The 57,671-nt window shown below is 65.5% G+C and carries 43 protein-coding genes and 1 pseudogene (1 of these 44 running past the window's edge); 22 read left to right on the forward strand and 22 right to left on the reverse strand.

All coding sequences use genetic code 11. From position 1 onward, the window contains the following. A protein-coding gene (locus KUW62_RS08685) for a hypothetical protein (RefSeq protein WP_224815090.1) crosses the window boundary here: on the reverse strand, positions 1-351 show its 5' portion. The gene continues 207 nt to the left of window position 1, outside the view; 351 of the gene's 558 nt are visible here — the first part of the coding sequence; it begins with the start codon at positions 349-351; its stop codon lies beyond the left edge, outside the window. Between the two features lie 128 nt (positions 352-479). Then, positions 480-1,610, reverse strand: a complete 1,131-nt coding sequence (gene tgt / locus KUW62_RS08690; RefSeq protein ID WP_224815091.1) for a tRNA guanosine(34) transglycosylase Tgt — start codon at positions 1,608-1,610, stop codon at positions 480-482. Between the two features lie 252 nt (positions 1,611-1,862). Here tgt and KUW62_RS08695 point away from each other — a divergent pair, with 252 nt between their 5' ends. Next, positions 1,863-2,390, forward strand: a complete 528-nt coding sequence (locus KUW62_RS08695) for a hypothetical protein (protein WP_224815092.1) — start codon at positions 1,863-1,865, stop codon at positions 2,388-2,390. Here KUW62_RS08695 and KUW62_RS08700 read toward each other — a convergent pair. Next, positions 2,371-2,565, reverse strand: coding sequence for a hypothetical protein (locus KUW62_RS08700; RefSeq protein ID WP_224815093.1), 195 nt, complete (start codon positions 2,563-2,565; stop codon positions 2,371-2,373). The genes KUW62_RS08695 and KUW62_RS08700 overlap by 20 nt on opposite strands. A 106-nt stretch (positions 2,566-2,671) precedes the next feature. On the opposite strand from KUW62_RS08700, the gene KUW62_RS08705 reads away from it, so the two are divergent. Next, the gene (locus KUW62_RS08705) at positions 2,672-3,499 is read left to right on the forward strand and encodes a LysR family transcriptional regulator (protein WP_224815094.1); all 828 of its coding nucleotides are present in this window, start codon (positions 2,672-2,674) and stop codon (positions 3,497-3,499) included. On the opposite strand, the gene KUW62_RS08710 is transcribed toward KUW62_RS08705, so the two are convergent. Then, complete coding sequence (locus KUW62_RS08710; RefSeq protein ID WP_224815095.1) at positions 3,496-4,311, reverse strand: class I SAM-dependent methyltransferase; 816 nt, start codon at positions 4,309-4,311, stop codon at positions 3,496-3,498. The genes KUW62_RS08705 and KUW62_RS08710 overlap by 4 nt on opposite strands. Positions 4,312-4,451: 140 nt before the next feature. Between KUW62_RS08710 and KUW62_RS08715 the strand changes: the two genes are divergently transcribed. The 5 genes from KUW62_RS08715 to KUW62_RS08735 all read left to right on the forward strand — a co-directional run bounded on the left by KUW62_RS08715 (position 4,452) and on the right by KUW62_RS08735 (position 8,207). Then, a complete protein-coding gene (locus KUW62_RS08715) occupies positions 4,452-4,814 on the forward strand; it encodes an SUF system Fe-S cluster assembly protein (RefSeq protein ID WP_224815096.1) in 363 nt (120 codons plus the stop codon). A 198-nt stretch (positions 4,815-5,012) separates the two neighbouring features. Continuing rightward, complete coding sequence (locus KUW62_RS08720) at positions 5,013-5,690, forward strand: DUF3307 domain-containing protein (protein ID WP_224815097.1); 678 nt, start codon at positions 5,013-5,015, stop codon at positions 5,688-5,690. 79 nt (positions 5,691-5,769) lie between these two features. Further along, positions 5,770-6,141, forward strand: a complete 372-nt coding sequence (locus KUW62_RS08725) for an iron-sulfur cluster assembly accessory protein (protein ID WP_224815098.1) — start codon at positions 5,770-5,772, stop codon at positions 6,139-6,141. Beyond that, positions 6,138-6,464 (forward strand): TfoX/Sxy family protein, encoded by a 327-nt coding sequence (locus tag KUW62_RS08730; protein WP_224815099.1) that lies wholly within the window; start codon positions 6,138-6,140, stop codon positions 6,462-6,464. Before KUW62_RS08725 ends, KUW62_RS08730 begins: the two co-directional genes overlap by 4 nt. A 36-nt stretch (positions 6,465-6,500) precedes the next feature. Then, entirely contained in the window at positions 6,501-8,207 is a 1,707-nt protein-coding gene (locus tag KUW62_RS08735) for a mechanosensitive ion channel family protein (RefSeq protein ID WP_224815100.1), read from the forward strand. A gap of 2 nt (positions 8,208-8,209) precedes the next feature. Here the strand turns inward: KUW62_RS08735 and KUW62_RS08740 are convergent, their stop codons facing one another. Next, entirely contained in the window at positions 8,210-9,121 is a 912-nt protein-coding gene (locus KUW62_RS08740) for an isopenicillin N synthase family oxygenase (protein WP_224815101.1), read from the reverse strand. A 75-nt stretch (positions 9,122-9,196) separates the two neighbouring features. Between KUW62_RS08740 and tpiA the strand changes: the two genes are divergently transcribed. After that, positions 9,197-9,943: a triose-phosphate isomerase gene (gene tpiA, locus KUW62_RS08745; RefSeq protein WP_224815102.1), complete on the forward strand. Its 747-nt coding sequence runs from the start codon at positions 9,197-9,199 to the stop codon at positions 9,941-9,943. 60 nt (positions 9,944-10,003) lie between these two features. Here the strand turns inward: tpiA and KUW62_RS08750 are convergent, their stop codons facing one another. Then, positions 10,004-11,260 (reverse strand): pre-peptidase C-terminal domain-containing protein, encoded by a 1,257-nt coding sequence (locus KUW62_RS08750; RefSeq protein ID WP_224815103.1) that lies wholly within the window; start codon positions 11,258-11,260, stop codon positions 10,004-10,006. A 181-nt stretch (positions 11,261-11,441) separates the two neighbouring features. Between KUW62_RS08750 and KUW62_RS08755 the strand changes: the two genes are divergently transcribed. The 7 genes from KUW62_RS08755 (at position 11,442) to KUW62_RS08785 (ending at position 21,177) form a co-directional block, all read left to right on the forward strand. Further along, complete coding sequence (locus KUW62_RS08755) at positions 11,442-13,283, forward strand: ATP-binding protein (protein WP_224815104.1); 1,842 nt, start codon at positions 11,442-11,444, stop codon at positions 13,281-13,283. Further along, entirely contained in the window at positions 13,280-14,632 is a 1,353-nt protein-coding gene (locus KUW62_RS08760) for a sigma-54 dependent transcriptional regulator (protein ID WP_224815105.1), read from the forward strand. The genes KUW62_RS08755 and KUW62_RS08760 overlap by 4 nt, the downstream gene beginning before the upstream one ends. A 196-nt stretch (positions 14,633-14,828) precedes the next feature. Beyond that, positions 14,829-15,824, forward strand: a complete 996-nt coding sequence (locus tag KUW62_RS08765; RefSeq protein ID WP_224815106.1) for a TAXI family TRAP transporter solute-binding subunit — start codon at positions 14,829-14,831, stop codon at positions 15,822-15,824. A gap of 53 nt (positions 15,825-15,877) precedes the next feature. Beyond that, positions 15,878-16,570, forward strand: coding sequence for a nitroreductase family protein (locus KUW62_RS08770; protein ID WP_224815107.1), 693 nt, complete (start codon positions 15,878-15,880; stop codon positions 16,568-16,570). A 38-nt stretch (positions 16,571-16,608) separates the two neighbouring features. After that, positions 16,609-19,170, forward strand: a complete 2,562-nt coding sequence (locus tag KUW62_RS08775) for a TRAP transporter fused permease subunit (protein WP_224815108.1) — start codon at positions 16,609-16,611, stop codon at positions 19,168-19,170. Between the two features lie 124 nt (positions 19,171-19,294). Beyond that, positions 19,295-20,470, forward strand: a complete 1,176-nt coding sequence (locus tag KUW62_RS08780) for a cytochrome P450 (RefSeq protein ID WP_224817076.1) — start codon at positions 19,295-19,297, stop codon at positions 20,468-20,470. Further along, positions 20,470-21,177, forward strand: a complete 708-nt coding sequence (locus KUW62_RS08785; protein ID WP_224815109.1) for a M50 family metallopeptidase — start codon at positions 20,470-20,472, stop codon at positions 21,175-21,177. The genes KUW62_RS08780 and KUW62_RS08785 overlap by 1 nt, the downstream gene beginning before the upstream one ends. A 203-nt stretch (positions 21,178-21,380) precedes the next feature. Here KUW62_RS08785 and uvrA read toward each other — a convergent pair whose 3' ends face one another. Continuing rightward, positions 21,381-24,254 carry an excinuclease ABC subunit UvrA gene (gene uvrA, locus KUW62_RS08790; protein ID WP_224815110.1) on the reverse strand — a complete coding sequence of 958 codons (2,874 nt, stop codon included), beginning with the start codon at positions 24,252-24,254 and terminating at the stop codon, positions 21,381-21,383. 73 nt (positions 24,255-24,327) lie between these two features. Next, on the reverse strand, positions 24,328-25,434 hold the full coding sequence (locus KUW62_RS08795; protein ID WP_224815111.1) for an MFS transporter: 1,107 nt from the start codon (positions 25,432-25,434) through the stop codon (positions 24,328-24,330). 168 nt (positions 25,435-25,602) lie between these two features. On the opposite strand from KUW62_RS08795, the gene KUW62_RS08800 reads away from it, so the two are divergent. Next, positions 25,603-29,994 carry a VWA domain-containing protein gene (locus KUW62_RS08800; RefSeq protein WP_224815112.1) on the forward strand — a complete coding sequence of 1,464 codons (4,392 nt, stop codon included), beginning with the start codon at positions 25,603-25,605 and terminating at the stop codon, positions 29,992-29,994. A gap of 134 nt (positions 29,995-30,128) precedes the next feature. On the opposite strand, the gene lpdA is transcribed toward KUW62_RS08800, so the two are convergent. The 5 genes from lpdA to KUW62_RS08825 all read right to left on the reverse strand — a co-directional run bounded on the left by lpdA (position 30,129) and on the right by KUW62_RS08825 (position 37,945). Beyond that, positions 30,129-31,526: a dihydrolipoyl dehydrogenase gene (gene lpdA, locus KUW62_RS08805; protein ID WP_224815113.1), complete on the reverse strand. Its 1,398-nt coding sequence runs from the start codon at positions 31,524-31,526 to the stop codon at positions 30,129-30,131. 125 nt (positions 31,527-31,651) lie between these two features. After that, a complete protein-coding gene (locus KUW62_RS08810) occupies positions 31,652-32,221 on the reverse strand; it encodes a DUF924 family protein (protein ID WP_224815114.1) in 570 nt (189 codons plus the stop codon). After that, a complete protein-coding gene (locus tag KUW62_RS08815; RefSeq protein WP_224815115.1) occupies positions 32,218-33,513 on the reverse strand; it encodes an MFS transporter in 1,296 nt (431 codons plus the stop codon). The genes KUW62_RS08810 and KUW62_RS08815 overlap by 4 nt, the downstream gene beginning before the upstream one ends. Before the next feature lie 80 nt (positions 33,514-33,593). Continuing rightward, positions 33,594-34,649 carry a tRNA preQ1(34) S-adenosylmethionine ribosyltransferase-isomerase QueA gene (gene queA / locus KUW62_RS08820; protein ID WP_224815116.1) on the reverse strand — a complete coding sequence of 352 codons (1,056 nt, stop codon included), beginning with the start codon at positions 34,647-34,649 and terminating at the stop codon, positions 33,594-33,596. Further along, positions 34,649-37,945 (reverse strand): hypothetical protein, encoded by a 3,297-nt coding sequence (locus KUW62_RS08825; RefSeq protein WP_224815117.1) that lies wholly within the window; start codon positions 37,943-37,945, stop codon positions 34,649-34,651. Before KUW62_RS08825 ends, queA begins: the two co-directional genes overlap by 1 nt. A gap of 111 nt (positions 37,946-38,056) precedes the next feature. Between KUW62_RS08825 and bcp the strand changes: the two genes are divergently transcribed. From bcp to KUW62_RS08850, 5 genes are all read left to right on the forward strand, one after another. Continuing rightward, the gene (gene bcp, locus KUW62_RS08830; RefSeq protein ID WP_224815118.1) at positions 38,057-38,518 is read left to right on the forward strand and encodes a thioredoxin-dependent thiol peroxidase; all 462 of its coding nucleotides are present in this window, start codon (positions 38,057-38,059) and stop codon (positions 38,516-38,518) included. Positions 38,519-38,556: 38 nt separating this feature from the next. Beyond that, entirely contained in the window at positions 38,557-39,372 is an 816-nt protein-coding gene (locus KUW62_RS08835; RefSeq protein ID WP_224815119.1) for a ferritin-like domain-containing protein, read from the forward strand. A gap of 202 nt (positions 39,373-39,574) precedes the next feature. Further along, positions 39,575-40,912: a DUF5930 domain-containing protein gene (locus KUW62_RS08840; protein ID WP_224815120.1), complete on the forward strand. Its 1,338-nt coding sequence runs from the start codon at positions 39,575-39,577 to the stop codon at positions 40,910-40,912. Then, positions 40,902-41,534 carry a polymer-forming cytoskeletal protein gene (locus tag KUW62_RS08845; RefSeq protein WP_224815121.1) on the forward strand — a complete coding sequence of 211 codons (633 nt, stop codon included), beginning with the start codon at positions 40,902-40,904 and terminating at the stop codon, positions 41,532-41,534. Before KUW62_RS08840 ends, KUW62_RS08845 begins: the two co-directional genes overlap by 11 nt. A 98-nt stretch (positions 41,535-41,632) precedes the next feature. Further along, a complete protein-coding gene (locus KUW62_RS08850; RefSeq protein WP_224815122.1) occupies positions 41,633-43,036 on the forward strand; it encodes an MFS transporter in 1,404 nt (467 codons plus the stop codon). Here KUW62_RS08850 and KUW62_RS08855 read toward each other — a convergent pair. From KUW62_RS08855 to KUW62_RS08880, 6 genes are all read right to left on the reverse strand, one after another. Beyond that, a complete protein-coding gene (locus tag KUW62_RS08855; RefSeq protein WP_224815123.1) occupies positions 42,991-43,797 on the reverse strand; it encodes a DUF2189 domain-containing protein in 807 nt (268 codons plus the stop codon). The genes KUW62_RS08850 and KUW62_RS08855 overlap by 46 nt on opposite strands. A gap of 61 nt (positions 43,798-43,858) precedes the next feature. Beyond that, positions 43,859-45,229 (reverse strand): amidase, encoded by a 1,371-nt coding sequence (locus tag KUW62_RS08860; RefSeq protein ID WP_224815124.1) that lies wholly within the window; start codon positions 45,227-45,229, stop codon positions 43,859-43,861. A gap of 71 nt (positions 45,230-45,300) precedes the next feature. Next, positions 45,301-46,428 (reverse strand): peptide chain release factor 2, encoded by a 1,128-nt coding sequence (prfB, locus tag KUW62_RS08865; RefSeq protein ID WP_224815125.1) that lies wholly within the window; start codon positions 46,426-46,428, stop codon positions 45,301-45,303. A 242-nt stretch (positions 46,429-46,670) separates the two neighbouring features. Beyond that, positions 46,671-49,238, reverse strand: a complete 2,568-nt coding sequence (locus tag KUW62_RS08870; RefSeq protein ID WP_224817077.1) for a penicillin-binding protein 1A — start codon at positions 49,236-49,238, stop codon at positions 46,671-46,673. A 139-nt stretch (positions 49,239-49,377) separates the two neighbouring features. After that, on the reverse strand, positions 49,378-50,589 hold the full coding sequence (locus KUW62_RS08875; RefSeq protein WP_224815126.1) for an N-acetylmuramoyl-L-alanine amidase: 1,212 nt from the start codon (positions 50,587-50,589) through the stop codon (positions 49,378-49,380). A gap of 52 nt (positions 50,590-50,641) precedes the next feature. Continuing rightward, positions 50,642-51,793 (reverse strand): pyridoxal phosphate-dependent aminotransferase, encoded by a 1,152-nt coding sequence (locus KUW62_RS08880; protein ID WP_224815127.1) that lies wholly within the window; start codon positions 51,791-51,793, stop codon positions 50,642-50,644. 124 nt (positions 51,794-51,917) lie between these two features. On the opposite strand from KUW62_RS08880, the gene KUW62_RS08885 reads away from it, so the two are divergent. Further along, entirely contained in the window at positions 51,918-52,670 is a 753-nt protein-coding gene (locus tag KUW62_RS08885) for a DsbA family protein (protein ID WP_224815128.1), read from the forward strand. A 95-nt stretch (positions 52,671-52,765) separates the two neighbouring features. Here the strand turns inward: KUW62_RS08885 and KUW62_RS08890 are convergent. The 3 genes and pseudogenes from KUW62_RS08890 to KUW62_RS08900 form a co-directional block, all read right to left on the reverse strand. Continuing rightward, positions 52,766-55,407: pseudogene (locus tag KUW62_RS08890) on the reverse strand (ribonuclease E/G). 459 nt (positions 55,408-55,866) lie between these two features. Continuing rightward, positions 55,867-56,727 (reverse strand): hypothetical protein, encoded by an 861-nt coding sequence (locus tag KUW62_RS08895; protein ID WP_224815129.1) that lies wholly within the window; start codon positions 56,725-56,727, stop codon positions 55,867-55,869. A gap of 4 nt (positions 56,728-56,731) precedes the next feature. Further along, complete coding sequence (locus KUW62_RS08900; protein ID WP_224815130.1) at positions 56,732-57,631, reverse strand: hypothetical protein; 900 nt, start codon at positions 57,629-57,631, stop codon at positions 56,732-56,734. Between the last annotated feature and the right edge of the window lie 40 nt (positions 57,632-57,671).

Consider the following 57,671-nt stretch of genomic DNA (forward strand, 5'->3'; position numbering starts at 1 on the left):
GCGGGTTTGCAGGTTCGGGTCGTCCGCCAGCGTGATACCAAAGTCCCCTGCCATGGCCTCATTGACGACGCGCGTTTCGATGGCCTGCCAATCGCCACCGGCCGCGAAGATCGTGCCGTCGTCGTTGTAGGTGATGGTCACGGCCTCAGCCCCGGACGGCGGTAGGGGCATGTTCATCTGCGGCCCGGAAATGTAGCCCGCACCGTTCGTGCCGGTCCAGTCGCCATCAAGAAGCGGGGCCACAATCGTCTCATATTCATCGGGCGTGACGCTGCAACCGTCGAGCTGTTGCGCGGCGACGGGCGCGCTCAGGATGAGGGTTGCAGCGAAGGCAAAGACGGCGCGTGTCATGGGATAAAACCTTTCGATAAAGCGACAAATCCAACTGCATCACAAATTAGTGAAGACACGACGTGCAGCCCATGGCGGATTTCCCGTCCTTCTCGGGGAAGGGCGCGCCCGCCTTCCCCGTGCGTGCGTCAGAGCGGCTCGATATCACCGCCTGCCCGCAGCGCGTGAAACGCAGCCTCGAACCCAGCAAACCGATCCTCCGCAATCGCCACCCGCATCCCGGCCATCAGCTCCTGATAATAGTGCAAGTTGTGCCAGGTCAGCAGCATGCCGGAGATCATCTCTTGCGCGCGGAAGACGTGGTGCAGGTAGGCGCGGGAGTATTTGGTGCAGGCCGGGCAATTACAATCCTCGTCCAGCGGGCGCGGATCGTCGGCATGGCGCGCGTTCTTGATGTTGACCTGCCCCCGCCGCGTCCACGCCTGCCCCGTCCGCCCCGACCGGGACGGCAGGACGCAATCCATCATGTCGATGCCCCGCTTCACCGCACCCACTATGTCATCGGGCTTGCCCACACCCATCAGGTAACGCGGCTTGTCCGCGGGCAGTTGATCCGGCGCGAAGTCGAGGCAGGCGAACATCGCCTCCTGCCCCTCGCCCACGGCAAGGCCACCGACGGCGTAGCCATCGAACCCGATCTCGCGTAGCGCATCCGCCGATTCCGCGCGCAGATCCTCCTCCAGCCCGCCTTGCTGGATGCCGAACAGCGCGTGGCCCGGGCGGTCCCCGAACGCTTCCTTCGAACGCGCGGCCCACCGCATCGACAGGCGCATGGACTCCTCCAAGGCGCGGCGATCGGCAGGCAGCGCGGGACATTCATCGAAACACATCACGATGTCCGAGCCGAGTAGCTTCTGGATTTCCATCGACCGCTCGGGCGACAGCAGGTGTCTGGACCCGTCGATATGGCTGCGAAACGTGACGCCATCCTCCGTCAACTTGCGCAGATCGGCGAGGCTCATCACCTGAAACCCGCCGCTGTCGGTCAGGATCGGCCCCGCCCAGTTCATGAAGCGGTGCAACCCACCGAGCTTGGCAATCCGCTCTGCCGTCGGGCGCAGCATCAGGTGGTAGGTGTTGCCCAGAAGAATATCCGCCCCCGTCGCGGCCACGCTTTCGGGCATCATCGCCTTGACGGTCGCGGCCGTGCCCACGGGCATGAAGGCGGGTGTTCGTATCTCGCCGCGCGGGGTGTGGATCACGCCTGTGCGGGCCTTGCCGGATGTCGCGTGGCGCGTGAAGGAGAAGCGTTCGGTCATGGCGCCTGAATGAACCGCAAGGGCCGATTTGCCAAGGGCCTGCGCGGGGGAAACGCCGCTTGCATTCCCGCCAGCCTCGCCTCCACACTCCGCCTCACCATCCCCGCGCTCCGGAGCCGCCCAATGCTTGCCATCCGCCTGTTGCTGTTTGCCCTGCTCTCCATCGGCGGCCCCGTCCATGCCCTGACCGTGGCGGAGGTGACGGCAATCCATGACGCCCTGAACGAACCCTAACGCCTGCGCAGTTTTCCCGTGGATGACGCGTTTCGGGGCAATGTCGCGGGTGATCTGGCCCACCGGGACGCCGAATTGCGCAACAGCATTCTTGCTGGTCTGTCCGGCCCCTTCGACGGCGCAATCGTGCATGTCTACACCCAGACCGATACCAGCCTGATTTCCTACATCACGGCAGTGGAGCGAGAGGGAGAGGTCGTTTTGCTGGCGATGCATTCCATCGCCTATTTCGAGCGCCCCGAAATCGTGGAAAGGCGGTTTGCCCTGTTCAACGCGCTGGTGAACGCATGGGACCCGCGCCGGTTCGGGTCGCAATGGACGGAAGAGACATTCGGAACCGCGGCGGAGGCCGTGCGCGCTTACGCCGACGGGGCGCGCAGCGGCCGGTATCCGGGATGGGCCTACGAGAACCGACGCGGCCTGATCTCCGTGGGGCAGACCGTGATCCCCGACTGGTTCGCCGTCACCGTGACATCGATCCAGAATTGCCCGCCGCGTTATCCGCGCGATGGATGGGCGATCCTGTTCATCTGTCCCGACGGGTAGGTGCAGTCCGCGTCGGCGCCCGCCGCCACCCCAGCCATTCCAACCGTCTAGCGCGGCGCGCGCGCTTCAAGGCGGCACGCTCCTCCGCTTTCATCTGCGCAAACAGTTCCCGCTCCTTCATGACGCCCGTTTGCGGTTGCGCCGCGATGTCGATCTTGCGAATGATCTCGTGCATGGCCATATTCCTTTCGTGAAGATGGACTGACCTAGCCGCGTTTCGGCCAAGGTCGCGACCGCCAGGGGTGAAGCCTCGTTTGCAATAATGAAAAGGATGCGCGCCGATGTGGGATGATTTCGCCCTGTTCTCCATCGTTGCCCGCCAAGGCAGTCTCACCGCCGCCGCCGCTGAGGCGGGCGTCAGTGTCGCCACGCTCAGCCGGCGCATGACGGGGCTTGAGGCGGCGCTTGGCCGCCCGCTCTTCCAGCACGGACGCCTCGGCTACGCACTGACCTCGGAAGGTAGGGAGCTTCTGCGCCGCACCGAACGGATGGAGGCCGCCGCCGCCGACATCACGGCATGGCGCGACCGCCCCCGGGGCAAACGCCGCGTCCGCATCTCCGCCGGAACCTGGACCTCCCTGATGCTGGCGCGGCACCTGGAGGAGTTCTGGCGACCCGAATACGATTGGGTGCCCGAATTCCTGCAAAGCGAGCGGGACATGGACATCGCGCGGCGAGAGATCGACATCGGCGTGCGAAACCGGCGACCAAACCAACCCTGGCTGGCGGGACGGCGGACGGGCAGCGTCGAATTTGCGGTCTACGGCCGCGATGCGGACGTCATGGGCTGGATCGGGGCCGCCGGTGACAGGGCCGTCACCCCGTCGGCGCAGTGGACCGATGCGCATCATGGCGACGCCGTTGTGACCCGCGCGAACGAGGCGCCCCTTGGCCTTGCCATGGCGCAAGCCGGGATCGGGCGCATGGTCTTGCCGACCTTCGTGGGCGACCTGACAGATGGCCTGATCCGCCTGGACGCGCCGATCGATGCGCTGGGCTCAGAGCGTTGGCTCGTCTGTCACCACGAAGGCCGCCACGATCCACCGATCCGCCACGCAATCACCGCGTTGGCGGGCTTTCTCGCCCCGACCGGACAAACACGGCCCTAGGCCACGGCGCGCACGAAGTGGAAATTCCCGGGCACGCGGACGGCACCATCCTCAACCATCTCCGCAAACCCCTCTACCATCCCGGCTTTCACGGCGTCGCGTTGGCTGTCGGTCAGGGTCCCCGCGTCCTTCGCCTGACCGATCCGCATGGACGCCGCACCGATCGTCATCTGGATCGACGCAACATGTTCCGGCGATCCCGGCGGCGCAAGAACCATATCCAGGGTCTCAATCTCTGCCGACCATCCCGCATCGGACAAAATGGCGTGCAACTTTTCGACATCGCCGAACCGCATCGGACCGGGCCCCGTCGGATCGAATGCCGCGCCCGGCCCGAATACGCCTGCCGCAACACGTCCGGGCATGGTGAAATACGGGTTTCTCTCAGGCGGTCCCCAGCAGGCGAAATGCAAGGGTGCACCGGGCTTCATCGCGCGGCGGATATTGGCGAAGGCCGCAACGCTGTCGCGGAAGAACATCACGCCGAACAAAGATATCGCCGCGTCAAAGGTTGCAGGCTCGAATGCGTGGTCCTGCGCATCGGCGACAATCACGTCCACGTTTCTAGGCGTGCGCTCGCGCGCCCTGTCCGCGAAGGGTGGCGCGACTTCGATCCCCGTCACCTGACCGTCAGGCCCCACCGCCCGTGCCGCATCCAGAAGCGTGATACCGGCGCCCGGTCCGATATCGAGAACCCGCTGCCCCTTTTTCAAATTCGCGCGCGCCATCAATTCATGGCGCACCGGGGCGTGGGCCGCATCCGTATCCGCCTCGATCCGCAGCCACGGCGCGGCCATTGCAGTCCAATCCATCGACATCCCTCCGCGGTGCACCACGCCACCCTTGCCTGCATGGCGCCCCACAGAAAAGGGAATACGCCGCATCGCCTATGCCTTTACGCCCAATGCCCCAATCCTTATATCTTCGCTCAGGTACACAAGCGGATGGCCACATGACCGAGCAGACACCCAAGATGGAAGGCGCGCCGCTGATCCGGCCCTCCACCACCGACCACGCGCTCTACGATTCTGTCGTGGAGGCGTGCCGCTCCGTCTACGATCCTGAAATCCCGGTGAATATCTATGACCTCGGCCTGATCTACACGATCGAGATCGGCCCGGAGAGTGATGTCGAGATCATCATGACCCTGACCGCACCCGGTTGCCCCGTTGCGGGCGAGATGCCGGGATGGGTCGCCGACGCGGTGGAGCCACTCGACGGCGTGAAGACGGTGAACGTGGAAATTACTTGGGAGCCGCCCTGGGGCATGGACATGATGTCCGACGAGGCGCGCCTGGAGCTTGGCTTCATGTAAAGCCGCGTCCGCGCCCAAACGCGACCCGGTTTTTCCCTCCTGTAAAGACAGGCATTCCTTAACCTTCGGGGCGCTTGTTCCCGGCCCCCGCCCCTGCCATGATCCGCCTGGGGTAAAGACGCAGGGGCCAGCATTCTCGCCGGCTGCCGGTGCCGCGCAACGGGCGCGCGCACCCGATCACGAGGATTGATCACCCGGATGGCAGCCTACACGTTTTCGGCCCTGTTCCTGGCCCATGTGATCGCCGATTACGTGCTCCAGACCACGTGGATGGTCGTGAACAAGAAACGTGCCATCGCGATGGCAGCCCATATCGGGTTGGTCCTTGGCACCATGTGCCTGACGACGCTGTCCTTCCATCCCGGTTTCATCGCGCTCGCCCTGGCCCATCTGTGGATCGACATCGTCAAGACCTACGCGATGCCCGAAGGTTTGGGGGCCTATGTCGCGGACCAGCTTCTGCACATCGCCTCCATCGCCGGGGTGGCCCTGTTCTTCCCGATGATCTGGGCGATGAGCCCGCTGGCGGACGTCGAGAACCTGCCGCTTTACTACATGATCGCTGCGGGCGTGCTTTTCGCCGCGCGCGGCGGGCAATATGCGGTCGCCACCATCGTCGCGCGCCAGGGGCTTGGCAAAAGCGACGGCGTGGTCGTCGGATGGGCCGAACGCGCGGCTTTGTGCGTAGTGCTGATCGGCGGCTTTCCGATCCTCTCCGCGGCGGTTGTGGCCGCCAAGGGCCTCTACCTTGCCGTTCGTGCGCCGGGTCGCGAGGATCTGGGCCGCAAACGTCTGATCCTTGGAACGATTGTCAGCCTTCTATGGGGCTTCGGCGTGGCCATCCCCCTCGCCCTTGTGATGCCGATGATGCAGTGACACCGGCCTTGCGGGGCTTGAGCCGAAGTACACAGGCGCTTACATATCCCCCATACGCGTCATCCAAAGGACCGCCCCGATGTTCGGTATCCCCGGAAAACAAGCCGTCACCATGACCGACAAGGCCGCGCGGCAGATCGCCAAGCTCATGGAGCAGGGCGGCACGCAAGGTCTGCGGATCGGGGTGAAGAAGGGCGGCTGCGCGGGCATGGAATACACCATGGATTACGTGTCCGAGATCGACCCCAACGATGAGGTGGTGGAACAGGATGGCGCGCGGGTGATGATCGCCCCCATGGCGCAGATGTTCCTGTTCGGGACCGAGATCGACTACGAGGTGTCGCTGCTGGAGGCGTCCTTCCAGTTCCGCAACCCCAACGTGGCCGATGCCTGTGGCTGCGGTGAGTCGATCAAGTTCAAGGATATCGACGAGTTGAGCGCCGAGACGTGAGCGTTTCGGCGGAGGAGATTGCCCACGCGGTGGAGCTGTTCTCGGGTCTTGGCGACATCACCACACGCAAGATGATGGGCGGGTTGTGCCTCTATCACGAGGGCACGATTTTCGCGCTTCTGATGTCCGACGGGCAGCTTTACCTCAAAGGCGCCGGGGACTTTCAGCAGGTTCTCGAAGACGAGGGCTGCACCCGCTGGCAGTATCAACGCGAAGGGCGCGACAAGCCGACATTCATGCCCTACTGGACCATGCCCGATGCGGCGCTCGACGATCCCGATGTCGCCGTCGCTTGGGCCCGGCGGGCGCTTGCCCATCTCTGATATGGAACCTTGCGGGCCCTTGTTCGTTTGGCTCTCATGGCCATACCCAAACCTGTCTTCCCGCTGCATCGCCTCATCGGGGCACTCTTCCTGTGCATCGCGTGCCTCGCTACGCCATTCGCCACACCGCTGAATGCGCAATCACCCGAGGCGCATTTCTTCGACAGCCCACCCGTCAACACCGGCCTTGGCCCCAGGCCCGAGGTGATTGATCTGCGCACGCCGCGCAGTGCCATGGCGAGCTTTATCGCCGCCACGCAATCCGGCGATTACGAAAGTGCGGCCCACGTGCTCGATCTAGGCGACCTCCCGCCGGAGGTGCAGCGACGCGAAGGGGCCGACCTGGCGCGGCGCCTTTCCGTTGTGATCGACCGACAAGCGATCCTCGATTGGTCATTGTTGCGCAACCGCGCCGATGGGCTCAACGCTATCGGGCCGGATCAGGACCCCATGGTGGGGGAGCCGCGCCGGTCTCTTTTGCTGCGAGAGTTGGACCTGACCCCTGCGCCGGCCGCCTTGCGCCTGAACCGCATCCGCTCCGGCGGCGAAGGTGGCGATCTGGTCTGGGTCTTCTCCCGTGAAACGGTGGCCGACATCGACGCCCTCTACGACCGCTACGGCCCCTCGGAATGGGAGGCCCTGTTGCCGCCCGCCCTCACCCAAGACGCATTCGGTGGCCTGATGTGGTGGGAGCTGATCGGTCTACCGCTGCTATTGCTCACGGCGGCGGCGACCGGGTTTTTGACCGCACGGATTTTCCGGCCCATCCGCAAACGCGCTGGCCGATTGGGGGAGCGTATCGTTGCCGCGGCGCAGACGCCCGCGATCATCGCGGCGGTCACGACAATCCTGTCCTGGGGCACGACGCAGGTGCTTGTCTTCTCCTCCGTCCTGTCGACCTTCATCTCGCCCCTCGTGGCCATCGGGTACACCACCGCGGCGCTGATGCTGGTGATGAATGTTCTGGGCGCGATACTAGAGCGGCTGATGGGCCCCGACGCCGCCGACCTGACCCATCGCGAGGTGGCCGAGCAGCGCCGGGCCGCGACCCGGGTGGCGGCGTTGCGGCATATGCTCACCGTTGTGGTCTTCCTCGTGGGCGCAGGCATCGTCATGTCCCAGGCCGAGATTTTCCGGGGCCTCGGCTTGTCGCTTCTCGCCTCCGCCGGGGCGGTCACGCTCGTCATCGGCTTCGCCGCGCGGCAGGTCTTGGGCAATATTCTCGCCAGCCTGCAAATCGCGCTCAACCAATCCGCGCGGGTCGGCGACCGGATCATGTGGCACGACAAGCTGTGTTACGTGGAACAGATTAACTTCACCTACGTCTTGCTGCGCAATTGGGACGATACGCGTGTCGTCGTCCCGGTGTCGGAGTTCGTTTCCGAAACCTTCACGAACTGGACGCTGGAAGATCCGGCGATCTTACGCATCCTCAAATTCAAACTCTCGCCCGACGCCGATCTGGATGCCCTGCGAAAGGCGTTCCACGAGATCCTGGAGGATATGAAAGCCGGCGACCACGGGTCGGAGATGGGCGACATCGACGAGGCCGAGATGGTCGTCGCCGGGCAGGATGCCCTGGGGATCGACGTGTGGTTCGGGGTGCCGTGCCTTGATCCGTCCACCCAATGGGGCGTGTCGTGCACGGCGCGCGAGCGGATCGTTCAGGCCGCGCGCGACATTGCCGAGCGCTCCGAACGCCCGGTCTTCCCCGACGGCGCGGTGATGGAGGCCGCGGCCTAGACTCAGGCCGTTTCAGCGCCCTGCAGGTGCGTGTAGGTTTCCGTGTACCGCTTCGACAGATGCGCGCCCGCCGTGATGGGCGCCTGCCCCGGGGCGGAGACATCGGTGTCGTAGACCGGGTTGAAGAAAAGCGGGATTGAAATCCGCTCCAGCGGACCGCCGATCACGCGATGCGGCGTGGCACGCACCTGTCCCGCGGTCCACATCTCCAGCATCTCGCCGAAATTGATGATGAAGGCGCCGGGCTGCGCCTCCACCGGAACCCATGTGCCATCACGCAACTGCACCTCCAGCCCCGGCTGGCCGTCCGTCGCCAGCAATGTCAGGCATCCGTAATCGGTATGGGCGGCGATCCCGAAATCCTTCTCTCCTGCCCAGTCGGGTCGCTCGGGGTAGTAATTGCCGCGCAGAAGGGCCATCGGACGCGCGAACTTGTCGGCGAAGAAATCCTGATCCCGGCCGATCGCCGCCGAAATTCCGCGCAGAAGGTCCAGCGCCACGGCGCGGGCTTGGCTGAAATAGCCCTCCACCATCCGCTGAAACCCCTCCGGCGCGTCGGGCCATTGGTTGGGCGCATAGACCGGAAGGCGCGCGAACGGATCGCCGGGCGGCAATTCCACGCCGCAATCGAACACTTCCTTGTAGTCGGGATTGGCGTCGGGATCGACCTGCTCTGACCCCGCGCCGCCCCAGCCACGGTTCGATCCGGTGACGTTCATGTTCACCGCCTCCTTCACCGCGCGCGGCCCCTTGAAGAACGCGCGATAGGCGGCGATCACCTGTGCGACGCCTTCGGCGCTCAACGCGGTGTTGTGGAGCGTCAGGAACCCGATCTCCTCCGCCCCGCGTCGTGCGGCGTCCAGGGCCTCCGGATCGCGGGCCGCAAGGGCGTCGGCGTCAATGTGCGGGATCATTGGTGAAACACCTCTCGGGTTGACCATGGGCTATGCGCCTGCCATCGCAGGGGCACACATCGGATGGAGGCGGCCATGGCACGCAAATTGGCGGCAGGCAATTGGAAGATGAACGGAAGCCTCGCGGCTCTGGCGGAGGTCGACGCCCTGATCGGCGATCTGGACGGCGGGTGCGAGGTGCTGCTGTGCCCGCCCGCCACGCTGATCGCGCCGATGGCGGCGCGTGCTACGGGCTCCGCCCTGATGGTCGGGGCGCAAACCTGCCACCCGGCTACATCGGGCGCCCATACCGGAGACCTGTCTGCGGCGATGCTGGCGGAGGCCGGTGCCACCCACATCATCACCGGCCATTCGGAACGGCGCACCGATCACGGGGAAACCGATGGCGACGTCGCGGCACAGACCCAAGCGGTCCTGGATGCGGGCCTGATCGCCATCGTCTGCGTCGGAGAGACGGAGGCGGAGCGCGATGCAGCGGTAACGCTCAACGTGATCTCCACGCAGCTTGCCGGTTCCATCCCCGAAGGTGCCGCACCCGCCCAGATCGTGGTGGCCTATGAGCCGGTCTGGGCCATCGGCACAGGCCGCACCCCGACGCTGGACCAGATCGCCGATGTGCACGCCCATATCCGAGAGGAACTGTCCGAGAGACTGGGGGCGGCACAGGCCGATCACATTCCGCTCCTCTACGGCGGGTCGGTCAAGCCGGGCAACGCGGCAGAGATTTTCGGTGTGCAGCATGTGGATGGTGCCCTGGTCGGCGGCGCATCCCTGAAGGCCGCCGATTTCGGCCCGATCGCCGCGGCCCTTGCCGCAAGCTGACCGCCCACAAAAAAGGGCCGCCCACGCCCAACGGCAGGCGGCCCGCATCTCAACCGCGCATCAAGGGGCCGGAACGTACCGTTCCGTCGCGATGCGGATGATCCCCTGGTAGCTGTCGGAATACTGCCGCACCGCCAGCAGGTAGCGCCCGGGATTGACCCGTGCCACGATTTGGCTGTTCAGGGTTCCGCCGCTGTCGTCATTGAACGCGATCTCCTGACCGATATCGTTGTAGAGGATGATCAGCGGATCACTGTCCGTCACCTCAACGGCGTCGATCACGATGGCCCCGCCCTCGGGCACGGTGAAGGAGAACCACGTCGCGTTCCGTCCGGAGATCTGCTGATCGCGGACCGATCGGCTGGGCAGCTCACCCATATCGACAATCGGGTAGGACCCGTCGAGCGGCGGGGCCGCGTCACCGATATCATAGAGCTGGTGCAACGCGGCCTCGGCGTCGTATTCCACGACCGACAGGGTCACGGGCTGGTTCGGATCGGACAGCGCGCGCATGCCGATGCAATAGGTGCCCGGCTGGAGCGGCGACGTGAAGTCGATCCTGCTGTTGAGCGATTGGTAATCGTCGTTTTCCGCAAGCAGCGTTCCGTTGCCGTCGAACACGTAGATATATGGATCGGCGGACGGGTTTTCTGCGGTGATCGACACCGGCTGCGCACTGTCGAGGACAAAGCGATAATAGGGCGCGCCGTTGGTCGAATTCGTCGCGGAAACGCCGTCGCCCAACTGGCCGTCAATGGGACCGGTGCCAAGTGGGATTGCGGGGGTTTCGGATGTGCAGGGGTCGATCCCCACGAAGAGGGAGCCGCCACCGCCGAAGAACCCGCCGCTCAGGCCCTGGGTGATCGCCTCGTGTTCCAGACGTCCGACCTGTACATCGGCGTTGAGGCTGCCGCCCGCCCATCCGCGGGTGGCCAGGCAATACTCTCCGGCCTGCAATTGCGTCTCCGCGCGCGAGGCGAGGCCGCCACCGCTGTCGTCATCGGTCACAACCAGCGTGCCATTGGCGTCATAGACCTCGATCACGCTGTCGCCGGTCGGGTTGGGCTGCGCCTCAAGGCGGAATTCGCCGGGCGTGCTGACGCTGAAATAAACGACATTGTTGCCCTGGGCCGGGATCGGAAGTCCGGCGATGAACAACGGACCCTCAGAGGTGGAGATATCCGACGCCTCCGGGCTTCCGCCGATCCATTGGCCGGTCGCGCCGACGCCACCGCAAGACACCGCCTGGGCCGAGGCCGCGGCGGCACTCAGCGCCAGCGCCGCCGTCGTGGCAAGCGCGGTAAAGGTATAATTCATTAGCATTCCTCCAAATCGTGCCGAAGGCGTCCTGTCGCGCGTCGGCTCCGATGGTCATTTATGCATGACGCCCCCGCGTGATCCAGCAAAAGACGCGCCCCGGGTGGCGGGGAAATTTGGGCATTGGGCGACGCCGACGCGGTGCTGGCCAGTGGAATAAGGCCCTGCCATAGTCGGGCCTATGGTCGAGTCAGCCCCGCTTTCCCCCGCGCGCCCGCGCGCCAGCCGCCCCCGGCGTGCGATCTGGGCCGTTGCGCTTACCGTGGTCCTGGGCCTTGGCATCTTGCTGGCGCTTTCGCCGCGCATCGAACGGATCTACCTGCGCCAGGCCGGGACGGAGGACACCGCCACCCTGCAACTGGCAACCGAGGTTTTGCGCGGGGCGTTGGAGCGGACGGAAGCGCTGCCGGCCCTGATCGCGGAACGCCCCATTTTGCGACAATTGCTGGCCGAGCCGGGGAATGAGGGGCTCGCCCCCTTCACGAACGAGATGCTGCGCAATATGGCCCTGTCGCTGGACGTGTCCGATATCTACGTCATGGATGTCGAGGGCCACACGATCGCCGCGTCCAATTACCGGGCTGACCGCTCCTTCATCGGACAGAATTTCGCCTATCGCCCCTATTTCACCGATGCGATGAATGCCGGCCTGGGCCGGTTCCATGCCCTTGGCACCACGTCGGGGCAGCGTGGCTATTTCTTCGCGGCGCCCATCCTCGACAACACGCTGATCGTCGGGGTCGTGGCTGTGAAACTGAGCCTCGATGAATTCGAGGATGCGTGGCAGGAAAGCGATGCGTCGATCATCGTGACCGACACCAACAACGTGATCTTCCTGTCCGACCGACCAGATTGGCATTTCGCCACGCTCGGCCCATTGCCCCCCGCCGCGCTCGACCGGATCGAGGCGACACGCCAATACCCCGCGGCCCGCCTGACCCCGTTGACCGTCGCCTCCGAGCGATTGAGCGATGGCCTCGACCTGACCACCGTCGGGGAGGAGGCGTTCGTGCAACAAACCGCTCTGATCGCCGCGCCGGGGTGGCGCGTTTCGATCCTGACGCCGACCGGTCCCGCAATCCAGCAGGCGTGGAGCACGATGTTTCTCATGGCGCTTGTCGTGGTGATGCTGGGGCTTGTGATCGCCACCATCCTTGGCCGCCGCGCGCGCCTGATCGAACGGCTGGCCGCCGAGCAATCCCTTGCGGCCCTGTTGGAGGCTCGCGTGGCGGAACGCACGGCAGAGCTCAAAGACGAGGTGGAGGAGCGGCGCGCGACCGAGGATCGTCTGCGCCGTACCCAGGCGGAGCTTGTGCAGGCGGGCAAGCTGGCAGCACTTGGGTCGATGTCCGCCGCGCTCAGCCACGAATTCAACCAGCCCCTCGCCGCCGTGAAATCCTACGCGGAAAATGCGGGCACCTTCCTCGATCGCGCGCGGGTCGCGGATGCGCGCGACAACATCTCGCGCATCTCCGCGCTGGCCGACCGGATGGCCACGATCTCCAAGCATCTGCGCAATTTCGCCCGCCGCCCGCAGGACAAAACCGGTCCGGTCTCCCTCGGGCCGATTGTCCGTGACGCGTTGGAACTGATGGATGCGCGCCTGCGTGCGGAGGGGGCGGATGTGGTCTTCACGCCGCCCGAGGTCGATATCTGGGCGCGCGGCGGGCCGGTGCGGTTGCAACAGGTCGTCGTGAACCTGCTGGGCAATGCACTCGACGCGATGGCGGATCAGGACATGCGTCCGATCCACCTTACCGTGACCGGGGGGGACGCACCGGAAATCCGCGTGCGCGATTTCGGCCCCGGCCTGTCCGACGACGCGCTGGCCCAGGCGTTCGATCCGTTCTTCACCACCAAGGATCCCGGTCACGGACTGGGCCTGGGTCTGTCGATTTCCTACAATATCATCCGCGATTTCGGCGGGCGGCTGCTGGCGGAGAATGCACCGGATGGCGGCGCGATCTTCCGCGTGACGCTGGAGGCGGCCGCCCCCGACGCGCCCGAGATGGCCGCCGAATGAGCCCTGCCCCGCCTCCCGACACCGCGCCCGTGATCTTCGTCGATGATGAAGAGGATCTGCGCCGCGCGGCGGAACAGACGTTTTCCCTGGCTGAGCTTCCCCTGCTGCCCTGCGCCACGGCGCAGGAGGCCCTGGCCCATGTCACCCCCGCCTTCCCCGGCGTGATTGTGACCGACATCCGGATGCCCGGCATGGACGGCACGGAGTTGATGGAGGCGGTCCTGTCGCGCGACCCCGACATGCCGGTGATCCTCGTGACGGGACACGGCGACGTGGATCTCGCCGTCAGCTCCATGCAGCGCGGCGCCTATGATTTTGTCGAAAAACCCTACAATCCCGCGCGATTGGTCGAAACCGTGCGGCGCGCACTGGAAAAGCGCCACCTGACGATGGAATTGCGCGCCCTGACCGCCGGGGCCTCGGAAGGGGGGGATGATCCCATCGCCAACCGCCTGATCGGGCGCAGTGCGGTCATGGCGCGTCTGCGCGCCGATCTGCGCGCCGTGGCCGCCACGCACGCCGATGTCCTGATCGAAGGGGCCACCGGCACCGGCAAGGAGGTCGCGGCCCGCGCGCTCCACGCCGCCTCCGCGCGGGCGGCGCGGCCCTTCGTGGCGATCAATTGCGCCGCATTGCCCGACGCGATGATCGAGTCGGAGCTTTTCGGCCACGCGCCGGGCGCATTCCCCGGCGCCACGCGGGAGCGGTACGGCAAATTCGAACACGCCCGCGGCGGCACGCTCTTTCTCGACCAGATCGACAGTCTGCCGCTGCCGGTGCAGGGCAAATTGCTGACCGCGCTCCAGGACCGCGCCATCACGCCCCTTGGCTCCAATGAGCCGGTGGCTCTGGACCTGAGGGTCGTCGCGGCGTCCAAGCGCGCCCTGGCCGAGGCGGTCGCCGAAGGGTCCTTTCGCGACGATCTGCTCTATCGTCTGAACGTCTTCACCCTGCGCTTGCCCCCGCTTTCGGCCCGGCGGGAGGATATTCCCGGCCTCTACCAGATCCTCCTGGCCAAGGCGTCGGCACAGCATGGCCGGCCCGTACCGCGCGTGACGACCGATGATCTTGCCCGCCTCGCCGCCCGTGACTGGCCCGGCAATGTGCGCGAGCTGCGGAATGAGGCGGAGCGGGCGATCCTGGGCCTCGACCGATCCGACCTGCCCCAGCCCACCGGCCGATTGTCCGATAGAATGGCCGAGCACGAGCGGGGCCTGATCGCCGCCGCCCTCGCCGCCAATTCCGGTGTCATCAAGGCCACGTATGAGGCCTTGGGGATCAGCCGCAAAGCCCTTTACGAGAAGATGCAGAAGCACGGATTGGACCGGCAGGCTTTCCGCAGCGACTGACGAAATCGCCCGATGGGTAAAAATCGACACATCGGACTCCCGGTGATGGGTCGAAACCCACCCACTTTCCCGATTCAATACGCGTGTTAGCGCAAACAACCGGGATGTTTCATTGCCGTCCCCTAAGTCAGGCGTCACCAACCAAGCCAAGCGCGCGGGATGGGAGCCCGGGCGCGGAAATCCTAGGGAGAATTCCATGACTTTCACGAAATTGGGCGCGCTGACGCTCACCACTGCCATTGTGGCCACGTCCGCGTTCGCCGACGGCCACCAGGACCGCACCGGCTGGCCCGAAAGCTTCACGCTCGGCACCGCAAGCCAGGGCGGCACCTACTTCGCCTATGGCTCCGGCTGGGCCAACCTGGTGGCGGAAGAGCTGGGCATCTCCGGCGGCGCCGAAGTGACTGGCGGCCCGATGCAGAACATGGCGCTGGTCCATACGGGCGAGGCACAGTTCGGCATGACCACGATGGGCCCGGCGGCGGATTCGCTTGCGGGCAACAACCCGATCGCACCCGGTCTGCAAATGACCAATGCCTGCGCGATGTTCCCGATGTACGAGACGCCGTTCTACATCGCGGCGCTTGCCTCTTCGGGCATCAACTCCGTGTCCGAAATCCCGGCCGGCGCGCTGATGGGCTTCGGCCCTGCAGGCTCCACCGCCGACACCTACTTCCCGCGCATGATGGAAGCCCTCGGCGCAGAGGTGGAGCGTCGCAACGGCAGCTTCAACGACATGGGCAGCCAGCTGCAGGACGGTCTTCTGGATGTATGGGGCGTTGCAGGTGGCGTTCCGACGCCCGCGATCAGCCAGCTTGAGGCGCAGACCGAGATCTCCATCATCGAGATGAGCGAGGACGAGCTTGCCACGATCCTCGAAAGCTTCCCGGTATCGCCGTTCGAGATCACGGCGGAGACGTACCAGGCCCTCGATGCCGCCTCACCCGCCGTGTCGATGTGGAACTTCGCCATCGCCAATTGCGAGTTGCCCGACAGCTTCGTCTACGCGGTCGTGGACACGATCATGGCCGACAACGAGCGGATGGTGAACATCCACCGCGCGGCCACCGCAACGCTGCCCGAGAACTGGGATGCGAATAACGGTGTGATGATGTGGCACCCCGGTGCGGCCCAGTGGTTCACCGAAAATGCCGGGGCGGAAATCGCTGCCGACATGATCCACGGTAACTGATAGACCTTAGGGGCGGGCCTGTCCTTGGCCCGCCCCAACCCTTGAGTACGCCGATGTTCGCGCGATCCCACCTGACATACGAGGCGCTGCCCCTGCCCGACCGGATCGCGGTGGATGACACCGCCATGCGCGCCGCCGCACAGGCCGCCTACGACGATATCCGCACCCGCCACACGGTCCGCGATTACGCGGAGACGCCCGTCCCCCGCGACGTGATCGAAAGCTGCGTCATGGCCGCCGGAACGGCCCCTTCGGGCGCAAACCACCAGCCATGGCATTTCGTAGCCATCGCCGATCCGGCGCTCAAGGCCCGCATCCGCGAGGAAGCGGAACTGGAGGAGCAGCGCTTTTATGACGGCGGCGCGGGCGATGAATGGCTCAAGGCGTTGGAGCCCATCGGGACCGACGCCTCCAAACCGCACCTGACCACCGCGCCATGGCTGATCGTGATCTTCGCGCAGCGTTGGGGCGCCTTCGACGACGGCACGCGGTTCAAGAATTACCACGTGCCCGAAAGCGTCGGCATCGCGACGGGCTTCCTGATCTGGGCGCTGCACCGCGCCGGGCTGTCGGTTCTTACCCACACGCCGAACCCGATGAAATTCCTCAACGGCGCCCTCGATCGCCCGGCCTCCGAGAAACCGACGATGATCCTCGCCGTGGGGCACGCCGCGCCCGATGCGACCGTGCCCGCCGTCGCCAAAATCAAGAAACCGCTGACCGAAATCCTCAGCATCAAGGACTAGGGCCGGACGATCCTCCGCCCGCGAAAGGGACTGACGACATGACCGACCGCACCGCCGAGACCCCGCTCGACGATCAGGATACCGGCCCCGTGATCGCCGAGGGCGTGGATGAGGAACCGGTTGAAAGCAACCGTCGCCTGTTCACCGGCGGCAGGCTTCTGTTCATCGCGGCACTCTCCACGATCTACGCGGGCTTTCACATGGCCGCGCTCAATGGCCTGTCGCTGTCGAACATCACGGGGATCGAGATCGGGTTCCTGCCGCAATTCCCGATGGAGACGTGGAATTTCCGCATCGTGCACATCGCGGGCGCGCTGGTTCTGGGCTTCGCGCTCTTCTCGGCGCATACGTTCGGCGGCAATCCCGATGAGGATCGGCAGACCCGCCTCCTGGGGTTCCTGGGCATCGCTCTGGCCCTGCCCGTGCTCTACGCGGGCTATACCGCGATGGGCTTCATCGGTCAGATCACGTCGGGCGACCTGCCGCAGATGGGTGGGCTGACGACATGGGCGTCCTTCCCGGGGACGGAGACCTTTGCCGCCGAAACCTACCATTTCGGCCTGCCATTGCTGGTCTCGACCGGCGGGGGGATTCTTCTTGGCTGGTTCGAGCGTCAGCGCCGGTCGGACATCGCAATATCCGACATCGTTCTTGCGCTTTGTGCCATCGTCGTCGCGCTCTACCTCGTAGCGATCTACGGCACCGCGGCGCGCAATTCGGTCGGCACGCCGTTCGTGCCCATCGGGGTCGCGTTCGCGGCCACAGCGGGCGCGGCGCTGATCCTCGAACTTACGCGCCGTGTCACGGGCCTCGCCCTTGTGGTCATCACCGGCGTGTTCCTTGCCTACACCTTCACCGCGCATCTGCTGCCCGGCATCCTGGCCGTCCAGAACCCCTATTCGTGGCAACGGTTCTTCGGCCATGTCTATTCGGATGCAGGCATCCTCGGGCCGACGACCGCCGTGTCTTCGACCTACATCATCCTCTTCATCATCTTCGCGGCCTTCCTCCAGGCCTCCAAGGTGGGCGATTATTTCGTCAACTTCGCTTTCGCCGCCGCCGGTCGGGCGCGCGGCGGACCGGCGAAGGTCGCAATCTTCGCCTCCGGCCTGATGGGCATGATCAACGGCACCTCCGCGGGCAACGTCGTGGCCACCGGGTCGCTCACCATCCCGCTGATGAAAAAGGTCGGCTACCACAAGAAAACTGCCGGCGCGGTGGAGGCCGCGGCGTCCACCGGGGGCCAGATCATGCCACCGATCATGGGTGCGGGCGCCTTCATCATGGCCGAGATCACCGGCATCCCCTACCAGGAGATCGCGATTGCCGCGATCATTCCCGCCATCCTCTACTTCGCCTCGATTTACTTCATGGTCGATTTCGAGGCCGCCAAGCTTGGCATGCGCGGTATGCGCGAAGATGAGCTGCCGAAATTCAAGGCCATGGCGCAGAAGGTCTTCCTGTTCCTGCCCATCGTGATCCTGATTGTGGCGCTGTTCCTGGGCTATTCCGTCATACGCGCAGGCACATTGGCCACGATTGCGGCCGTCGTCGTGTCATGGGCCGCGCCACAACACTTCGCGCTGCGCGGGGGGGGCTGGTCAATCCAGCGCCTGCTTGTCGTCGCCATCTCGATCCTGACGGTCCTGCTGACGATCGTCTGGCTCGCCACGCCCGCGCCCGAGCCGGGGCAGCCGCAAAGCGACCTCATCAACACGCTGATCCTCGTGACCGGCCTCGTCATCGCGGTCAGCTTCGTGTTCATCTCCGTCTTGGAATTCCTGCGCCCCGGCGCGCAGCAGGGCCTGGGCGTCAAGGGCATGGTCCGGGGGCTGGAGCTCGCGGGCGTGATGTCGATCCAGATCATCGCGGTCTGCGCCTGTGCGGGCATCATCGTGGGCGTGATCTCACTCACCGGGGTGGGCGCGCGCTTCTCCAACGTGCTTCTCGACCTCGCGGGCGTCAGCCAGCTTCTGGCGCTGTTCTTCGCCATGTGCATCGCGATCCTTCTGGGCATGGGCATGCCGACAACCGCGGCCTACGCCGTCGCGGCCTCCGTCGTGGCGCCGGGCCTGGTGGAGTTGGGCATCCCCCACCTGACGGCGCACTTCTTCGTCTTCTACTTCGCGGTCGTCTCTGCCATCACGCCGCCCGTGGCGCTTGCCTCCTACGCAGCGGCGGGCATCTCGGGTGCCAACCCGATGGAAACTTCCGTCGCGTCGTTCAAGATCGGCATCGCCGCCTTCATCGTGCCCTTCATGTTCTTCTACAACGGCAACCTTTTGATGCAGGGTGCGGAACTGGTCGAAGTGGGTGGCGAGATGGTTCACCAGGCACCGGCGTGGTACAATATCGTGCGTGCGCTCGTTACCGCGACGGTAGGCATTTTCCTGCTGACCTCCGGCATCCAGGGCTGGTTCATGGGCGGACGGGCCGTCTGGTTCCTGCGCGTGGGGCTTATCATCGCCGCGCTCCTTTTGATCGCGGGCGGTCTCGTCACCGACCTCGCGGGCATCGGCCTTGCCGTTGCGATCTTCGCGGTCCAGCGCTTCGTCAAACCCGCGCCGATGACGACGATCCCGGTGCGCGGCGCCGATTGACGCCCGCCCCCCGGCGGCTCCATTAAGGACAGCGCGCGCCTTGGCTGATACGCCGGGGCGCGCGTTCGCTTTTCACGTTGTTCCCGATCCCGCACTTGCCCGTCGGAGGCTCTCGAATTTGGCCCTGCCCGTCCTAAACCAATCGCCCACGGCGGACGATTTCGTTCAGAACCCCTACCCGTTCTACGACCGCGCGCGCGCCGCTGGGCCGCTGTTTCACTGGGCGGACTATGACCTGCCCTGCACCACGACCCATGAGTTGACGAGCCTGATCCTGCGCGACCGGCGTTTCGGGCGGGAGCCTGTGCAGGCGCTGCCGATCCCCGATCACCTCAAACCCTTTTACGCGGTCGAGGCCCATTCGATGCTGGAGCTGGAGCCGCCCCGCCACACCCGCCTGCGCGGCCTTGTCCTGCGCGCCTTCACCTCGCGCCGCATCGCCGGGCTCGCACCCGAGATCACGCAGCTCACCCATGACCTTATCGACGCCTTTCCGGGCGGTGCGCACGATCTGCTCGACACGTTCTGTCGCCCCCTCCCCGTGACGATCATCGCGCGCCTGTTGGGCGTACCCGAGGCGATGGCCCCCGACCTGCTGCGCTGGTCCAACGCGATGGTGATGATGTACCAGGCGGGCCGTACCCCCGAAGACGAGCGCAAAGCGGTCGCCGCCACCGAGGATTTCGTGGCCTTCCTGCGCAGCTACGTTGCCGAGAAGCGCACCCGTCCCGCCGATGATCTGATCTCCGCCCTCATCGCGGCGGAGGAGGCGGGAGAGAAATTGTCCACCGACGAACTCATCACCACCTGCATCCTGCTGCTGAACGCGGGGCATGAGGCGACAGTGCATTCGCTTGGCAATGCCATCAAGCTTTGCCTCGAACAGGGACATCGCCCCCCCACCAAGGCCAGCCCCTTCACCGAAGAGATGTTGCGCATCGACCCGCCGCTCCACATGTTCACGCGCCACGCCTACGAGGAGGTGACGCTGGCCGGCCACACCTTCCGACGCGGCGATCAGGTGGGCCTTCTTCTGGCCGCGGCCAATCGCGATCCCGCCGCCTACCCGGACCCGGAGACGTTCGACGCCACCCGGTTCTCCGCATCCCGAAAACCGCCCGCGCAACTGGCCTTCGGTGCGGGCCTGCATTTCTGCGTCGGCGCGCCGCTTGCGCGGTTGGAGCTTGATATCGCCCTGCCAAGCCTCTTTGCGCGCCGCCCCGACCTCGCGCTGGCCCGACCACCGCGTTACGCCGACATCTTCCATTTCCACGGGCTTGACGCTCTGATGGTGCGCTGATGGGCGACGCGCCGCTGTTCACGCTTCGCGGTCCGTGGCGCATCCCGATCCAGTTCAACAGCAGCCTGTTGTTTCTGGCCTTTCTCTTCGGGTTTCTGTTCATCGACCGGGGCATCGGTCCTGCCGCAATCGCTTTCGCCATGATTATCGTCGCGATCTTGCTCCACGAGCTTGGTCACGCCGCCGCCTGTGTCGCCCAGGGCGTGCCGGTGCAGCGGGTCGTGTTGTTCGGCGGCGGCGGGTATTGCGAATATTCCGGCCATGTCACGCCCCGGCAGACGGAGTTCATCGCCGTCGCCGGGCCGCTGGTGAACCTCGCGCTCTGGGCCATCGCAACCTTGGCGCTGCCCTCGCTGGCCGTCGAAATCATCCCGGCAATGGAAATCAATGGCCGCACCACGACCCCGTTTGTGTCGGGCGGTCAGGCCTATCGCCTGTTGGAAACCTTTGCGCAACTCAATCTGTTTCTGGCGCTCTTCAACCTCGTGCCTGTCCTGCCGCTCGATGGGGGGCGGCTTCTGCATTCGTGGTTGCACCGCTTCGTGCGCGGCGTCACGGCCAACAGGATCATCGGCGGCGTCGGCGTTTTGCTGTCGGTTCTGTGGATACCGCTGATGTTCGCGGCTTTCTTCACGTTCGGCTTCGTGCTGCTGTTCTTCCCGAACCTGATGCTGCATTGGCGATTGTTGCGGAGAGGGTACGGCTGAGGTGCCGCGCGGATCGGCGCGCTAGACGCAGGCAAACCGTGGGCGAAGGCCGACTGCACGAAAATCTGTGGCCGATCAACACGGCCATGATCCAAGCGGCAGGCGGCGACCGGCGCTCGTTAATTTCTTTTGCTAAAGCCGACGCCCCGACACGGCAAACAAGCACGGTCATCGCACGGCCAAGCGACGCGCGCGTGGCCGCGCTATTCTGCCGCGTGCTTCTTGGCCGGGTTCAACATCGGCTTGAGATACCGCCCGGTATGGCTTTCGGCCACCTCCGCCACCTCTTCCGGCGTCCCCTCCGCCACGATCCGCCCGCCGCCATCGCCGCCCTCGGGGCCGATGTCGATCAGGTGATCGGCGGTCTTGATGACGTCGAGGTTGTGTTCGATCACCACCACCGAATTGCCCTGATCCACCAATTCGTGCAGCACTTCCAGAAGCTTGCGCACATCCTCGAAATGCAGGCCCGTGGTGGGCTCATCAAGGATATAGAGCGTCCGCCCCGTCGACCGTTTCGCCAGCTCCTTCGACAGCTTTACCCGCTGCGCCTCACCGCCCGAAAGCGTCGTGGCCTGCTGACCCACCTTGATATAGCCCAGGCCAACACGCATCAGCGCGTCCATCTTTTCCCGGATACTCGGCACCGCCTTGAAGAAGGTCTGAGCATCTTCAACCGTCATATCAAGAACGTCCGCTATACTCTTGCCCTTGAACTGAATTTCCAAGGTCTCACGGTTATAGCGCGCGCCCTTGCAGGTCTCGCATTGGACGTAGACATCGGGCAGGAAATGCATCTCGATCTTGATGACACCGTCGCCCTGACAGGCCTCGCACCGCCCGCCCTTCACGTTGAAGCTGAACCGCCCCGGCTTGTAGCCGCGCGCCTTCGCCTCGGGCAGACCGGCGAACCAATCGCGAATGGGCGTGAAGGCGCCCGTATAGGTGGCCGGGTTCGACCGCGGCGTCCGCCCGATGGGCCGCTGGTCGATGTCGATCACCTTGTCGAGGTGTTCCAGCCCCTTGATCGTCTCGCACGGCGCAGGCGTCTGCCGCGCCCCGTTCAGCTTCATGGAGGCGGTCTTGAACAGCGTCTCGATAGTCAGCGTCGACTTGCCGCCGCCCGACACGCCCGTCACGCAGACGAATTTGCCTAGCGGAAAATCAGCGGTGACGGATTGCAGATTGTTGCCCGTGGCCTTCACCACGCTCAGCTTCTTCTTGTTGCCCTTCCGCCGCGTCGCGGGCACCGAGATCTCGCGCCGCCCCGCAAGGTAATCCCCGGTGACGGAGCCTTTGGTGGCGATGATCTGGTCCACGCTGCCCTGGGCCACGATCTCCCCGCCATGGACACCCGCGCCGGGACCGATATCGAAGACGTAATCCGCCTCCCTTATCGCTTCCTCGTCATGTTCCACGACGATCACGGTATTGCCCTGATCGCGCAGGTTTTTCAGCGTCGTCAGCAGCCGGTCGTTATCGCGCTGGTGCAAGCCGATGGACGGCTCATCGAGCACGTAAAGCACCCCCGTCAGGCCCGAGCCGATCTGGCTCGCCAACCGAATCCGCTGGCTCTCGCCGCCCGACAGCGTTCCGGCATTCCGGCTCAGCGCCAGGTATTGCAGACCGACATTGTTCAGGAACCCAAGCCGCTCCCGGATTTCCTTCAGGATCGCCCGGGCAATCTCGTTTCTTTGCGCGGTCAGCGCGTCCGGGACAGTGTCGATCCACTCCAACGCCTCGGCAATCGACATCTGCACCACCTGCCCCACGTGGCGCAGATCGCCCGCCTTGCCGATCTTCACCGCCAGCGCCTCCGCCCTCAGGCGATAGCCATGGCAGGTCCCGCAGGGGCGGTTGTTCTGGAACCGCTCGAACTCCTCCCGGATCCAGGCTGAATCCGTTTCCCGATACCGGCGCTCCATGTTGGGGATCACGCCTTCAAACGTGCGCTCCACCTGGTAGACGCGCCCACCCTCGTCGTAGCGGAACTTGATCTCGTCCTCGCCCGACCCGCGCAAAAAGACCTGCTGAATGTCCTCCGGCAGCTTTTTCCACGGCGTCTTCGCGTCGAACCCGTAATGCTTTGCAATCGCCTCGATGGTCTGGACGAAATAGGGGCTCTTCCCCTTCCGCCACGGCGCAATCGCCCCGTCTTCCAGCGACAGCGTGACATCCGGCACCATCAGGCCGGGATCGAAGTAAAGCTCCTGCCCCAGACCGTCGCAGGACGGGCAGGCCCCGAACGGCGCATTGAACGAAAACAGGCGTGGCTCAATCTCGGGGATGGTGAAGCCGCTTTCCGGGCAGGCGAAATTCTCCGAGAATGTGAAGCGCTCCGGCTCCCCCTCCTTCGGGGCGGTTTCAAGGATCGCAATGCCATCGGCCAGGTCCAGCGCCGTGCGGAACGAATCCGCCAGCCGCGTTTCCGTCCCCTCACGCACCACGATCCGGTCCACCACCACGTCGATGTCGTGGCGAAATTTCTTGTCCAGTGTCGGCGGGTTGTCCAGATCGTGGAAGTCGCCATCCACCTTCACCCGCTGAAACCCCTGCTTGCGCAGCTCCAGGAACTCCTTGCGGTACTCTCCCTTCCGGTCCCGCACGATGGGCGCGAGCAGATAGGCGCGCGTACCCTCCTCCATCGCCATGACGCGATCGACCATATCCTGCACCTGCTGTGCTTCAATGGGCTTGCCGGTGGCGGGGGAATAGGGTGTGCCGACACGGGCATAAAGCAGGCGCAGGTAATCGTAGATCTCCGTCACCGTGCCGACGGTGGAGCGCGGGTTTTTCGACGTCGTCTTCTGTTCGATGGAGATTGCGGGCGACAGACCCGAAATGTGATCGACGTCAGGTTTCTCCATCATATCAAGGAATTGGCGCGCATAGGCCGACAGCGACTCCACGTATCGCCGCTGCCCCTCGGCATAGATCGTGTCGAACGCCAAGGACGACTTGCCCGATCCCGACAGGCCCGTGACGACCACAAGCTGATCGCGCGGAATATCCAGGTCGATATTCTTCAGATTGTGCTCGCGCGCACCGCGCACTTCGATCTGCTTCAGCTCTGGCATCAAGGCCCCCATTAACCGTCGCGTAACACATAGGGGAGTGCGCCCGAGTCTCCAACCGAAAATGAAGAACGTTTCAGGAACGCGCGGCGCGATAGGCCAGCCCTGTCAGGCACGCGGCACCAAGGCAGACGACAATCGCCACGGGCAGATACGCCCCCTGCCCCAGGGCCGCCAGAACGGGCGTTCCCGTGAAGGTCCCGATATTGCCAAGCTGTGCGAGCGCGCCGTTTGACAGCGCCCGGTCGTCATCGGCGTCGTTCAACCAAGGCACAGCGGCAAAGCCCGCGCCCGCCACGATCCCGCTGACGCCCATGGCAAGGATCAGGACATAGGGCGCGAGCATCCCGGCGATCATCGTAAGCGCGAATAGTGCGGCCATGGCGATGAAGGTCGTCCAGACCAGCGTGCCGGGCGCGATCCACCGGGCAAGCACACCGGCGGCGAACGATCCCACGATGCCCGCAAGCGGCAGGACCGGGGCAAGCCAAAGGGCATCCAGCGCGGCGGGCAGGAACGTGATCAGGGCAAGGAACAGCATCGCGTAAATGCCGTGGCCCAGCCCCGGCGCGAACAGGCGCGGCGTGGTGTAGATCATCACATGGTCCGACAGACGCGGCAGCGGGCGGCGCGCAACCGTCACGCCCCGCGGCAAGATCGCCCACAGCACGCCCAGCATGATCGCCGCACACAGGGCATGCCCGCCATAGGCCAGCCGCAGGTCATCCCCGATCAGAAGGGCCGCCAGCGCGAAACCCACCCCGAAGAAGGTGGCCCAAAGGCCCATGACCATCGCCCGGTCCCTCGGCGCGGCCAGCCCCGCCATCAGGGTCGGCACCGCCACAACAAGCACCAGATGGCCCGCCCCCTCGACCACGCGCAGGGCCATGAAACCGGGGAACGGCGGCAAGATCGCCTGCGCCGCGCCCACAAGGGCAGAGGCACCAAGCGCCCAAAGGATCGCGCGGCGTGGGCCGAAGCTGGCCGTTATCCCGCCCGCCATCGCGCCGAACAAGATGCCTATGACTGCAACGCCGGACACTGCGAAGGCCACCGGCCAGCCCGGATAGACCTGTGCCAACCCCTCCAGCGTCAGCGAGACCTTGGTGAACTGCGCCCCCGCGATCAGGCCGGTCAGGTACAGCGCCGCGATCAACGGCCAAGGGGTGCGGGTCGCGGGCATGGCGCAGGCATGATCTGTTTCAATCTGGGCGTCAAGCGCGGGGGTGCGACGGGGGAAAAGGCGGGAAATCCGGCCCTTTGCGCAAAGTCCGGAACACGTTACCGTGACATCCAAAGATCGGATTCTGTCCGGTTGCTGCCCCTTTTTGACTTCAGACGGATGATTATGATGCGCGCTTTTTTTCTCGCCCTTTTCACGATTTTGATGCTTCCCCTGGCCGCTTTGGCCCAATCCACCGACCGCCCGAACACGATCCTCGTGCTTGACGGGTCGGGCTCCATGTGGGGGCAGATCGACGGGGTGAACAAGATCGTCATCGCGCGCAACGTGATCCGCGACATGCTGGCAGATATGGCCGATGACGTATCGCTTGGCCTGACCGTCTATGGCCACCGCGAACGGGGAAGCTGCGGCGATATCGAGACGATTGTCGAACCTGCGCCATTCACCCAGGACCGTATTCTGGACGCCGTGAATTCCATCAATCCCCGCGGCCGTACGCCCATGACCGATGCCGTGATCGCCGCCGCGCAATCGTTGCGCCACACCGAAGAAGCCGCGACCGTCATCCTCGTCTCGGACGGGATCGAGAACTGCAATCCCGACCCCTGCGCCATCGCCACCGAGTTGGAGCAATCGGGCGTTGCTTTCACCGCCCACGTGATCGGCTTCGACGTCGCCTCCGAGCCGGAGGCGCGCGCGCAGATGCAGTGCATCGCCGACAATACCGGCGGACAATTCCTGACCGCCGACAACGCCGCCGAGCTGTCCGCCGCGCTGGAACAGGTGGTCGAGGCCGCCCTGCCCACGCCGATGCGGATCGAGGCGCAAGTGATGCCGCAAGGCACGCTGCCGACGCGGCCCGTGACGTGGCTTCTGACCGGGGCGGACGGCGATGTCATCTCCTCCGGGATCGAGGCGCCCGCCATCGACGTGCAGCTTTTCCCCGGCCGCTACCTCGTGCAGGCCACCCGCGTCGAACCGGACGGCCCGCAAACCTATCAGACGTCCTTCGACGTGATCCAGGACCGCTCGGACCTGATCGTGGTGGCCATGCCCCCGATCATCGAGACGAGCCAGGTGACCTTCACCGCGCGGGTGGAGCCGGAGATGAGTGTCCCGGCCTCCCCCCTCAACTGGACGCTGTCCGACGATGCGGGCACCGTTCTTCTGGGCCCCGTCGCAGCGCCCGGTGGCAATGTCGCCCTTCTGCCCGGCGATTATCTCCTGACCGTTGAGCGTGTGAACCAGGGCACCACGCACGAGGCCCGCTTCACCGTGGAGCCGAACCAGCCGCGGGAGGTCGTGATCCCCCTGCCCGCCATTTCGGTCGATGTGAATTTCATCGCACGGATCGGCAGCGTCAGCGGCCTGCCCGTGACCGACCCCGTGATCTGGGAGGTCACACCGCTTGATCCCGCGCCCGAAATCGCGACTACAAACCCGGCCAGCGTCGCACTCAGCCGGGGCGCCTATCGCGTCACCGCCTACTGGACCGCACAGGAGGTCGAGGTCAGCACCGATTTCGTGATCGTCGATCAACCGCGCGAAATTGTGGTGGTCTTCGACGAACCCATCCCCCAGGCCTCGATCACCACGGTCGCACAGGCCCGCGCAGGCGACACGATCGAGGTCGCCTGGACCGGCCCCGGCGGCAACAGCGACTGGCTGGGTTTCTTCGAGCCGTCGAATACCGGCAACCACGGCCACCAGGCGGGCTCGACCGTCCGCATCAACCAGGGCAACCCGCTGCAAATGCGCGTCGCCCCGATCCCCGGCACCTATGAACTGCGCTACATCGACGCCGAAAACGGCCGCCGCGTGCTCGCCCGCGTTCCGTTCGAGGTTCTGCCCCAGCCCGCATCGGTCCAGACCGTGACGGGTGTGGCCGGAAGCCAGGCGACCGTCGAATGGACCGGCCCCAATTTCGAGGGTGACTGGCTCGGCTTCTTCCCCGTCGACAACACGGCCAACCACGGGCACCAGTCACTGTCCTCGGTGCGCCTGGACGGGACGACGTCACCCGCCACGCTCAACTACCCGGCCGAGGCCGGAACTTACGAGCTACGGTATGTCATGGCGCTGGGTCGCACGACGCTCGCCAGCCAGACCGTGGAAGTGACCGAAGTGCAGGCCACGCTCACCACCTCCCCCACGGGAACAGCCGGCGCACAGGCCGAGGTCGGCTGGACCGGCCCCGCATACGATAGTGACTGGATCGGCTTCATCAGCCCGGACAATACGTCCAACCACAGCTATGAGTTCGCAACCCGCGTCGCCGTGGCAAGCGGCAACCCCGTGCGGCTCAACTACCCCGCCGCGCCAGGCACTTACGAGCTCCGGTATGTCCAAGCCCAGGGCCGTCAGGTGCTGGCCCGCATGACCGTGGTGGTCGGTGAGGTCGAGGCGTCCCTGACCACCTCCCCCACGGGAACGGCAGGCGCGCAGGCTGAGGTCGGTTGGACTGGCCCCGCTTATGACAACGACTGGATCGGATTCATCAACCCCGATAACACCTCCAACCACAGCTACGACTTCGCGACGCGCGTCGCCGTCAGCAGTGGCAACCCGGTGCGTCTGAACTATCCCGCTGCCGCCGGAACCTACGAACTCCGGTACGTCCAAGCCCAAGGCCGTCAGGTCCTCGCCCGCATGACCGTCGTGGTCGGAGAGGTCGAGGCATCCCTCACAACCTCCCCCACCGGCATAGCTGGCGCACAAGCCGAGGTTGGCTGGACCGGCCCCGCCTACGACAACGACTGGATCGGGTTCATCAACCCCGATAACACCTCCAACCACAGCTACGATTTCGCCACGCGCGTGGCGGTCAGCAGCGGCAACCCGGTGCGGCTCAATTACCCCGCCGCTCCCGGCACCTACGAACTCCGGTACGTCCAAGCCCAGGGCCGTCAGGTCCTCGCCCGCATGACCGTGGTGGTCGGAGAGGTCGAGGCGTCCCTCACAACCTCCCCCACCGGCACCGCTGGCGCACAGGCGGAGGTTGGCTGGACCGGCCCCGCCTATGACAACGATTGGATCGGGTTCATCAACCCCGAGAATACCTCCAACCACAGCTACGATTTCGCCACGCGCGTCGCCGTCAGCAGTGGCAACCCGGTGCGTCTGAACTACCCCGCTGCCGCCGGAACCTACGAGCTCCGGTATGTTCAGGCCCAAGGCCGACAGGTCCTCGCCCGCATGACCGTGGTGGTCGGTGAGGTCGAGGCGTCGCTGACGACATCGCCGACGGGTGAGGTCGGCCAGACCGCCGAGATCGGATGGACAGGCCCCGCATATGACGGCGACTGGATCGGGTTCATCAATCCGGACGACACATCGAACCACAGCTATGACTTTGCCAGCCGCGTGGCCGTCAATACAGGCAACCCGGTGCAGCTTGCCTATCCCAATGCGCCCGGCACGTACGAGCTGCGCTACATCCAGGCGCAAGGCCGTCAGGTGCTGGCGCGGATGAACGTTGTGGTGGAGGAAGCAGAAGCCTCCCTCACCGTCCCGCAAAGTGTGGAAGCCGGATCGACCATCGAAGTGACTTGGACCGGGCCGAACGCCCCGCGCGATTACATCGGCATCGGGCCTGCCGGGGCCACGGGTGGTGGGCAATGGCAAAACTATTCCCGCACCAGCGATGGCAACCCGCTGCGCCTTCTGATGCCGCCAGAGCCCGGGGAATACGTGATCCAGTATTTCCTCAATCAGGGCAACCGGTCGCTGGTCAGCGTGCCCGTCACCGTGACGGCGGTTGAAGCGGGTCTGACCGCGCCCTCCAGCGCGATTGCCGGTGAAACGATCGAGGTCGGTTGGACCGGCCCCGATCAAGCGAACGATTACATCGCAATCGGTCGCGTCGGGGCGACCGGCGGGGGCCAGTGGGAGAACTACACCCGCACGAATGCTGGCAACCCGTCCAGCCTGCTCGTTCCCGCCACGCCGGGGGATTACGTGATCCAGTATTTCCTCAACCAGGGCAACACGTCGCTCGCCACGTTCCCGCTCACCGTGCTGCCGGTGGAGGCAAGCGTGACCGCGCCCGCCAGTGCCGTGGCCGGTGAAACGATCGAGGTCGGCTGGACCGGGCCCGATTACGTCAACGACTATATCGGCATCGGACTGGTCGGGGCCACCGGCGGCGGCCAATGGCAGGCCTATTCCCGCACGTCCAGCGGCAACCCGGTGCAACTTCGCGTCCCCGTCGCCCCCGGCACCTACGAGATCCGGTATTTCGTGAACCAGGACAATACCGAGGTCGCGATCACGACCATCGAAGTAACCGAGGTTCAGGCCATCGTGACCGCGCCCGAAACCGCCGCCGCGGGGTCATCCATCGAGGTGGGCTGGGTCGGACCGGATTACGACAACGATTTCATCGGGATCGGACCGGCCGGCGCGACCGGTGGCGGCCAATGGCAAAGCTATCAGCGCACGTCGCAGGGCAATCCCGTGACCTTGGCCGTGCCGTCCGAGCCCGGCTCTTACCTGATCCAGTATTTCCTGAACCAAGGGAACACGCCCATCGGCTCCGTGCCGATCACCGTGCAGTAGGAGCTGCTCGAAGCAAAAGGGGGCGCCGCATTCCGCGCGGCGCCCCTTTTCTAATTCTTATACTATAACGCGTTTTTCGTTATCTATCAGAGGTATGACCCCCCGTATCACGCGTGAAACCGGGCGCGTTTCTCTCAGATATGGATCACGCGGTCATAGGCGTCGAGCACGCTCTCATGCATCATTTCGCTCAGCGTCGGGTGCGGGAAGACGGTCTCCATCAGGTCCTCCTCCGTGGTCTCCAGCTTCTGGCCCACGACATAGCCCTGGATCAGTTCCGTGACCTCCGCGCCAATCATATGGGCACCCAGAAGCTCTCCGGTTTTCTCGTCGAACACGGTCTTGATCATGCCCTCTGGCTCGCCCAAAGCGATGGCCTTCCCGTTGCCGATGAACGGGAAGCGTCCGACCTTGACCTTGTAGCCCCTTTCCTTCGCCTTCGCCTCGCTCAACCCGACGGAGGCGACCTGCGGATGGCAATAGGTGCAACCGGCAATGCTCTCGGGCTTAATCGGATGGACATTGTTTTTGCCCGCGATCAACTCCGCCACCATGACCCCTTCGTGGGAGGCCTTGTGCGCCAGCCACGGCGCGCCCGCGATATCGCCGATGGCATAGAGCCCGTCGACGCCGGTGCGGCAAAACTCGTCCGTCACCACGTGGGTCCGGTCGATCTTCACGCCGAGCTCTTCCAGGCCGAGGTTTTCGACGTTGCCCACGATCCCGACGGCGGAAATCACCGTGTCGAAATCGTGCTTTTCGACCTTGCCGCCGACCTCGATATGGGCCGTCACCTTGTCCGCGCTGCGATCCAGCTTCTTGACCATCGCCTTTTGCAGGATCTTCATCCCCTGCTTCTCGAACGACTTCTTGGCGAAGGCGGAAATCTCCTCGTCCTCCACCGGCAGCACGCGGTCCATGACCTCCACCACCGTCGTGTCGGCCCCCAGCGTGTTGTAGAAGCTGGCGAATTCGATCCCGATGGCCCCCGACCCGATCACCAGCAGCTTTTTCGGCATATGCGGCGGCGTCAGGGCGGCCTTGTAGGTCCAGACACGCTTGCCATCGGCCTCAAGCCCCGGCAATTCGCGGGCCCGCGCGCCGGTGGCGAGGATGATATTCTTCGCCGTCAGCTCCTCCGTCCCATTCTCGGTCTTGACCGACACCTTGCCCTTGGCGGGGATCGTCGCCTCCCCCATGATCGTCGTGACCTTGTTCTTCTTCATCAGATGCGCCACGCCCCCCGAAAGCTGCTTGGCTACCTTGCGGGAGCGGTCGACGACCTTGTCGAGGTCATATCCGATGCCATCGGCGCTCAACCCGAATTCCTTCGCCCGGTGCATCAGGTGGAACACTTCCGAGGATCGCAGCATCGCCTTGGTGGGAATGCAGCCCCAGTTCAGGCAGATCCCGCCCATATGTTCCCGCTCGACAATCGCCGTCTTCAGACCAAGCTGGCTGGCGCGGATCGCGGCGACATAGCCGCCGGGGCCTGCGCCGATTACGATTACGTCGAAGTTCTGTGCGGCCATGGGGTCGGTTCCTTCTGGCAAGTCCGGTGTCATTCAGCGTTTGTTCAACGTTAAACTATTCTCCGAAGCGCGACAATTGACGCTAGGTCGCAGGCCGGGTTGCAAGCGGCGCATGGGTCAGCGGATCACGCCGCATCCTCCATCTCGCGCAGGATCGCGCCGTAGCCGCCGTCATCAAGAAACGCCTGCTCCGCCTCTGTCGTGGACCGGCCAAGCGCCTCGTTACGATAAGGGAACCGCCCGAAGCGGCGGATGATTTCCCGGTGAACGCGCGCGTGAAGGTCGTTGTTCCCCTCCTCCATCCGCGTCTCCATCAGGTCGACGGCGATATCCTGGTGGGCCATCTCCTCGGAATGCATGAAGGGCATATAGGCGAACTGCCGCATCGTGCCCTCGATCTCCCGGTCCCAGCCCTGGGCGAGCATCTTGCCCGCCACGTCGCGGCCCATGGCATCGGTCGCAAAGGCGCGGGGGTCGTCGCGGAACATGTTTCGGGGAAATTGGTCGAGCAAGATGATAAGACCCAGCGCGCCATTCGCATCCACGGCCCAATCATCAAGGGTGCCGTCATGGGCCGCCTGCCACGCGGACATGAACCTGTCGCGGATGGCCTGATCGAAATCGTCATCCTTGGCGTACCATTTCTCCGGCCCCGCAGTTTCCCAAAACTCCAGAACCTCTGCCGCATCGGTCATTTCGTCGCCTCCCCCGTGTCGCTGCCGTCGCTGGCCATTTCCTCGGCCGCCTCGACATACAACTCCTGCGCGGTCTCCACCGCAACCGCCGATCCGGCGCCGGGCATCAGGTTGGCATAGGGCACGGCGTCGTAATCATCCTCTTCCACGTAAGCCGAGGCCCGCCGCGTCATCCGGTAAAGGCCGTAGATTGTGACCGCCAGCAGCACGAGGGCAAGGAACAACCAGAACCCGCTCGGCCCCATCCAACCCATCATCAGGCCAAGGATCGGCGGGCCGCCGATGGCCCCGATCCCGTTGACGAAGACCATGCCCCCCGATGCGGCGGCCATGTCCTCCACCTCCAGGTAGTCGTTGATATAGGCGATCAGCAGCGCATAAAGCGGCTGCGCCAGACCGCCCGACAGGGCCGCGATGACCAGAAGGGCGACATAGCTTTGCGCCAGAACCACCCCGGCCAGCGCCACGAGCGCGCCCAACCCGGCGGCCATCACGATCAACACGCGGCGATCCATCCGGTCGGACATCCACCCGATCGGGTATTGCAGGACGATCGCCCCCACGAAGAACGACGAGATGAAGGCCGACAATTGCCCAAGGCTCAGCCCCACTTCCGTGGCATAGACCGGTGCCATGGCGAATTGCCCCGCAAAGACGCCGCCCAGAAGCAACATGCCCACCACGCCGAAGGGGGAGGCGACGAATAGCTGCCTGAGCGACATCGGGCGCGTCGCCTCGATCGACGGGGTCGGCACGGCAGATAGAAGGATCGGCGCAAAGCTGAGCGAGACAAGGATCGAAGGAATGATGAACAGGATCCAGCCCGACGGATCGCCCGCGGCCAGAATGCCCTGCCCCGCCACCAGCCCCATCATCTGCATCAGCATATAGGTCGACAGCGCCTGGCCCCGCGTCTCGTTCGTGGCCCCGTTGTTGAGCCACGATTCGGCGGTGACATAGACCCCCGAGAGGCTGAAGCCGAGCGCCACGCGCAGGATCATCCACGCAATCGGCTCCGTGACGATGGGAAAGGAGATCACGATGGCCGAGATGAAGGAGCCGAGCGCCGCGAAGACCCGCACATGGCCCACCCGCGCGATGAACATCGGCGCCATGCGGCTGCCCCCCAGGAACCCGAGGAAATAGGCCGACCCGATCAGCGACAATTCGAAGGTCGAAAAACCCTCGATCGCACCGCGCACCCCCATGAGAGAGCCTTGCAGGCCATTGCCGATCTGCAAGAGGAACATGCCCAGAAGAAGCGCCCACGCGCTGCGGATGACGGCAATCATGGTGAACTCCTCGTGGTGTGGCCACTCGGGACCGATGCGTGCTCTGCCCCGGTCTGGGCCGAATCGCAGGGCCGCATCTGTCAGGTTTGCGACGGGATCAGCAAAGATGCGTCGCCATAGGAAAAGAACCGGTAATCCTGCGCAATGGCGTGGGCGTAGACACGGTCCATCCTGTCCTTGCCCATCAATGCGGAGACGAGCATCAAAAGCGTCGATTTCGGCAGGTGGAAATTCGTCATCAGGGCGTCGGTGATCTTCCACGCGTATCCGGGGTAGATGAAGATGTCCGTCGTTCCCTCGAAGGACTGCATCGTGCCATCGGTCCGGGCCGCGGATTCGATCAGGCGCAGCGCGGTTGTGCCCACCGGGATGATCCGCCCCCCGGCCTGCCGGGTCGCGTTCATTTCTGCCGCGGCCCGGGCGCGCACCTCGCCCCATTCGGCGTGCATCTTGTGGGTGGTGACATCGTCGACCGTCACGGGCAGGAACGTGCCCGCGCCGACATGGAGCGTCACGAAGCTCATGTCGATCCCGTGCGCGCGAAGCGCCTCCAACAGGGGCGGATCGAAATGCAGGCTGGCCGTGGGGGCCGCGACGGCGCCTAGACGGTCGGCCCAGATCGTCTGGTAATCGTCCCGGTCCCGTTCATCCGGCGCGCGCTTGCCCGCTATGTAGGGCGGCAGCGGCATGGCGCCCGCGGCATTCAAGGCCGTGTCGAAATCGTCCCCCGCCAGGTTGAAGGCCAAACGAAGACCTTCATCCATCGCGTGAACATCCGCTGACAGGTCGTTGGAAAAAATGATTTTCTCGCCCACACGCAACTTGCGCATCGGCTTGGCCAGCGCCGTCCAGGTCTGGTCGGCCTGCGGCTCCATCAGGGTCACTTCGATCTTGGCGCGCACCTCCCCCTCGGGCGTCTGGCGCATGCGATATCCGGTCAGGCGCGCGGGGATCACGCGGGTGTCGTTGAGGATCAGACGGTCGCCCGCTCGCAACAGCCCCGGCAGGTCGGACACGACATGGTCGTGGATCGCGTCCCCGTCCGCCAGCAGCAGCTTGGCCGAGGATCGGGGCCGCGCAGGCCGCGTCGCGATCAACCGCTCCGGCAGGTCGAAATCGAAATCATCCAAGCGCATCAGCCGTCCCCATCACCGAAATCCGGCGGCGGCGCGCGGAAGATCTCGCGGAAGATCCCCGGTGTCAGGATCGACAGGGGATTGACCGAAACACTCGTCTCGGACCCGTCGTAGATGGCGCGATAGTTGAAGCCGAACAAGCCCTCCCGGCGCGGCGCGAACAGGGCCCCCAACACCCCGTTCACGAGGTAGAGGGGAGACACGACGCCCTGCACCTCGAACCGTTCGGAGGCGACGTCATAGACCCCGTCCATGGATATCCCCATCGACGGGCCGACCGCCGTGCCTTCCTCAAGGAACAGGCGCTGGGGGGTGATGCGGAACCGCGCCTCCACCTCGCCCATATTGATGCCCTCGCCGCCAAGCTGTTCCAACAGGCCCACGACGGAAATCAGGTTCAGCAATTCCGCCATGACAGGGGCGTTGCGCATGCGCGGCCCGTCGATCGTGACGCGCCCGTCATATTGACCCGCCTCCGGACGCGCGGCGAGGATCAGGTCGAATTGCCCGCCATGCATGTTCTCGAAAATGTCGGCCGCACGCAGAACCGCGCCGCCATCGGCACTTTGCAGGCGGACAGAGGGGCCGTTTGCACTGGGCACCAATTGGCCGCTCACCGCAGCCGCGCCGTTCACACGGCCCCGGAAATTCCCGCTCATCGAAGCGCCGTCCAGATCGGCGCGCAGATCGGTCAGGGCGATGCCGCCGGTGATCTGCAACCGGTCCAGCGCGATGTTCAGCGGACCCACATCGCCCGACGACCCGCCGGTATTGGCGAGCGACGGCATGGTCCGGAAATCGAGGATGCCGCTGGAAATCTCGATCCCCGGCGTCTGGTTGCGCCGCCCGATCAACCCACCCTGCACGTCCAGCCATTGGCCCACCCGGAAGCGCCCGGCGGACAGGCGGTTCAGCCATCCGTCCTCGGTAAAGCTGACAGCCCCCTCAAGGCTCAGCCCCGCCCCTTCCAGCACGAGGTTTGAGACGGCGGGCCGGTCGCCCAAGCGAATATCGGCGGAAAAAGCACCCGTGCGGCCCGCCGGCATCGACCACGCAAGCGCCGGGATGGCCAGCGCGATCCCGTCCAGATCGGAGGAGACGGAGACGCTCGCCGGGCCGTTGGCGCGCAGGTAGACGATGACATCGGCCTCCCCCCGGCCCGAGATCAGCCAGGCCGGTAGCTCCACCCCGAACCGCGCCAACGCGTCCCGCGACAGGGTGGCGCGCGCGCGCACCTGGCTTCCGGGCGGCGCATCGGGGGCCATGGCAACACGCCATTGGCCCGTGACCGACACGCCGTCCAGTTCCGCCGGGCCGCCGATGGTCAACGCCTCGTTATCCATCGCCACGACGATCCGGTCGGCGGTGAGCAGGCGATCCGGCACCAATTCCGACCCGCGGTAATTCGTGACAATCGCGTCCACACGTATATCGAGGTCGCCCATCCCCGCATCGGGGGGACGGTCCACGAGGTGCGTGGCCAGCTCTGCCGTCGCGCGCACGCGGCCCTGGCCGATTTCATCGGGCGCGAATCCGCTCGTCTCCAGCACGGCGAAGGGGGGGCCGGCCAGCACATGCATCAGATCGGGCAACGCGCCCTGCAATTCCAGGTCGAACACGGCCAGCGGACCGGGCACGGCGACATTCTCGATCACCATGCGCGAACCGGCCAGCCCGACCTGTCCCTGCCCCTCCACACCCACGCCACCGCCATCCAGGCCCACGACCAGTTGCGTGTCGATCAGGTTCAGGTAGCCGGACGCGCCGCGGATGGGCGGGGCGGCGGGCAAGGCCCGAATGTCGGCCCCGTTGAAATCGAACGACAATTCGTGGTGCGGGCGCGCGCCTGCCGCCTGTCGAAACGCGAAATCGACCCCGCTTGCACGCGCCGCGATCAGGCGCTCCTGCACCCACCAGCGCGTGTTGGGGATCGCGGCCACCGGCCAGTAGGACATAATCGTCGGCAGATCCGCCTCGTCCAGCTGCGCATCGACCGACAGGGCAAGACCGGCCGCATCGGCCTGCATCCGGCCCCGCGCCGTGGCGCGCATATCGCCCCGGAACAGCACCGCCTGTCCGACCTCCAGCATCACCGCATCGCCCAGATGCAGGCGCAAATCCACCTCCGCCCCGTCCAGCGCCACGGCGGCATCGAACATGCCCTCGGGATCGGCGGTGATGTCGCTGAGGCTGAATTGACCGGTGAACACGTCGCCTTCGGGAGACACATCCGCATGGCCATGGCCCGCGAAGGTCAGCGCATCGGCCCGCAGCATCAGCCGCTCGAACATCGCGCGTCCGGTGTTGGGGTCGTAATCCAGCGCCGCCTCGATCCGCTGAAAGGCCAGGGGTGCCGCCTGCCCCGGCAGGCTCAGCACGCCCGCGCCCACGTCGATCCACCCCTCGACCGCGCCGATCGTTCCGTCATCGGCCATGGCCGCCCGCAGTGCCCCGTCAATCGGGGCCCGCATGAGGTCGAGCCACGCGAGCGCCGGAGTGCTGGCGGCCAGGTCGCGGGCGGCCAGCGTGTCGAATTCCATGCCCAACTCGGTCACGCCAAGCCGCCGGTCGCGGTCCAGCGTGATCCGCAACCGCGCGTTGCGACTGCCCTCCAACTCTCCTGCCATGTCGAGGTTGAGGCGCAGGCCCGCGCGCACCAGCCGCATCTCCGCCCCGTGCAGGCGCAAGACCTGTCCGCTCAATTCGTCGGACAGCTGCACCTCCAACGCTTCGCCCCGCACCTCTTCCAGACCGCTGAAGACCGCGCCGGAGAACATGGTGTCGAGCCGGGCCAGCGTCTCCACCAGACTCAGTTCCGCCGCCTCGGCCTGGGCATCGGCAGCGCCCGCGAAATCAAGGTCGATGCGCCCATCCTCGGACCGGGTCAGGTTCACGCCTGCCCCGGTGATCACGACGCGCCGCACCTCCATCCGGCCGCGCAGTAGCGGGCCTGGTGCCACTCGTGCGCGCAACGCCGGCAGGGCCGCGCGCACCTCCCCCTCCGGTGTTCGCAATTCCACGTCCCGGAATTCCAGCGCCGGGGCCCGCCCGCCCTGGGGCAGTGCCAGCACCATGTCGCCTATGGCGAGATCGCCCGCGCGCATGGACGCGTTGATCCGCGCCTCGATCCGGTCCTGAATCGCCTCCGGCAGGCTCATCGGGGCCGCGTAAAGCCGCACCCACATTGCGCCCGCAGGCAGGAAAACAAGGACCGACAGCACCAACAGTCCCGCGATGATCCACCGCCGGGCCCGCCCCGACCGTGCCTTGGCCGGCTCTGTGGGATCCTCTGTCATATCGCCCGGCTGCTCCGCCCCGATCTTGTGCCTTTATTCTCGCTGCAATTCGCCTAGCTTGCAAACCCGAAGCGCGGCCCGTGATCCGCCCTAGACCAGGAGTGATGAAGAATGCTTGAACCCGGCCAGCCCGCCCCGGATTTCACCTTGCCCCGCGATGGCGGCGGCGATGTGACCCTGTCCGATCTCCGCCCGCAGAATGTCGTGCTGTATTTCTATCCCAAGGACGACACGCCCGGCTGCACGAAGGAGGCGATCGCCTTCACCGGTCTCGCCGATGCCTTTGCGGAGGCCAACACCGTGATCCTCGGCATCTCCAAGGACACCGCTGCCAAGCACGAGAAGTTCATTGCGAAACATGACCTTGGCGTCACCCTCGTCTCCGACGCCGAGGCCGATATCTGCGAGCAATACGGGACGTGGGTGGAGAAGAACATGTACGGCAAAAAATACATGGGCATCGAACGCGCCACGTTCCTGATCGACGGGCAAGGCAACATCGCTCAGATCTGGCACAAGGTGAAAGTGCCGGGCCATGCCGAGGCGGTGCTGGAGGCCGCGCGCGCCCTCTGATCCGCCCGCCCTTCCCCGCAAGCCCGAAAGCGACCGCGATGATCCCCCTTTCCGACATGGCCGATCAGGTCCTACGCACCGCCGATGCGCGCGCAAAGACCGCCCTGTCCCGGCGTTTCGCGGCGCAATGGCAGGCGGCGCGACAGGGTGGCGCGCGGCCCGAGATCGGCCTTGCCACGCCCCCCGAGCAGCCCGCGCGACCGGACGCGCCGGAGCTTCTGGACCCGCGCGACGTACCCCGCCGAAAGCCCGGAACCGCGAAGGGGCGCACGGCGATCCTGCACGCCGTGGCGCATATCGAGCTGAATGCTGTCGATCTGCATTGGGACATCATCGCGCGGTTTTCCGGCACACCCCTGCCGATCGGCTTCTTCGACGATTGGGTGCGCGCGGCGGACGAGGAATCCAAGCATTTCAACCTGATGGCCGATTGCCTAGAGGCGGGCGGCAGCCATTACGGCGCCCTGTCCGCCCATGCCGGCATGTGGCGTGCCGCCGATGACACGAAGGACGATCTGATGGGCCGCCTTGCCGTCGTGCCAATGGTGTTGGAGGCCCGCGGCCTCGACGTCACCCCGGGCATGATCGGGCTGTTCGAGCGGGCGAAGGATGACCCGACGGCCGCGATGGCGGTGGATGCGCTCAAGGTGATTTATGCCGAGGAAGTGCATCACGTCGCCTATGGCTCGAAGTGGTTCCATTTCCTGTGCGGCCGCCACGACCTCGACCCGAAAGAAGCGTTCCACGACCTTGTCCGGCGCTACTTTCACGGGTCCCTCAAGCCACCCTTCAACGAGGAAAAGCGCGCCGAGGCGGGCATTCCGCCCGACTTTTACTGGCCGTTGGCCCAGTGACCGCCCGATCTGGTACAAGAACCTCACCAAAATCGGCGGTTTTTCGCCGGATTCGTGCATTTTTTGGTGCGCTTTAAGCGGTTGTTGATTAGGGTGTTGAGACAATGAGCGGTGTGTCTTATCCCCAAGCCACCCGCCGCTGCCGCCGGGGACAAGTCGGTGCGCGGGCATAATTACCAAGGGGAAGCGAGGCGTAAGGACAGTGACATCTCGGCTTTTAAGTCGCGTGAATGCGGCGCTTGAACGGCACCTGCCGGAACAACGGCTCTTCCTGAAATCGGAGGATGGTACGCGATTCATTCGCCTGCGCCCCGTGACCCAGGCCGGGCTGATGTTCGGCTCCGCCGTTTTCGTGGGGTGGACGGTCATCGTCACCTCGATTTTCCTGATCGACACGATCTCGTCCGGCAATGTCCGGGATCAGAGCATCCGCGAACAGGCCATGTACCAGGAGCGGATGAACGCCCTGGCGCTGGAACGCGACGAACGCGCCGCCGCCGCTGCCGCCGCCCAGGAACGCTTCGCGCTTGCGATGGACCAGGTCTCCAACATGCAGACCCGCATCCTCGACAGTGAGGAACGGCGCCGCGAACTGGAAACCGCCGTCGACGTGATCCAGGCCACCTTGCGACGCACCATCGACGAACGGGACGAGGCGCGCCTCGCCGCTGCATCGCTCGAAAACGAACTCCGCGCCGATACCGGCACCGTGCAGACCGCCGCCGCGCGCGAGCAGGAGCTTGAACAGACCCTCGCCTTCCTCACCGAAGCCCTCGCCCTGACCGCGGAATCGCGCGACGACGGCTACACGATGATGGCGGAGGCCGAGCAGACCATCGTGGAGCTTCAATTCGAGGCCGCGCTGATGGAGGAACGCCAGAACCGCGTGTTCCGCCAGCTGGAAGAGGCCGTCGCCGTCTCCATGGAGCCGCTGGACGAGATGTTCAGCGCCGCGGGGCTCAGCACCGACGATCTGATCGAAAGTGTGCGCCGCGGCTATTCCGGTCAGGGCGGGCCGCTGATGCCCATCGTCTCCACCACCGGCGGCGACCCCGACCCCCTGTCGCTGCGCGCCAATGAACTTCTGTCGGCGCTTGACGAGATCAATCTGCATCGCCTGGCCGCCGAACAGCTTCCCTTCGCTGTGCCGGTGGCAGGCAACTTCCGCAACACCTCCGGCTTCGGCTATCGCCGCGACCCGATCAACGGCGGTCAGCGGCTTCATGCCGGTGTGGACTTCGCCGGTGGCAGGGGCACGCCGATCGTGGCCGGTGGGGCGGGAACGGTCATTTTCGCCGGCCGTCAAAGCGGTTACGGTCTGATGGTGGAGATTCAACACAGCCACGGATACACAACCCGCTACGCGCACCTGACGCGCATCCGGGTCAGCGAAGGGGAAAGGGTCTCGCGCGGCGAACTCTTAGGTGATATGGGCTGCACGGGCCGGTGTACGGGGACGCATTTGCACTATGAAGTGCGCCGAAATGGGGACCCCGTTAACCCGATGACCTTCATAAGGGCAGGACGCAATGTTTTCTAAATCCAAGATCAACGAACCCGGACCCAAGCAAGGCGGTGGCGCCGATGCAGGGTCCACCGGTGCCGGTTCGGCCTCTGCGTCGGGCTCAACCTCGGGAGACAGCATGAACAAGTCGAACACCTCCGCCGCATCCACGGGCAGCAAATCCAAGCCGCAGCCGTCGATGCTCAGCTCCGACCTGACCATCGTGGGCAACCTGCGCACGACGGGCGATATCCAGGTCGAAGGCACGGTTCAGGGCGACATCCGCGCGCACCTTCTGACCGTGGGCGAAAGTGCCAATATCGAAGGTGAGATCGTGGCGGACGACATCGTCGTCACGGGCCGTGTCGTGGGCCGGGTCCGCGGCCTCAAGGTCCGCCTGACCTCGACCGCCAAGGTCGAAGGCGACATCATCCACAAGACCATCGCGATCGAAAGCGGCGCCCATTTCGAAGGGTCCGTGCAGCGCGCCGAAGATCCGCTGTCGACGGGCGCGAACAACCCCGCGCCGCGCACATCGGTCAGCACCGGCGGATCGTCGGGGGCGGAGGCGCCGTCCTCCTCCATCGCGCCGTCCTCCTCGATCCCGCGTCCCGCCGCGGCAGGCCCCGTGCCACAGCCCTCGGCCAAGGATAGCTGAGCCTGACCGGGCCGACACCAGATCTGACACAGGATCAGCCGGGCCAATCGCCCGGCTTTTCTTTGCCGCCCCTCTGCGCGCCGGAGGCGCGGCCCTACGTGCTGGTCGCGTGCATCCTCGCCTCCGCGCTTGGCTTCATCGACGGCACGATCATCTCCATCGCATTGCCCGCCATCCGCGACGGCCTTGGCGCGTCCCTGCCCGAGGGGCAATGGATCAACAACGCCTACCTGCTGCCGCTGTCGGCGCTGATCCTCCTGGGCGGTGCCATCGGCGACCGGTTCGGACTTGCGCGGACCTTCGTGGCGGGCATCGGCGTCTTCGTCCTCGCCTCCCTGATCTGCGCCGTGGCGCCGACAACGGAAGTGATGATCGCGGGCCGTGCGCTCAAGGGCCTTGGTGCGGCCGTCATGGTGCCCGGCTCCCTGGCGCTGATCGCGCGCGCCTATCCGAAGGAGGATCGGGGCCGCGCCATCGGCATCTGGGCGGCATCCTCGGCCATCACCACCGCGCTTGGTCCGATCCTGGGTGGCGTCGCGCTCAGCTTCGGCGGGCCGGAGGTCTGGCGCTGGCTGTTCGCGATCAACCTGCCGCTCGGCGGGCTCGCCATCTGGCTCATCATGGCCCATGCCAAGGCCGACCCGGCGCAGCCTGACCATCCGCTGGACCTGCCCGGCGCGGCGTTGATTTCCGCCTCACTTGCCCTGATCGCCCTCGCGTTGACGGGTTTCGACGGCTTCACCCCCCGCACCCTCGCGCTTCTAGGAAGCGGCTTTGCCTGCCTCATTGCCTTCCTTCTGTGGGAGGGGCGCAACGCCCATCCGATGGTTCCCCTCAGCCTCTTCTCCAACCGCACCTTCTCGGCGGCGAACCTCGCCACGTTCCTCATCTATTTCGGGCTCAGCACGGTCCTGTTCTTCCTGCCAATGACATTGATCGCGGGCTGGGGCGTGGCAGAGACGCTGACATCGCTCGCTTTCGCGCCCCTGTCGGTTTTCATCGGCGCGTTGTCGGCCAAGGCCGGGGCATGGTCCGACAAATACGGGCCGGGGCGCATGATCGGCGGCGGCGGGATGATCGTGGCGCTGGCCTTCGCGATCCTGGGGCTTAGCGCGCCGCTTCAAGATTTCTGGCTGGCCGTGATGCCCGGCACGATCCTCCTGGGGCTCGGCCTCGGCCTTGTCGTCAGCCCGCTTTCGACGGCGATCATGGGATCGGTGCCGGAGGATCGCTCGGGCACAGCCTCGGGCCTCAACAACGCCGTAAGCCGGGTGGCGGGCCTGATCGCCGTGGCGCTGATGGGGTCGGTCGCGGCGCAGGCCTATGGAGCGGCGGGCGGCATGGCGAGCTTCGGGGAATTCTCCGACACGCCCGGCCACGGGGCGGCGATGACCACCGCCTTCGCGATCCTGTGCTACATCGTGGCGATCATCACGGCCCTCGGGGCCGCCATTGCCTACCTCGCCACCCCGTCACCCGCGGCGACGGTGGCGAAGCGATAGATATGCCACGTCGCGTGGCCCAGGATCGGCAGCACGACGTAAAGCCCCAGCAATCCCGGCAGCATCGCAAGGAATGTCAGCCCCGCGATCACGGCGCCCCAGACCAGCATGACCTGCGGGTTTTGCCGTACCACGGCGACGGACGTGATCATCGCCGTCACGAAATCGACCTCCCGATCCAGGAGAAGCGGCAACGACACCACCGTCAGAACGAACAGCACCAGCGCAAAGACCGCCCCGAACGCGCCCCCCACGATCAGCATCGTGATCCCTTCGGGCTGCAGCAGGTAGGCGTATGAGCTTGTCACATTCGTGAGCGCCGACGGCCCGAGGAACAGGGCAAACAGCATATGCGCGAAAAATGACCAGAACAGGAAATAGACGATCACCACCCACGCCATCGACGGAAGCTGACGCAGGCGTTGACGCCAGATCACCCCGAAAATCTCGTTCCGCGCCCAGGTGTCCTGTCCCGCTTCCAGCCTGCGGGACACTTCGTACATCCCCACCGCCAGAAACGGCCCCAGAAGCGGGAAACCGAAGGTCAGCGGGATCGCAAGCCATTCATATTCCAGCACGAAAAGTAGCAGGTAGATCAGCCAGCCGCCCATGACATAGACGTTGGCAAAGAACAGCCCCATCATCGGCTTGCGCAAGAAATCTTTCCATCCAAGGCGCAGGGCGCGGGTCAGGTCCGACATTTCCATATCCCGGATCGCCGGGGCGCCCTCGCCGACGGGATGGCCCGTGATGTCGCTCATGCCAGCATCCTCCCACGGGAAGTGTAGCCCGTGACCTCCCGGCGCGTAAAGAATGTGCGGATCAGGCCGGATCGCGCGGGCGGCGCGGGCCGATCATCCGCTCCCAATCCTGCCCAAGGCCAAGGATGCGGGCATCCGCCCCGTGCGGCCCGATCAGCTGGAGCCCGTGGGGCAGCCCGCCCGCCCCGTATCCCGCCGGCACTCCGAGGCTCGGCAAACCCGCCAGGCTGGCGGGAACCACGACCTCCATCCAGCGATGGTAGGTGTCCATGGGCCTGCCGCCGACCTCCCTCGGCCAATCCCATTCCACCGGGAACGGCCAGATCTGGGTTGCGGGCAGGACGAGGGCATCGAATGTGGTGAAGAGGTCCGCGAAGGCCGCAAGCAATGCGCGGCGTGTCGTTGTCGCGGCCTCGATCTCCGCGCCCGTCAGGGACAGGCCGCGCGCGATTTCCCATTGGCATTGCGCGTTCAATTGCCCGCGCGCGACCGGATCGGCACAATACCGCCCCAGCTCCTGCGCCACGACGAACGCACGCAGGTCGGTCCAAGCACGCCAGATATCGTCCGCCGGAAATGGCGGCGCGATGGCCTCGATCCGCCACCCCAGATCTTCGGCGCGCGCCACCGCCGCCTCCCCCGCTTGCAGCAAATCCGCTTCCATCGGGTAGGCCCCACCCCAATCGCCAAGCCATGCAATGCGCGGATGCGGGCCGGGCGCGGCGATCTCCACCCGCCGCTCGCACAGCGTCTCCAGCAAGCGGCCCAAATCCGCCACGTTCCGCGCCATCGGCCCGTGGGTGGACAGGCGGTGGAGCAGAACGTTGTCCCGCACCTCCCCCGGCACCAGCCCCACACTTGGCCGAAAGCCCCAGACATCGTTCCACGCCGCCGGGTTGCGGAGCGACCCCATCATGTCCGACCCGTCCGCGATGCTCAGCATTCCGGTCGCCAAGGCTGCCGCCGCCCCGCCGCTCGACCCGCCCGCGCTCAACGCCCGGTTAAACGGGTTGCGCGTGGCCCCGAAAACCGGGTTCGTGCTGTGGGAACCGAAACCGAATTGCGGCACGTTGGTCTTGCCGATCACGATTGCGCCCGCGGCCTTCAGGCGCCGCGCCAGGCCGTCATCGACCTCCGGCACGAAATCCGCGAGCGGCGGAAACCCCCAGGTGGAGCGCACGCCCCTTACCGCCACGAGGTCCTTGATCGCCACCGGAATACCGTGGAGCCAACCATCGCGCGCCATCGCCTCCGCCACCCGCGCCTCGCCCATCAACACTTCGCGGTCGCGCAGGGACACGATGGCGTTCACATCTCCGTTCACCGCGTCAATCCGTGCCAGCGTCGCGCGCATCAGGTCCACGGGGGAGATGTCCCGCGCGTGAATGCGGCGGCTCAGATCGCCCGCGCCCGATTGCAACAGATCATCCATGGTCCCGCGCTCCCCGCTGATGTGGCCGAAAGCGCCCGCCGAACGCCGTGAGGCGCGGGCCGCACCCGCGTTCACTCCTCGGCGTTGGCCTCCGCCCGGCCCTTGCCGGACACGCCGTGGGCCAGAACACTCGCCATCAGCCCATCGATATTCCCGTCCAGCACCCCTTGCGTGTCGGACGTCTCGAACGACGTCCGCAAATCCTTCACCATCTGGTAGGGCTGCAAGACATAGGACCGGATCTGATTGCCCCAGCCCGCGTCACCCGCATTCTCATGGGCCTCGTTGACCAGCGCCGAACGCTTGTCCAATTCCATCTGGTAGAGCCGGGATTTCAGCGCCTTCATGGCGATGTCACGGTTCTGGTGCTGGGATTTCTCCGAACTCGTCACCACGATGCCGGTCGGGTGGTGGGTGATGCGCACGGCGGAATCGGTCGTGTTCACGTGCTGCCCGCCCGCGCCCGAGGATCGATAGGTGTCGATGCGGATATCGGACGGGTTCACCTCGATCTCGATACTGTCGTCGACCACCGGGTAGACCTTCACGGAGGTAAAAGAGGTGTGCCGTTTGGCCGCTGAATCGAACGGGCTGATCCGCACGAGGCGATGCACCCCCGATTCCGATTTCATCCAGCCATAGGCATTGTGCCCGCTGATCTTGTAGACCGCCGATTTGATCCCCGCCTCTTCCCCGGGGGAGAAGCTTTGCAATTCCACGTCATAGCCACGCTTTTCGGCCCACCGCGTGTACATCCGCGCCAGCATCGACGCCCAGTCGCAGCTTTCCGTGCCACCCGCGCCGGAATTGATTTCAAGGAACGTGTCGTTGGCGTCAGCCTCTCCGTCCAGAAGCGCCTCAAGCTCCTTCGCTGCCGCCTCTTCCACCAGCGTGGCGAGGGCGGCTTCGGCTTCCGCGACCACTTCCGCGTCGTCCTCCATCTCTCCCAGTTCGATCAGCTCGGCATTATCCTCGACCCCTTGCTTGATCGCCTCGTAGGTCTTCAACTTGTCGACCAGCACCTGCCGGTCGCGCATCAGCTTCTGGGCCTTTTCCTGGTCGTTCCAGAGGTTCGGATCCTCCACCATCGCGTTGAATTCCTCCAGGCGGTGCGGGGCTGTCTCGATATCCATCCGCTGGCCCAGAAGGGTCAGGGAATTCCGGATCTTCTCGATATTGGCTTGGGTCTCGGCGCGCATGGGGCAAGGCTTCCTCGGATCGTGCTCCGCAGATGTAGTGGATCGCCCTGCCGCCCTCAACCCGGTTGGGGGCCGACGAAATCAAAGGCGACGGGACGCCCGGCCACGCTCATTGAGGATGCTGCGTCCAGCCCGGCTGGACCGATCCACGAAGCGCGCCGGGGTCAGGCTCAAGCGGATGCGGAATCACGGCAAAGCCGTTCATGGCCCTGACAATGACGCCGAGAGCCGTCTTGGCCCGCCTAGTACAACCCGCCGGAACTTAACGTGCCGAAGCCGGTGGCGGTCGGCACCCGCGCGCGGTCGCCATCGGAAGTCTCCACGATGATCCCGGCCCCGCCGCCGCCATTGCCCTCATCCCCGCGCCCGAACATCGGGATGTCGGAGGACATGGCCCACCCGCCATCGATGATCGACAGGATGCCGCCATAGGGTTCTTCGCCTTCGCGGAACAATTCGAACACCACGTGGTCGCCGCGCGACCCGTCGGGCAAGCGCGCACCCGAGAAGCGGTCGATCGGGTAGAACTGGCCACCCTCCGGCACAGGGAAATCACCCGAGCCGTATTCCTCGATCGCCTCAAGCATGAACCGCTGGAACACCGGGCCGCACATCCCGCCACCCGACGCGCCGCGCCCAAGGCTTTCGGGCTGGTCATAACCGATATAGCAGCCCGCCACGATGTTGGAGGTGAAGCCCACGAACCAGACGTCGCGCGCATCGTTGGTGGTGCCGGTCTTGCCCGCCGTGGGCACCGGCAGGTTCACCGTGCCCGACGCCGTGCCGCGCTGGACCACGCCGCGCATCATGGAGGTCAGCTGATAGGCGGTGATCGGGTCGATCACCCGCTCGCGCGTGGATACGATCCGCGGCGCCAGCCCCTCTTCAAGGGACGCCAGCTCACAATCGGGGCACAGGCGCTGGTCGTGGCGATAGACGGTCTCGCCATAACGGTTCTGGATTCGGTCCACGAGCGTCGGCTCCACCCGCTCGCCGCCATTGGCGAACATCGCGTAGGCCGCGACCATGCGGAACAGGGTCGTTTCCTGCGATCCCAGGGAATTCGCAAGGAAAGGCTGCATGTCGTCGTAGACCCCGAAGCGTTCGGCGTAGCGCGCGATGGTTTCCATGCCCACATCCTGCGCCAGGCGCACGGTCATCAGGTTCCGCGACCGCTCGATCCCGGTGCGCAGCGGCGATGGCCCGTAGAACTGGTTCGACGCGTTCTGGGGTCGCCAGATCCCCTCCCCCGTCGCCACTTCGATGGGCGCGTCGATCACGATCGTGTTGGGACTATAGCCTGAATCCAAAGCCGCCGCGTAGACGAAGGGCTTGAAGGACGATCCCGGCTGCCGCGTCGCCTGCGTGGCGCGATTGAATGACGAGGCCTGGTAGGAGAACCCGCCCTGCATCGCCAGCACCCGGCCCGTATGGACATCCATCGCCATGAACGCTCCCTGAACCTCCGGCACCTGCCGCAGCGTCCAGCGGAGGAAGCTGCCGTCGCTGTCGCTGGTCATGCGCCGGACATGGACCACGTCGCCCACGCTCAGCAGATCCCCGGCCACACGGGCGGTATTGCCGCGCGATCCATCCTCGCGCAGCGGCCTTGCCCAGGTGACATCATTGGCCGGGATGAAATGGCCGTCCTCGTCTTCCTCCACCCCCTCGATCCCGATCCGGGCGGAACTGTCGCCGACCTCCAGCACCACGGCGGCGAACCAGCCGTCGATGTCGCGCGGAATTTCCGCCTCCGCCAGGGCCGCGCGCCAGCTTGCCTCGTCGCTCAACCGCGCCGGGTCGATCGTGTCGGTTGGCCCCCGCCAGACGCCGAGGTTGCGGTCGTAGCGTTCCAGCGCCCGGCGCAGCGACATCTCCGCCACTTCCTGAAGGCTCTCATCCATGGTCGACCGCACCGCATACCCGCCCGAGAAGAACTCGTCGGCGCCGTATTCCGCGCTCAACTGGCGACGGATTTCGTCGGTGAAGTAGTTGCGCGGCGGGCGGGTGAAGCGGAAGGCTTCGATATGGCCGCCCTGCACCGTTTCCAGCGGCGCGGCCTGCGCCGTCTCCATCTCTTCCTCGGTGATATAGCCGTTTTCGTGCATCTCCCGCAGAACGTAATTCCGGCGCGTGATGGCGCGCTCGTAATCGTCGACCGGGTGGAACCGCGACGGGGCCTGCGGAAGCGCGGCGAGGTAGGCCACCTGCTCCAGCGTCAGATCCTCCAACGTCGCGTTGAAATAGGTCTGCGCGGCGGCAGTCACGCCATAGGAATTCTGGCCGAGGAAAATCTCGTTGAGGTACAGCTCAAGAATGCGGTCCTTGCTCAACGTACGCTCGATCCGGGCGGCAAGGATGATCTCGCGCACCTTCCGCTCCACCGTGCGGGAGCCGTCCAGAAGGAAGTTCTTCATCACCTGCTGGGTGATGGTGGAGGCGCCGCGCACATCGCGGCCCCGGGACCGGACCGCTTCCACGAAGGCGGCGGCAATGGCGCGCGGGTCATAGCCCGCGTGGTTGTAGAAGTTGCGATCTTCCGCCGATACGAACGCGAAAGCCACCAGGTCGGGGATTTCCTCGGCCGGCGTGAATAGCCGCCGCTCCGATGCGAATTCGTCCACGATCATGCCCTGGCGCGAATAGATCCGGCTGATCGTCGGCGGCGCGTAATTCGCCAGTGTTTCATGGTCCGGAAGGCCACGGGAATAGAGGAAGATCAGCCCGCCAATCCCCAACGCGGAAAACACGAGGCCAAGTGTCACGGCGCTGAAAATCGCACCGAAAACTCCGATAATGAATCGCATGATACGCCTGCCGTTCCCCAATAATGTGCCTGTATACGCGCGCGCGCGGGCCCGGTCAAAACGCTTGCGCGGGAAATCGCCGGGAAAAATGGTGGTTTATCGTCACATTCGCGGCACCGGCGACGCGGGCCCCGCGCCCATGCTACTGCCGCCGCAACGCCGCGGCTGCCGCATCGGCCTCCGCCCACGCAATCACGGCCCCCGTGATCGCCGCCTGCATCCGCGCGCGCCATTGCGGATTGCGGATATTCTCCAGATCGCCCCCTTCACTCAGGAACCCGATCTCCAGAAGGACGGCGGGGAAATCCGCGGCCTTCAGGACGGAAAACGCCCCCTCGCCCCTCGGCTGTGCATGGAGGTCGAGGCCCGTCGTGTCGATGGCCTGCACCAGGATATCGGCAAATGCCCGGCTGCGCGGCCCGTTTTCAACCCGTGCAAGGTCGATCAGGACCGACGCGATTTCATCGTCCGTCCCCGACAGGTCCACGCCCTGCAACAGGTCCGCCCGGTCGTGCTGTTCGGCCAGGGCCGCCGTGGCCGCGTCCGATGCGGTGTCCGACAGGGTGTAGACCGTGGCACCCTGCGCGCGCCCTTCCGCGATTGCATCGGCATGGAGCGAGATGAACAGATCGGCCCCCGCCGCGCGCGCCAGCGTCACCCGCGTGGGCAAGGGCACGAACACGTCGCTGTCGCGGGTCATCGCCACTTCGATTCGCCCCGTCCGGCGCATCACCTCTCGCAATTCGCGGGCAAAGGCGAGGATCAGTTCGGCCTCCGAAAAGCCGTTGCGCAAAGCGCCGGGGTCGATGCCGCCATGGCCGGGGTCCAGCATCACGATGAATGTATCGCCCGCGGCCGGCACGGGCGCCTCGGTCACGACCGGAAGCAGCGTGCCGCCCACGCCGGGCGGCGCACCGGCAGCTTCGGCAAAACTCGCGGGCTCCGTGGGGACGAGGGTAAGCGTGATCGCGGCCTCGCCGGTGGCGGGGTCGGTCTCCATCGCGGCGATCTCCGGCAGCAACGGCTCGGTCAGGGTCAGGACCAGACGCGACCAACCCGGAGTGGAGGATCCGCCCATCGCGATCCCGTCCACCGGGCGGGCCGCGTTGAAATTGCCGGGCAAGGCGTCGAAATTCACCTCCCGAAAATCCATCACGACCCGCATCGGTTCATCAAGCGTGAAGACCCGGAACGGCACCGCCTGCGACAGGGCAAGCTGCAGCGTCACGCCGCGGCGGTTGCTTGTGAGTGACGAGCCGTCGGGCAAGGCGCGCGCCAACGCGCCAAGGGTCTGGGCATGGGGGGAAACTGGTACGCATACCAGCATCAGGACGATCAGGACTGCTCGAAACACCGGGTTGATCCCTTGTTGTTTGCAGCCTTGTACCAAATCGGCGCGCGGTGGCCTAGCCTTTGCGCGCGGCCATGAACCGGATCAGCCGCGCCACCCCTTCCTCGATATCCGCGGTGCTGCGGGCGTAGGAAAACCGCAACGCCCGCGCGCCCCGTGTCTTGTCGAAATCAAGACCCGGCGTCACGGCCACACCGGCCTCTCGCAAGATGTCGGCGGCGAAGACAAGCGCGTCGTCGGTGAACTCGCCCACATCTGCATAGACGTAGAACGCCCCGTCCGCCGGCGCGGTCTTGGTCAAACCCGCGCGCGCCAAGCCGTCCAGCAGGATTTGCCGATTGCGTCCGTAAACCGCCCGGTGCCCGTCCAATTCCGCCCGGCCCTCGGCGGACATCGCCCCAAGGGCCGCGACCTGCGCCGCGTGGGACGGGCAGATGAACATGTTCTGGGCCAGCCGCTCGATGATCCGCACGTGATCCGGCGGCACCACCATCCAGCCCAACCGCCACCCAGTCATGGAGAAGTATTTGGAGAACGAGTTGATGACATAGACATCATCCGTCACCTCCAACGCGCTGACCGCGCGGCCCTCATATTGCAGGCCGTGGTAGATTTCGTCGGAGATCAACGCGATGCCCCGCTCCGTGCAAGCCTCTGACAAGGCGCGCAATTCCGGCTCGAACAGCATGGTCCCCGTGGGGTTGGCCGGGCTGGCCACGATCAAGCCGTCAAGGCCGTCTTCCAGATGCGCAGGCGTCGGCTGATAGCGCGTGTCGGCCTGGGTCTGAAGGCCCACCGGTTCCAGCGACAGGGCCGTCAGGATCTGCCGGTAGGAGGGGTAACACGGCTCCCCCAAGGCTACACGCGCGCCCGCGTCGAAAAGCGCGGTGAAGGCGAGGATGAAGGCCCCCGACGCCCCGGCGGTCAAGACGATCCGCGCGGGGTCGATGTCCAGATCGTACCATTCGCCGTAAAGCGCCGCGATTTCCGCGCGCAGGTCGGGCCGCCCCAGCGCCACGGTGTATCCCAGCGGCCCCTGCCCCATCTCCTCGGCCAGTTGCGCCCGCGCGGCCTCCGGCGCGCCGGTGCCCGGTTGACCCACCTCCATATGAATGATGTGGCGGCCCGCCTCTTCCGCCGCGCGAGCTTGCTCCATGACATCCATCACGATGAACGGATCGACTTGCGCGCGTCTGGAATGTTGCATCGGGCACCTCAAGGTTTCGTGATCGGTGAAACCAGCCGAGCGCGCCCGCGTCAATGGCTGCGGGGTGGCGAGGCGCGCTGGATGTGCTAGGCCTGTGCCGAACCGTCTGACGGAGAGTGACTTGATGAAACGATTGCTAATGGGCGCGGCCGCGGCGGCGCTGTTGACCGCGCCGGTCGCCGCGACCGAGATCGGCGACATGAGTGCGGCGGAACGGCAGGCCTTCCGCGAGGAAATCCGCGCCTATCTGCTGGAAAACCCCGAAGTTCTGATGGAAGCCATCGCCGTCCTGGAACAACGCCAGGCCGAGGCGGAGGCGGAGGCACAACAATTGGCCGTGGTCGAGAACGAGAATGCACTCTTCAATTCCGCTTTCGACCATGTCTGGGGCAATCCCGATGGCGACGTGGTGATCGTGGAATTCGTCGATTACCGCTGCTCCTTCTGCCGCCGCGCCCATCCGGAGGTGGAGGAATTGGTGGCCGCCGACGGCAATATCCGCATCATCACCAAGGAATTCCCGATACTGGGCGAACAATCGACGCTTGCCAGCCAGTTCGCCATTGCCACCCGCGTGGCCCTGGGCGGGGAGGCATATGAGCTGGTCAGCGACGGGCTGATGGCCATGCGCGCCGACGTGACGGAGCTGGCCCTTGCGCGGCTGGCCACCGATCTGGGCCTCGACAGCGAGGCGATCTTCGCTGCCATGGACGACCCGCTGGTGCAGGCCACGATCGACTACAATTACGAATTGGCGCAGCGCATGGGTATCACCGGCACGCCGTCCTTCGTCTTCGGCGACCAATTGGTGCAGGGCTACGTCCCGCTTCCCAACATGCAAGACATCGTCGCGGTCCTGCGCGATACCGCCGAGTAACGCGAAGCCTTGACCTCACAACAAAAGGGCGCCCGGTCGGAGCGCCCTTTTTCGTGTCTGACCGCTGGCGTGGCCCGGGACGGTGGCCGCTGGCGTCAGCCGCGCGACCACCAGCCGCGCCGCTTGGGCTTGGCGGGTTCGTCGGACGCGGCATGATCGGCCTCCGCCGCCACGGGTTCAGGCTCGGGTTCGGGTGCAGGCTCCGGCTCCGGTTCCGGCGCGGGCTCCGGGTCCATCGACGCTTCGGGCTCAGGCTCAGGCTGTGGCTCGGGCTCCGGCGCTGGGTCGGCAGCCGCCTCAAGCGCCTCCGGCGCGGCCTCTGCGGCAACCGGCGCATCGGCCGGCCCCTCGGGCGTCGTGTCCTCCGCCGTCTCGTCACTGTCCGACGGCTTGCGGCCCCGTCCGCCCCGGCGCGACCGGCGGCGCTTCTTGGGCTGCTCCTCGTCGCCTTCGGCATCCGGCATGGCGTCACCTTGCGCGGCGCCGTCGGCTTCGGCCGGCGCGGCCTCTTCGGTCGCCCCCTCGTCCTCGGAATTGCCTTCGCGCCCTCGCCGTTGGATGCGTCATCCCCGTTGCGGCGGCGGCCACGGCCCCCGCGGCGGCGGCGGCGCTTCTTGCGGGGCTGTTCGTCGTCCTCAACCTCGGGCGTGTCGACCACGTCCTCTTCGACCGCAGCGGCATCGTCGTCGCCGTCGATGTCATCCATAAGGGCCGCATCCATGGATACGACGGGGGCGACCGCAGTGATCTTGCGCGTCGCGGTCTTGAACTTCTCGATCTTGAAATCCGGCACGACCAGCGACGCGTCCGCCTCGATCCGGATCGCCATGCCGGTCCGCGCCTCGATCGCATCGAGATAGTCGCGCTTGAAGTTGATGAGGAAGTTCACGATGCCCACCGGTGCGGTCAGGACAACTTCCTTGGACCGGCCCCGTGTGCCCTCCTCTTCCAACTGGCGAAGGATCGAAAGCGCAAGGCTGTCATCCGAACGCACCAGGCCGGTGCCGTGGCAATGGTGGCAGGCCTGCGTCGTGGCCTCCAGCATGCCGGGGCGCAGGCGCTGGCGCGACATTTCCATCAGGCCAAAGCTTGAGATCCGCCCCACCTGAATGCGCGCGCGGTCGGTCTTCAACCGGTCCTTGATGCGCTTTTCCACGGCGTTGTTGTTGCGCCGCTCATCCATGTCGATGAAGTCGATCACGATCAGGCCCGCCAGATCGCGCAGGCGCAATTGCCGCGCCACTTCTTCCGCCGCCTCAAGGTTGGTCTTGAGCGCCGTATCCTCGATGGAGCCTTCCTTGGTGGACCGACCGGAGTTCACGTCGATGGCCACCAACGCCTCGGTCACGCCGATCACGATGTAACCGCCGGATTTCAACTGCACCGTCGGGTTGAACATGTCCGCAAGGTACGACTCAACCTTGTGCTTGGCGAACAACGGCATGTGGTCGACATGCTGTTTCACGTTCTTGGCGTGGGACGGCATGATCATCTTCATGAAGTTCTTGGCGTGGCGATACCCCGCCTCGCCCTCCACGATCACCTCGCCGATATCGCGATTGTAGAGGTCGCGGATCGTGCGGTGGATCAGGTCGCCTTCCTGGTAGATCGGCGCGGGTGCGATGCTTTTTAGCGTCAACTCGCGGATCTGTTCCCATTGCCGTTGCAGGTATTCGTAATCGCGCTTGATCTCGGTCTTGGTGCGTTGCGCACCCGCCGTGCGCACGATCAGGCCCGCGCCTTGCGGCACGTCCAAAGCCGTGGCGATTTCCTTGAGCTTCTTGCGGTCGGCGGCATTGGTGATCTTGCGGGAAATCCCGCCACCGCGCGCCGTGTTGGGCATCAACACGCAATAGCGACCGGCAAGGCTGAGGTAAGTCGTCAGCGCCGCACCCTTGTTGCCACGCTCTTCCTTGACGACCTGAACCAGCATGATCTGGCGGACTTTCACCACCTCCTGGATCTTGTATTTGCGCGGGCGCGGCTTGCGCACCGGGCGGATCTCGTCCTGGTCATCATCGTCGGCGACGGTTTCCGCGTCGTCTTCCGCGGCATCCGCCGGATCGACCTCCGCCGCGTCCTCGTCGCTGGCATCGTCATCCCCGGCCCCGTCTTCGCTCGCCCTGTCGTCGCTGGCCCCGTCGTCGCTGGCCTCTGCCGCGTCGTCGGTCTCCGGCGCATCGGCTTCATCCACGGGCGCCCCGGCATCGGTGTCATCGTCGTCAGGCGCGCCTTGTACGGCGCCGATATTCTCCTCCACCGCGTCGGCCATGGCCTCGGCGGCGGCTTCATCGGCGGGGTCAAGCTCCACCACATCCATGCCCGAGGGTGCGCCGGTGGTCACGGCATCGGCATTCGTCTCCTCGGCCTTCGTGTCGGACCGGCGGCGGCGGCGGCGGCGCTTTGGTTTGGAGGTTTCTTCCTCGTCCTCCCGGGCCTGCTGTTCGGCATAGGCGCGTTCCTCGGCCAGAAGCGCCTCGCGGTCCGCGACGGGGATCTGGTAGTAATCGGGATGGATTTCCGAGAACGCGAGGAACCCGTGGCGATTGCCGCCGTAATCCACGAAGGCGGCCTGCAACGACGGCTCTACCCGTGTCACTTTCGCCAGATAAATGTTGCCTGCGAGTTGCCGCTTGTTCAGCGACTCAAAGTCGAATTCCTCAACCTTGTTGCCGTCTGCCACCACAACGCGGGTCTCTTCCGCGTGGGTGGCATCGATGAGCATCTTTTTTGCCATGATATCCTTGCTCGTAACAGCCCCGCGCCCCGATCCGGGGCCAAGCCCCGCGGTGCGAGTTTCAAGGCGTCACGTTGTGCTGATGTGGCGATGGGCGCAGGCCGGATGGCCGGGGCCAGGGGCCCCGATATCATCTCCGTCCGGTCAATTGCGCAATGCATCGCGACTGTCTCCGGTGGCTTGGGCCGCGTGTCATGCGTCCGGCCACCCATTCATGCCCCTCGGGGCGGTTGCTTGCTGGCCCCCAACCGCGTCTCAGCGCGCCCTGGGCCAAGTGACCTGCGCCCCCCGGGCGGTGCGGCGTCATCGCGCGGCACGAACATTGGGGGGGCAGAGAAACTGATCACCGGCACCATGCCGGTCCGGTCACATTAAGGGTGTGGTGTGTAAAAAGACAATGGGCAAACGTCCGCCACGGGGCAGTTTCGCCGCGATGGCCGCCCCCGTCACCGCGCGAGCCTACCACGCATCGGTGCATCGGAGCCGGAAGGTGAAGGCATCGCGCGCCTCCTCCGCCCCCGCCTCGGCGCAAAGCGCGTCGATCCACGGCTGTTCCGTCGCCAAGACCCCCGGCACGAACGGCGTGTTCGCGCCGAACGGGGCCCAGGGGCGGATCAGGGTCACCCAGGCGGCAATCGTGCGATAGACGGGCATCGGCGCGTCGCCGGGCGGCGGGGCGGCCAAGGGGTCGGGCCAATCCTCGAACATCATCGTGGCGATCTGCGCATTCGCCGCACCGGGCAGCGTCACGCCCAGGTAATCCGGCGCGAAATACGTCAGAAGGCCCGATCTGTCAGACAGGATGACGATGTCGTAGGGCGGCCCATAGGGGGCATCGCGCTGGCGCGGATATCTGCGGTTGTCGCTGCCCGACGGCGGACCAAGCGTGATCCCGCGCACATCCCCCGGCCGCTCCACGAGGCCCAGGAGCGGATGCTCTTCCGGCCCCACCTCCGCGTAGCCGCCGATGGGCAGCCAATCGGCCTCCATCTCGATGCCCAATGCCACGGCCATACCGCAAATCTCGTCACACAAGGTGCCCGCATTGCCGATGAACAGGACCCGGCGGCCTGTCAGGGACAGCGTCTCGGGCGCGATCGTGGCACCGGCAATGGCACTGCGCACCTGCGCCAGCCGCAGCTGGTTCAGGACGACCGGCACGACGAAAACCGCGGCAACCGCCCCGACCATGACAATCCCCACCACGCGGTAGCCGCGCCGCGCCAGGAAGACACCAAGCGCCACGATGGCGGCCAGCGCAAGCGCAATACCCGCCAGGATGGCGAGGATAATCAGCGCCCCCTCGTCGGTCAGAACCATGCCCCTACTCCACCACCACGGCGCAGTCCCGGTAATCCGGACGCCCCTCCGGCCCGCACAGGATTGCGCCGACCTCCCGCGTGTTGGCCGACACGCGCCAGCTCAGGCCCGGATCATGGGCGTGGGAAAAGTCGATGTCGCCCAAGGGCGTGAACGGCAGGCCGCCGAAGACATGGCTGTGGCGGGAATACTCGAACCGCGTCACCAGCGGGGTCAGCGCCACCGGATCGAAGGCGGTCAAATCGCCCGCCTCGAACACTATGTATTCCATCCACAAGGTGTTGGTCGGAAACACGCCGTAGGTTGGGACGTCGGGCAGGATCTCGGCCTCCGCGCGGGGCGCGAGCGACGCATGGTCCATGACTACGTAATCAATCCGCTCCGGTATCGCGGGCACGCTCGGTGTATCGGCAGGCAGGCCCGGGATTAACGGCTCCGCGAAGGTGTGGATCACCCGGTCCAACAGGTCGACGGGCCCATCGCCGAAGCGCAGATCAAGGCTGCGCCCGTGGCCGAAATAGACGGCATCCGCCGGGCTGAACTCCGCCACGGCCCGGCACAGATCGGAACAATCGTGGGGCGTATAGCGCGATCCGCCGACGAAAAGCACATGCGCCCCGGTCAAATCAATCGGCGGCATGGACACTTCATGGGCCTCGATCGCCGCGATCTGCGCATCCAGCACCCGCTGGTCTAGGATCGGCGGCGCCGCAACCAGCGCGGCGGCGGCGATCCCGAAGGCCACGCCAAGCGCCATGCTGATGCGCGACAAACCATAGGCGCACAGACCCAGCAACCAGACCAGGCCCCATCCAAGCCCCAGAACCAGCACCACGGCCACAAGTCCGCCCAGCGCGATGATCCAGAACAGGGGCGCGCGTGAAGGGCCGGCGGGTTTGGGCATGGTCGTCTCCGTATCGGTCCGGCGGACGGTGGCCACTGCC

The organism is Hasllibacter sp. MH4015 (assembly GCF_020177575.1).
Taxonomy (GTDB): Bacteria; Pseudomonadota; Alphaproteobacteria; order Rhodobacterales; family Rhodobacteraceae; genus Gymnodinialimonas.

Coding starts and splice junctions, on each gene's coding strand:
- tgt (WP_224815091.1), bottom strand. CDS start 1,610: ATGACCGAACGCTTCTCCTTCACGCGCCACGCGACATCCGGCAAGGCC.
- KUW62_RS08700 (WP_224815093.1), bottom strand. CDS start 2,565: ATGCACGAGATCATTCGCAAGATCGACATCGCGGCGCAACCGCAAACG.
- KUW62_RS08705 (WP_224815094.1), top strand. CDS start 2,672: ATGTGGGATGATTTCGCCCTGTTCTCCATCGTTGCCCGCCAAGGCAGT.
- KUW62_RS08710 (WP_224815095.1), bottom strand. CDS start 4,311: ATGGATTGGACTGCAATGGCCGCGCCGTGGCTGCGGATCGAGGCGGAT.
- KUW62_RS08715 (WP_224815096.1), top strand. CDS start 4,452: ATGACCGAGCAGACACCCAAGATGGAAGGCGCGCCGCTGATCCGGCCC.
- KUW62_RS08720 (WP_224815097.1), top strand. CDS start 5,013: ATGGCAGCCTACACGTTTTCGGCCCTGTTCCTGGCCCATGTGATCGCC.
- KUW62_RS08725 (WP_224815098.1), top strand. CDS start 5,770: ATGTTCGGTATCCCCGGAAAACAAGCCGTCACCATGACCGACAAGGCC.
- KUW62_RS08735 (WP_224815100.1), top strand. CDS start 6,501: ATGGCCATACCCAAACCTGTCTTCCCGCTGCATCGCCTCATCGGGGCA.
- KUW62_RS08740 (WP_224815101.1), bottom strand. CDS start 9,121: ATGATCCCGCACATTGACGCCGACGCCCTTGCGGCCCGCGATCCGGAG.
- tpiA (WP_224815102.1), top strand. CDS start 9,197: ATGGCACGCAAATTGGCGGCAGGCAATTGGAAGATGAACGGAAGCCTC.
- KUW62_RS08750 (WP_224815103.1), bottom strand. CDS start 11,260: ATGAATTATACCTTTACCGCGCTTGCCACGACGGCGGCGCTGGCGCTG.
- KUW62_RS08755 (WP_224815104.1), top strand. CDS start 11,442: ATGGTCGAGTCAGCCCCGCTTTCCCCCGCGCGCCCGCGCGCCAGCCGC.
- KUW62_RS08760 (WP_224815105.1), top strand. CDS start 13,280: ATGAGCCCTGCCCCGCCTCCCGACACCGCGCCCGTGATCTTCGTCGAT.
- KUW62_RS08765 (WP_224815106.1), top strand. CDS start 14,829: ATGACTTTCACGAAATTGGGCGCGCTGACGCTCACCACTGCCATTGTG.
- KUW62_RS08770 (WP_224815107.1), top strand. CDS start 15,878: ATGTTCGCGCGATCCCACCTGACATACGAGGCGCTGCCCCTGCCCGAC.
- KUW62_RS08775 (WP_224815108.1), top strand. CDS start 16,609: ATGACCGACCGCACCGCCGAGACCCCGCTCGACGATCAGGATACCGGC.
- KUW62_RS08785 (WP_224815109.1), top strand. CDS start 20,470: ATGGGCGACGCGCCGCTGTTCACGCTTCGCGGTCCGTGGCGCATCCCG.
- uvrA (WP_224815110.1), bottom strand. CDS start 24,254: ATGCCAGAGCTGAAGCAGATCGAAGTGCGCGGTGCGCGCGAGCACAAT.
- KUW62_RS08795 (WP_224815111.1), bottom strand. CDS start 25,434: ATGCCCGCGACCCGCACCCCTTGGCCGTTGATCGCGGCGCTGTACCTG.
- KUW62_RS08800 (WP_224815112.1), top strand. CDS start 25,603: ATGCGCGCTTTTTTTCTCGCCCTTTTCACGATTTTGATGCTTCCCCTG.
- lpdA (WP_224815113.1), bottom strand. CDS start 31,526: ATGGCCGCACAGAACTTCGACGTAATCGTAATCGGCGCAGGCCCCGGC.
- KUW62_RS08810 (WP_224815114.1), bottom strand. CDS start 32,221: ATGACCGATGCGGCAGAGGTTCTGGAGTTTTGGGAAACTGCGGGGCCG.
- KUW62_RS08815 (WP_224815115.1), bottom strand. CDS start 33,513: ATGATTGCCGTCATCCGCAGCGCGTGGGCGCTTCTTCTGGGCATGTTC.
- queA (WP_224815116.1), bottom strand. CDS start 34,649: ATGCGCTTGGATGATTTCGATTTCGACCTGCCGGAGCGGTTGATCGCG.
- KUW62_RS08825 (WP_224815117.1), bottom strand. CDS start 37,945: ATGACAGAGGATCCCACAGAGCCGGCCAAGGCACGGTCGGGGCGGGCC.
- bcp (WP_224815118.1), top strand. CDS start 38,057: ATGCTTGAACCCGGCCAGCCCGCCCCGGATTTCACCTTGCCCCGCGAT.
- KUW62_RS08835 (WP_224815119.1), top strand. CDS start 38,557: ATGATCCCCCTTTCCGACATGGCCGATCAGGTCCTACGCACCGCCGAT.
- KUW62_RS08845 (WP_224815121.1), top strand. CDS start 40,902: ATGTTTTCTAAATCCAAGATCAACGAACCCGGACCCAAGCAAGGCGGT.
- KUW62_RS08855 (WP_224815123.1), bottom strand. CDS start 43,797: ATGAGCGACATCACGGGCCATCCCGTCGGCGAGGGCGCCCCGGCGATC.
- KUW62_RS08860 (WP_224815124.1), bottom strand. CDS start 45,229: ATGGATGATCTGTTGCAATCGGGCGCGGGCGATCTGAGCCGCCGCATT.
- prfB (WP_224815125.1), bottom strand. CDS start 46,428: ATGCGCGCCGAGACCCAAGCCAATATCGAGAAGATCCGGAATTCCCTG.
- KUW62_RS08880 (WP_224815127.1), bottom strand. CDS start 51,793: ATGCAACATTCCAGACGCGCGCAAGTCGATCCGTTCATCGTGATGGAT.
- KUW62_RS08885 (WP_224815128.1), top strand. CDS start 51,918: ATGAAACGATTGCTAATGGGCGCGGCCGCGGCGGCGCTGTTGACCGCG.
- KUW62_RS08895 (WP_224815129.1), bottom strand. CDS start 56,727: ATGGTTCTGACCGACGAGGGGGCGCTGATTATCCTCGCCATCCTGGCG.
- KUW62_RS08900 (WP_224815130.1), bottom strand. CDS start 57,631: ATGCCCAAACCCGCCGGCCCTTCACGCGCGCCCCTGTTCTGGATCATC.